This is a genomic window from Planctomycetota bacterium (assembly GCA_016207825.1).
In the GTDB taxonomy this organism is placed as follows: Bacteria; Planctomycetota; MHYJ01; order JACQXL01; family JACQZI01; genus JACQZI01.
The window spans coordinates 57672-115342 of record JACQZI010000010.1 but is presented as its reverse complement, the minus strand read 5'-3'; the positions used below and the strand labels follow the sequence as shown (position 1 = coordinate 115342).

Here is a 57671-nt window from a genome sequence, read left to right as displayed (position 1 = left end):
TTCCTTCCAGTGCCATCTTCTTCATATAGGCGCTCAAACTGCCCATGGCGCTCTGGTCAATTTCAGCGAACTTGTGTTTTCTTACCATACATTAACTGTTTCTTTACCACAAAGGGCACAAAGAACACAAAGAAAATCATATGTTTTTCCTCTTTGTGAGCTCTGCGTCTTTGTGGTGAAAATGGTTTTTGTCAACTCAATTTAGATAATTTGTCAACTCGGTTCATATAATTAGCTTGTTTCCCATCATTAAAGGGATATATTGATACATGCCCGAATCATCGGTATATTGAGAATTACTCTCAAAAAAGCCTATTATTCTTTTCAGAATCGTTATCAGGGGTGGTACTACCCCAGTCCCATACGTCCCCTCCCTTAGTGCCATACATCTATAGCCATGGCGAGACTCCATGATAGCCGCGGAGGGACTCCATGATAGCCGCGCCCAGACTCCATCATAGCTACGCCCAGACTCTATTATAGCCATGGAGAGACTCCATGGTAGCTGCGGAGAGACTGCATCATAGCTACGCCTATGCTCCATGATAGCTGTGGTCAGGCTCAATGATAGCCGTGGTGAGACCTCATCATAGCCGCACCCAGACTCCATGGTAGCTGCGGAGGGGCTCTATGATAGCTGCGGAGAGGCTCCATGATAGTTACAGTAGACTATCCGTATAGCCCTATCCGGTATAAATTTTCAAAGACCGCTGGAGATTAAACACGAATTTCACGAATAGAGCGAATTCCACGAATACAAAATTATGTTTTTAGGTTACAAGTCTCGTCCAAGTCCCTGTTGAATATCTTGAATTCCGTGTCTTATTTCTTCTTATTATTAAACAGATTCTCGGCTTTTTTCCAGTTTTCTTCCATTAATTTATTAAACTGCTCCCTTTGCTCCTTGGTCCAAGTCAACCATTTTTCCATCATTTCTCTGGCTTCATCGTGTTTAACGCAGCCTTGTTCCACCAATGTTTTCCACATCTTTTCGTTTTGTTCCTGGAATGATATGAGCATCTCAGTGGTCATTATCCAGTAGTTTTTGGTCAGTTCAAAGAACTCCTGGGCAACACGGAAGTCTTTCATCATACGCGCTCCTTTCTATTTTCAGTGGACATTACAAGTATAACTGATATTAGGGCTTTTGTCAACTGGGAAATGAGATTTTAGGGAAAATTATTAACAGGGACTTGGACGAGATTTTTAAGAGACTGAAATCTTTGTCTCGTTAGAGTCTCTTAAGAGTCCCTGTTAAATATTAAAGCAGTTGTTTGAGGATTTCTCTGGGGATGGGGTTTAGAGAGCTTTTCACGGACTTGGGGTCCAGAAGTTTCTTCAGCCACTTGCCCAGCATATCTGTTTCCAGGTTGACCGTTTCCCCGATTCGTTTCCCGAGCAGGGTTGTGTGCTTTAATGTATGCGGAATAATCGCGATGGTAAACCGGTCTTTCCCGATTCCGGTAATGGTGAGACTAATGCCGTCTATCGCCACCGAGCCTTTTTCTATCATCTGTCCTGTTATTTGAGGAGTGGTCTTTATCTCAATAACAAATCCATTGCCTTCTTTATATTTGCGGGAAATCGTGCCTATTCCGTCCACATGTCCCTGGACAAAATGTCCTCCGAACGGCTCTCCTGCCCTGATGGCAAGCTCTATATTTACCGGGTTGCCTCTTTTTAGCTTTCCGAGATTGGTGTGTGAAATGGTTTCCTTGACCGCGTCAAACAATACGGTCTCTCCGGTTTTCCTGGTGGCGGTCAGGCAAACGCCATTAATAGCGACGCTATCGCCCAAAGCCACTTTGCGTGATAGGGCTTTCAGGTTAATGGCAATCTGGGAGTCGCTTTTTGTCTTCCTGATATTGGCGACTTTGCCGATAGTTTGTATTATTCCTGTAAACATATTTTAATAGTCTATAACAAAATCACACACCCCCTACCCCCTCTCAAGAGGGGAGTTTTAATTCCCCTCTAATAAGAGGGGATGTCTCCCGACGTAACGTCGGGGGACAGGGGTGTGTTAAAGTTTAAAAACCCTTCGTTTAAGAAATTCTCCCATGCCTTTGGTCCCGAGGAAACTGCCTTTGCGCACGATAGTTTGTCCCCTTAAAAGTACGTAATAAATCATTCCCTTTAGTGTCATTCCTTCATAGGGACAATAATCAACATTCTGGTGGAGTTTATTGACGGTAAGCTCTATCCGCTTTTTAGGATTAATGATTACGATATCCGCATCGCTTCCCTCGGCGATTTCGCCTTTAGCCGGATATAAGCCGAAGAGTTTTGCCGGCATTGTTGAGGTGATATCCACCAGCTGGTTTAAGTTAATCTTGTTTTTAGTGACTCCTTCGCTGTAAAGGAGAGGAATTCTTGTTTCCACTCCGGGGATGCCGTTGGGGATTTTCGAGAAATCGTCCTTGCCTAATTCCTTTTGCTCTTTCATGTTAAAGGCACAGTGGTCTGAACCGATGGTGCTTAATGTCTTTTCCGCCAGCCCTTTCCAGAGGGCAGCCTGGTGGTGTTTACCGCGCAATGGCGGAGACATCACGTATTTAGCGCCTTCAAAGGCGGGCTTGCTATATTGGTCCATGGAAAGCACCAGGTAATGGGGGCAGGTCTCCGCGTATACCGGCTGTTTATTGAGATGCGCCTGTCGGACGCTTTCCAGCGCTCCCTGTGACGATAAATGCACGATATAAAGCGGCGCATTGGCGACCGCGGCCAGCTTGATTGCGCGGTTGGTTGCCTCGTCTTCCAGTTCAGCCGGGCGTGACAGCGCGTGGTAAATCGGCAGTGTTTTGCCTTGTTCCAGAAGCTGTTTGGACAGGACATCTATGACATCTCCGTTTTCGCAGTGCGCCATGACAAGCAATCCCAGCCTGTTTGATTCCTGCAGGAGTTTAAAGACAGTTTCGTCATTAATCATCAGGGAGTTTTTATACGCCAGGAATACTTTGATGGAGGAGATGCCCTGTGTGGTAAGCGTATGAAGTTCATCCCAGGTATCTTCGTTTAAATCTGTGATGGCGATATGGAATCCGTAATCCACCACGCTTTTATTATCCGCTTTCTGGTGCCAAGTATCCAGTGCGTCTTTGAGCGATTTGCCTTTTTCCTGTATGGCGAAATCTATGATGGAGGTCGTGCCGCCGCAGGCCGCGGCGACCGTTCCGGTGAAGAAATCGTCCGAGGTAACCGTCCCGCCGAAAGGCATATCAAAGTGCGTATGGGCGTCTATTCCGCCGGGCAGGATAAACTGGTCCGTGGCATCGATTACTTCCAGCGCTTCTTCGGTGATGGCCGGGGCGATTTTCTTTATCTTGCCTTTGTCTATGGCAATATCCGCCCGGAAGGCTTTTTCAGAGGTAACGACTGTCCCGCCGATTATTTTCGCTTGCATGGCGTTATCCTGATTGCGTTAAAGTGACATACACTTATACACAATCCGCAGCCTTTACACAAGGAAATATTGACAAATGGTTTTTGGGCGTTGTCCAGGGTAATGGCGTTGAATCCGGCGGCGCGGCAGACGATATAGCACTGGTGGCAATTGGCAATACATTTGGATTTATTGATAACAGAAACCTGCTTGGGGTGCAGGGTAAGCTCGGAAAACCTGACTATTTTATCCTTTGATTTGCCGATGATGTCGCGGATGGATTTGAATTTGTGCTTCTTGAGATAGCTGCTTAATCCGTCCTTCAAATCTTCTATGATGTTAATCCCGTAAGCGATGGCGGCGGTGCAAACCTGTATGCAGGAAGCGCCGATGAGCATGAACTCAACCGCGTCTTCCCATGTTGAAATCCCGCCGATGGCACTGACCGGGAGCTTGGTGGAGAGGGCCATTTCCGCTGTGCAGCGCAGGGCGATGGGTTTAATGGCTTTGCCTCCGTAACCGCCAAAGGCTGATTTCCCGTAAACAGAAAGCTTAGGCGAGAAAGTGTTGATATCAATTCCGGTAAATGCCTTGACCGTGTTTATTCCGGAAAGGGCATCCGCGCCGGATATCTCGCAGGAACGGGCGATTTCTGCGAGGTCGGTTACATTAGGAGTAAGTTTGACGATGACCGGAATCTTTACGCATTCCTTGACCGACATGACTATTTCGGCAACGAGCGTTTTATCCTGACCGATAAGGCTACCCATAGCCTTTTCCGGCATCCCGTGCGGGCAGGAGACATTCAGTTCCAAGGCGTCGGCACCGGATTTCTCCATCTCTTTCGCCAGGGTTTGCCATTCTGTCATTTCAACGGAACCCATGATACTGGCAATAAGCGCTTGCTTGGGAAATTCCTTCTTTATGAGTTTTATCCAGTTAGCCCACTGGCGATGGGTAAATTCCGAGATTAGTTCTATATTGATAAGGCTGTCAATAGATTCAAAGAGGTATAAACGCGGGGTCGGGCTTACAGGCGGTTTTAGGGAAATGGTCTTGGTTACCGCACCTGCCCAGCCAGCTTTGAATGCCGAGCGGATAGAATCTTTATCACGGGTTGCCGGACCCGAAGCCAGGAGAAACGGGTTTATCAGGTTAAGACCTGCGAAGTTAACGGATAAAGGGTTCATAATCTTAATACGCTAGAAGTGGAATCATTCAGGGTTTATACAATAAATAAGGAAAATGGCGAGGGCGAGGGGATTCGAACCCCCAACATCCAGATCGACAGTCTGGTACTCTAACCATTTGAGCTACGCCCCCGTGTCGGCATTACTTATAATTAATCCTATGTTTTATTGTTCCTTGCGCTAAAACATAGGGAATTCAAACTACCCAATATTCCCGACCGGCTGTCGGGATACTCTAACCATTTGAGCTACGCCCCCGTGTCGGTTATCCCGCCCCGACATAATTTCGAGGCGAGGCTCGCCCACGACATAAAGCCGAGGGCGGCAGAAAGAGACGAACTTACCTTAAAAAGCCTGTTTCGTCAAGGAATTTTGGCTATATAGAGGAGGGTGTGAATTGTTTTACCCGGTCTTTGATTGATTCCATATCTTTAAACGATATATTTTGCGGCTTCAAAGGATAGATGCTTTTATTGTGAAGCAGAGGTTCATTAGGATTAACCCCGTATTCGGTAACAGCCAGTTCAAAGTCTTTTGTCCCTGGGATGGGCGTATACTGGGCTATTTTTACGTGTCCGCCGCAGCCGTGGACGAAATCTATGCTCTCGTTTATCTCTTTGAGCGTTTGGCCGGGCATGCCGACCATGACATATACCCCGATATCATCAGAAGAATATCCGGCTTTTTTCAGGTTGCTTAAGGCTTGCCGGAATTCATCGTTAGTCGTTTTATAGCTTGATTTTTCCTGCCAGCGTGACTGGCTGCTTTCGAAACCGAGGCGTATGGTTTTAAACCCCGCCTGATATAGTTTTTTGGCGAGCGGTTCGGTGATATATTTTATATGTAATCCGTTCGGTGTGTGGAAACGGACTTTCTTATTAATGCCCCGTGCGATAATCAGGTTAAGTATCGGTTCGATATGCCTTTCCGGATTAATCAGAAGCGCATCATCGTAAAAGGCGATGTCTTTAACACCGAGGCCTATCGTATAATATTCTATTTCATGTATTACTTTTTCTGGTTTATGCTGATGGAATCCCTGATAGAGCAATCCTGATGCGCAATAGGTGCACTTAAAAGGGCATCCCCGTGATGTAATCATGGAAATAGACTTAAGCCTTGTTGAATATAAATGATACGCTGGATAGGGGAGTTTATCATCTGTTGGCGGAGTGGTTGTATTTGGCTTGCCTGTTAATTCAGCCGCTATTTCCAAAACAGTTTGTTCTCCCGGGCCTTTAATGACGTAATCAGCGCCGGAATATTTAACGGCATGTTCATAACAGAGCGTCGCGTAAATCCCTCCCAGGGCGATGGGCGTTTTGGGAAATACGTTCCTGATATTTTGGATAGTTTCGAACAATCCCGGATACCAATAGGTCATGATGGAAGTTATGCAGATAAGAGCAGGCTGTTCCAGAGACATGAGCCTTGCGGAGAATTCTTCAGGAGTAATGCCGTAGCGCTTATATTTCCTGGAAATATTTTTATAGACAACCGGTTTAGGTATTTCAGCGCGCGGAAATTCTCCGCAGCCGTATGGTTTTTCTTCAAGATGTGTATCCAGGCAATCTATGAGGCTTATTTTGTACCCATGACGCTTCAGAGCAGAGCCGATATAAAGCAGTCCCAATGGCTTTAGCCATAAATCATAGGCGGAGAAATCGTGTATCCACGGATTGATTAACAGGATATGATTTGGCATACGATATATCTGCCAGACAGCCCCGGACAGATGGACCTGCAAGATGGATATGCGGAATATCTATCTTAAGCCGGTTTTACTATCTTGCCCTTTTTAATGCAACCAGTGCAGACTTTTGCCCGGACGGCTTTACCGTCAAGGATTATCCTGATTCTCTGCAAATTCGGGCGGAATTTCCTTTTGGTTATACCGGTGGTCTTTTTACCGACGCCGCCTTTTTTCTTGGCGAGACCGCGCCGGGTGATAACATTACCGACCGAAGATTTCTTGCCGCATATTGCGCAAATCCATGCCATTATTTTTTCTCCTCAGGTTTGGGTTCTTCTTTTTTCTCTTCCGGTTTTGTTTCCGGAGCGGGAAGTTCATTGGTTTCCTCTTCTTCATCCCACACTTCTTTTACATCGATTTCATCCACTTTCTTGCGCATCAAGAGATAAATAATGGTTTGAGATGAGAAAAAATATGAAACTGAATAAGCCAGGATAAATCCGACGACTAGCACCAGCCAGACCATCAGGATAAATGCAGCGATGTGGTAAGTGGTCGGGATAGTGCTCATTTGAGCATCCGGCAGCCAAGCAACCGGCAATGAAATCCCGAAATGGCTGAGGGGACAGTTAAGGGCTCCTAATTTCCCGCCGATTCCGATGCTGTTCATGATGACGGTGAATTTTGCGCCCATTCCGACGGCTCCTGCCCATAATGATATGATAATCATGAAATACCCGAAGAGCCAGACGAAAGCGGTGGTGACAGCTCCGTAGACAAGCGCTACAAGCTGGTACCAGATATAATGCCATGGCCTGGAGTACAGGTAGGAAAAACTTCTGGAGATGGCATCAAAACTATCGCTTCCCTCAACGCCGATGGTCGGGTAGAACATATGGGCGCTGAAAAGGAATCCGATAATGATGAATACCATGATGAATCCTGAAAGTATGGCCAGCGGTAAAAAGACCATGACGAGTATTTCGCCGACAAAAGGAATCCGGCCGACCAAGCCGCCCAGGAAATTCCAGAAGAAGAAGAAAAGAAATCCCAGGAAGCTGATGATGATAGGCATCAGGAACGATACGTATTTTTTAGTAGTGAAAGAAAGTGATTTCCCCAGTTCCAATCCTTCATCTTTAGCCAGGTTGATTGCGGCGATCCGTGTGATGGCTCCACCGAAAAACGCCCATACGATTAAGAGCATCAGGTATACTGCGGCAACGGCGACAAGCAGTTTCCAGAGCGCGATTGTCGAAAGGGTCTGCCAGGCCGTAAAGAATAACTTGCAGGCATAACCGTAAGAGCCCATTTTGAAATCATTCAAAAGCGACGGGTTTTTTATGGTGGCCATGTAGAAGGGGCCTGCCACGGCGATTATCCAGGTGAGCGCGATCCCGATAAAACCCAGCAATAATTTTTTCAGGTCAAGCGCAACGGAGAAGCCGTTAAAGATATCTCTCCAGTCTCCGCGTAGTTCTCGCATAGTTTTCTCCTTTCCTCGCCAGAAGGCGTAATATTATTTTTTATTATGGCTACTATTGTAATCTTTATTATTTGTTTGTCTATCTTTTTTAGTAGAATTCTCAGAAGATTTTAAGCGTGTTTTCGCTTTAGCGCCCTGGCTTTTGGGACGGCAATAATCGTTGATATAAAATCCGGAGCCTTTGAATATAAGGGCGCCGCCCGAACCAATCAGCCTTTTCAGTCCTTTGAAGCCGCATTTCGGGCATTTTTCCAGAGTTGCGGCTTTGATTAACTGGAACTGTTCAAAGCTATGTCCGCATTTTTTACATTCGTATTGGTAAGTAGGCATAATTATTATATAGTATTATCGGAATTATTTTGTTTAATGCGTAACTATATTAGTTTGAATGGAAGGTGTCAAGAATTTTGTTGATTGCCGGAATTTTATATACTATTTTCTTGAATAGATAAAGCTATGTTTATAGATTAGTCACGGCAATTAGAAAATCAAATATTGTTTTAGACGGGGGAAAGTAGCGTGCTTTTTGATTTTGCTAACATCCTGGTCTTTATCCTTATGGGGATTGGTTTCGTTTTTTTTACCCTTGTTTTCGTGTGGATAGTCAGTCCACGCAAACCGAACCAGAATAAATCATCCACCTACGAATGCGGTGAACACATACTTGGCCCGGTCATGGTCCAGTTCAATATAAGATTTTACGTCATCGCGCTCATATACATCATATGTGCGGTGGAAATCGCCGTTCTTTTCCCTTGGGCGGTCGTTTATAAATTACTCGGTTGGGTTGGCTTTATCGAAATGTTTGTCTTTGTTTTGATGTTGCTTATCGGATTGGCATATCTCTGGTATCATGGCGATCTTGATTGGGTAAAGCCGGATAATAAAGATAGCAGTGATTAGTTATGGGGTTAATAGAAAACAGGTTTGAAAAGAATTTTATCGTTACCAGCGCGGATTATTTCATCAACTGGGGCAGGCGTAATTCACTCTGGCCGGTGACATTTGGTCTAGCATGCTGTGCTATAGAAATGATGGCAACCGGGATGAGCCGGTTTGATATCGCCCGTTTCGGGGCTGAGGCTTTCAGGCCGTCTCCGCGCCAAGCGGATTTGATGATAGTTTCAGGGACGCTTACATATAAGATGGCGGAACGGTTAAAACTTGTCTATGACCAGATGGCCGAGCCGAAATATGTGATCGCCATGGGGACCTGTGCTTGTAGCGGTGGACCCTTTATTAGCAAGAATACATATTCAGTGGTGCAAGGAGTGGATTTAATTGTTCCGGTGGATGTGTATATACCGGGTTGCCCTCCCAGGCCGGATAGCCTTTTGGAAGGATTAATAAAATTACAGCAGGTAATCAAGAGGAAAACTATAGCGAAAGCAAGAAAATCGTTACATGAATAACTTTAATGTGATTTTCAGTGGTTAGGACTATAGTCCTACACCATAACACAATGAATACAAAAGAAATATACGATTTGCTCAAAGCAAAGTTTAACGGGAAGGTTTTGGCTTATAATGAGCCTCCTAAAGACGCTTTTATCGTTGTTGATGCGAAAAGCCTGCCTGAAATTACCACTTTCCTGAAGGATGATGGGCAATTGCTGATGGATAGCCTCGTGTGCCTGAGCGGGGTTGATTATCCGGATCGATTCAGTGTGGCTTATCACCTGTTTTCCACCAAGAAATTGCATAAAACAGTTATAAAAGTAAACACGGATAGGGAAAATCCTTCGGTGCCAACCGTATCAAATGTCTGGCCGGGGGCTGTTTCGTATGAAAGAGAAACATTCGATCTTTTTGGTATAATTTTTTACGGACATCCTAATTTGGAAAGGCTTCTTATGCCGGATGATTGGGAAGGATATCCCCTAAGGAAAGATTATAAATTCCCGGCGTTTTATCACGGGATTAACGCAGCAGGGAGGAGTCCCGGTACTCATCGGATTGTAAATAGGGATAATTATGCCTGAATCAGAAACAGCGAAGCAAAGTGAAGGTTTCAGCGAGCTCAGCAGAGCCGTTTCGACTTTCGTCGGGGAAGAACTGGTAATTAATTTCGGCCCACAGCATCCGAGCATGCACGGGGTTTTGAGGCTTATCGTAAAATCCGAAGGTGAAATCGTCAGCGAAATAACCCCGGTTATCGGTTATCTCCACCGCGGTATGGAAAAGATTGCCGAGAGGTTGAATTACCACCAGTTCATGCCGTATACAGATAGGATAGATTACCTGGCGTCGATGAACTGCAATTTTGCCTATGCAGCCACCGTGGAAAAACTTGCCGGAATAGAAATCCCCAAGCGCGCCGAGTATATCCGGGTGATAATGGCTGAGCTTAATAGGATTGCCAGTCACTTGGTGTTTTTCGGGACGGCCGGATTGGAATCAGGCGCCTGGACGCCGATCGTTTATGCGTTCCGCGAAAGGGAATATATCGTTGACCTTTTCGATATGACCTGCGGCCAGCGCCTTACATACAACTATTTCCGCATCGGCGGGGTGGCGGATGATTTGCCAAAAGGGTTCATGGAAAAGGCGCGGGCGTTTTGTGATTACTTCGAACCCAAGATAAAAGAATATAACGAGCTTTTATCATATAATGAAATATTTATAAAACGTACGGCTAATGTAGCGGTGTTGCCGCCAGAGACGGCAGTTAAATACAGCGTTACCGGTCCTAACTTAAGAGCATCCGGCGTCAAATGGGACTTGCGGAAGAACGAGCCTTATAGCATTTATCCGGAAATTGATTTTGATATACCGGTCAGTTCAGGAGAAAAGGGTATGGTAGGCGATACCTGGAACCGTTATATTATCCGCATGCGTGAAATGGAAGAGAGTGTGAAAATAATACGCCAATGCTTGGATAAAATTCCGGAAGGTGATTACCTTACTAAGGTGCCGCGTCTATTCAAGGCTCCTCCCGGCGAAGTATATTGCCGTTTTGAGAATCCACGTGGCGAACTGGGATTTTACCTTATAAGCGACGGCGGGAAAAGCCCTTATCGCCTGAAAATACGAACACCTTCGTTTGCCCACCTTTGGGTCTTGCCGGAAATAAGCACCGGAGGAATGATTTCCGATTTGATTGTGGCGTTTGGAAGCCTTGATCTCGTTGTCCCCGAAATAGACAGATAAAAATATGCAACAACTGATTGATATAGTTCAAAAATGGGTGGCCGGATACCTCCAATTCCTGGAACCCGTTCCGATTGAGATATGGTACATTCTTTTTATGTTTATCTTTGCCGGAGTCGTTTTAGGCATGGTGATGTTGTTTGCCGGAGTGGCTTCTTACGCGGAAAGGAAAGTTGCCGGTCATATGCAGTCGCGCCATGGGCCGAACCGGGTTGGCCCGCATGGTGTTTTGCAGTTTGTTGCGGATGGGATTAAACTGGTGCTTAAAGAAGACCTGATTCCTGATGCGGCGGATAAAATACTTTTCCGTTTTGCTCCTTATATCGTGTTTCTTGGTTGTTTTGCCGTATTTGCCGCTTTTCCGTTCAGCATGGTATTCGGTCAGTCGCTTGGTATTACCAATCTCAATATAGGCTTATTATATGTATTGGCGATTTCCAGTATCGTTGTGGTGGGAATTATCATGGCCGGCTGGGCTTCGGGAAACAAATGGTCGCTTTTGGGCGGATTACGTTCGGCCGCCCAGATAGTGAGCTACGAAGTTCCCATCGGCGTTTCATTCCTGACTATTGTCATGATTGCCGGGACGCTTGACCTCTTTGAGATTACCCGCCAGCAGGATGGCGGATTTTGGAGGTGGTTTGTTTTTCGTTATCCGCCCTTTACCATGAGTGCCTTTTTTATATATTTCGTGGCATCGCTGGCCGAAACCAACCGAGTTCCTTTTGATATCCCGGAAGCGGAATCTGAAATCGTTGCCGGATACCACACCGAATACAGCGGCATGAGGTTTTCTTTCTTCTATATGTCCGAATACGGCAATATGCTGGCGGTTTCATCACTCGCCACAATCGTTTTCCTGGGCGGATTCCAGAGCGTTTTGCCTTTTCATATTTTACCGGGTAATTGGTTTGTCATAGAAGGGTTATGCTGGTTCTTCGGCAAGGCATTATTTCTGGTCTTTGTCCAGATGTGGCTGCGCTGGACATTGCCGCGCTATCGGGTTGACCAGTTGATGCACCTGGCTTGGAAGGTCCTTTTGCCGTTTGCCTTTGTTAATATAATGGGAATCGGAATCTGGATGCTAATATGATAAAATATTTTAAGCAGATTATAACGGAGTTATGGAGCATCCTCAAAGGGATGAAGATAACGATAAAATACTTTTTCGCCAAACCCACAACCGTGCAGTATCCGGAAGAAAGGATACAGATGACCGAACGGTTTAGAGGGATGGTCAAGGCGGATACGGATAAATGCATCAGCTGCCTTTATTGCGTGAATATCTGCCCGGTAAGTTGTATAGATTTGGAAGGAGAAAAAAGTGATGCTCCTGCCAAGGTTATGAACAAAGAAGGTAAGGCAATGAAGCGGATAAAAACTGTAACCAAGTTTGACGTAAATATCGCCCAGTGCATCCAGTGCGGGTTTTGCGCCGAAGGCTGCCCGACCGCGGCGATTTACTTGAGCAAGGAACATGAAAACTCGGCTTTATCGCGCGAGGAATTAATCAAGCATTATGCTAAGTGAGATAATTCACCACGTTATATTTTATGGGTTAGTGTTGCTGGTTCTAAACTCCGCCTTTATCGTGGCGTTTTCCAGGAATATTACCCATTCGGCGTTTGCGCTGCTCTTGACTTTCTTCGGAGTGGCAGGGCTATATGTGTTTTTAGCGGCTGATTTCCTGGCGGCGCTGCAGCTACTGATATACGTCGGCGGCATTCTGGTTTTAATCCTCTTTGCGGTCATGCTTACGAATAAAATCAGTGATGTAAACCTGTCAAATCCCGCGGCGAAACCGTGGCTGGGCGGATTGATATCGCTGTCTGTACTGGCGGTGTTAATCTGGGTAATCGTAAAGACTCCGTGGGAAACTGTTCCCTTGCAGGATACTCCGACCACGGCTCAGATTGGGATGTCGATAATGGGGCAGTATCTCTTGCCTTTTGAAGCGGTTTCTGTGGTGTTATTAGTCGCGCTTATCGGCGCGGCGTATTTAGCCCGGAGTGAGAAAAAGTAATGACATTATTACAGGCTTATCCCTTGCAGCATTATTTAATTATCGGCGCGATACTGTTTGCGCTTGGTTTGTATATTGTCTTAACGCGCAAGAATGCGGTGGCAATATTAATGGGCATCGAACTCATTCTCAATTCCACCAATATCAATTTCGTCGCCTTTGCGCGTTACACGGCGAATAATATTTCCGGGCAGGTCTTTGCCATATTCGTGATTATCCTGGCTGCGGCCGAAGCGGCCGTGGCTTTTGCCATTATACTTAATATTTATCGGAACTTGAAATCCGTTGACGTGGATAAAGCGGACGATTTGAAACACTGATATAATTATGCAAGATTATTTGTGGCTGATTCCGTTGCTGCCGGCATTTGGTGCGGTGATTAATATGCTGGTCGGCAGGTTTCTCCCCAAAAAGCTGGTCAGCTGGCTTGCCTGCGGAACTATCTTCGGCTCGTTTGTCTTATCAGCCATAACGTTCTTTGGCTTAATGAACCTCCCGACCGCCCAAAGGGTGATTGATAAGTCATTTTATGATTGGATTAGCTTTAGCGGCATTAAGATAAGCTTTGCCTTTCTGATTGACCCGCTTTCAATTATCATGATGCTGGTGGTGAGCGGTGTCGGATTCCTGATTCACGTCTATTCCATCGGTTACATGGCGGATGACAAGCGTTACGCCAGATATTTCGGATTCCTCAACCTCTTTGCCTTTGCCATGCTTATCCTGGTGATGGGCAATAATCTGCTTCTCATGTTTGTCGGTTGGGAAGGCGTGGGGTTATGTTCGTATCTCTTAATCGGATTCTGGTTTGAGAAGAAGGAAAACGCCATTGCCGGCATGAAAGCCTTCATCGTTAACCGCATCGGTGATTTTGGATTCGCTCTTGGGGTGTTGATGTTGTTCTGGTACGGCGGAACGCTTGACTTTGCCGGATTAGCGAAAAACAGCCATGTCTTTGCCCCAATGGCAACCGCTATCGGATTGCTTCTATTCGTCGGTGCCACCGGCAAATCAGCCCAGATACCATTATATGTATGGCTGCCCGATGCCATGGCAGGCCCAACCCCGGTGAGCGCGCTTATCCATGCTGCCACCATGGTTACGGCTGGCGTTTATATGATTGCCCGGATGAATTTCCTGTTCGTATTGACTCCGACTGCTATGATGGTCGTGGCGATTGTCGGTGTCACCACGGCTGTATTTGCCGGGACCATTGGTCTCGTGCAGAATGATATCAAGAAAGTGCTGGCGTATTCTACTATCAGCCAGCTGGGTTATATGTTCCTCGGCGTTGGCGTTGGTGCATTTGCCTCCGGTATTTTCCACCTTATGACCCATGCATTCTTTAAGGCGCTTCTCTTCCTGGGTTCGGGCAGTGTGATTCACGGAACAGGCGGTGAGCAGGATATCAGGAAGATGGGAGGACTTAAGAAATATATGCCTATAACCTTCTGGACATTCCTGATAGCTACTCTGGCTATTGCCGGTATTCCCGGATTATCAGGATTCTTCAGCAAGGATGAAATACTTTGGAAGGCATTTTCCAGCCATAATGGGCATTGGATACTCTGGGTGGCAGGGGTTTTTGGCGCCGGCTTGACCGCGCTTTATATGTTCAGGCTGGTGTTCGTGACGTTCTACGGAGAAAACCGCGACGAGAAACATAACGGACATAACAGCCATGACGGGCATAACGGGATCCACGAATCGCCCAAGGTAATGACCATTCCTTTGATTGTGTTGGCGATTCTTTCAGTCATCGGCGGTTGGATTGGTATTCCTTATGTTTTGGGCGGCGGCAATCATATAGAACATTTCATGGAACCAGCATTCGCTTCGCACCAAGAGATGACAATGCCCGCTGAAAGCCACCAGTCAGAAGCCGGCTTGGAAATTATGCTTATGGTTGTTTCCGTTATCGTGGTATTATTCAGTATCTTTATTGCCTACTATCTTTATATGAAACGCAAGGACCTGCCGGTTAAGATAGCGCAGAGGTTCCCGCTGGCGTATAATTTGCTCCTCAATAAATATTATGTGGATGAGATTTATCAGGCGCTTATCGTGAATAATCTCTTGCGGTTGAACAGGCTGCTTGCTTACAAGATAGATTTGGGAATCATAGATTGGATTGTTAATGCCTTTGGCAAAGGGACGGTCGGCGTTGCCTTTGGTTCAGGCTGGACCGATAAGACCTTTGTCGATGGGGCAGTGAACGCCACCGGCCAGGCGGTTCTGGTCAGCGGTGAAGCAGTTAATCAGACCCAGACCGGAAACCTTAAAACCTATCTCGCTTGGGCAGCCGGCGGCGTGTTCGTTTTGGTTATCCTGTTTTTACTTATTATAATTAGTTGATATAAATAAGGGAGACAATTTATGTTAAGCCTGTTAATATTCCTGCCGCTCATGGCGGTGCCTCTTCTTCTCTTTATGCCCGGCAAATGGCATAAGGCTATCCGCTGGACATCGATAGTCTTTACGGCCGTCCAGTTGGTTTTGACAGTTTATCTTTTAACCATATATAAAAACGATGCAACCGGTTTCCAGCTTACGGAACAATACAAATGGATTCCGGCTTTTAATGTCCAGTATTATCTGGGAGTTGACGGCATCAGCATTCTCATGGTTCTCTTAACCCCGCTTGTCTGTTTCCTGGGGCTGTTTGCCTCTTGGAATATCCAGAAAGGAGTTAAGGGGTATCACATCCTTTACATGATTCTCAATACCGGCATGATGGGGGTTTTCTGCGCGCTGGACTTTTTTCTCTTTTACGTATTCTGGGAATTGACATTACTGCCGATGTATTTCTTAATCGGCGTCTGGGGCGGTCCGCGCCGTGAATATGCTGCCATCAAGTTTTTCCTCTACACTTTATTAGGAAGCGTCCTGATGCTCTTGGTCATGCTGGCGTTATATTTTGCCTCAACGCCGAATACTTTTTCCATCCCGCAATTGATTCAAAATGCCGGAATGTTCAAAGGCGGAATGTGGCTGGTTGGATTTATCGGATTATACATTGCCTTTGCCATAAAAATACCGGCTTTCCCGTTCCATACGTGGCTGCCGGATGCGCATACCGAAGCGCCTACCGCCATCAGCGTTATCCTGGCGGCAATACTCTTGAAGATGGGCGTTTACGGAATCTTGAGGATTTCAATTCCGATGTTGCCGGAAGCGGCTATGTCTTTTGCCATCGTCATGGCAATCATCGGGATGATAAATATTATCTACGGCGCATTGTGCACCATGGCGCAGACTGATTTGAAGCGCATGATTGCCTATTCCAGCATCAGCCATATGGGTTTTTGCCTCTTGGGCATTGCCGCGGCCTGCGGAATGAAAGCCGCTAATGCGCCGACGGAAAGCGCGCAGATGGCATTAAACGGCGCAATACTTCAGATGTTTAACCACGGTTGTATCAGCGCGATGCTCTTCTTGATAGCCGGTGTTATTTATGACCGGGCGCATCACCGCGATATCAACGGCTTCGGCGGCTTGGCCAGCCGGATGCCTTTGTATACCGCGATGACCTCGTTTGCCTTCTTCGCCTCGATGGGATTACCGGGATTGAGCGGATTCATCAGCGAAATACTGGTTTTCCTGGGCGCATTCAAGGTCTATACCGCATTCACCATCGCCTCGGTTACCGGCGTGGTCTTGACCGCCGGATATTTTCTCTGGGCAATGCAGAGGATGTTCTTGGGCCTCTTGAACGAGAAATACGCGGACTTGCCGGAAATAAACTTCCGCGAGATGTTTACCCTGGTGCCTTTGGGCTTGATAGTTATCTACGTCGGCGTCTATGCCACGCCGATAATTAACCTGATAAACGGCTCGGTTGTCGAGCTGGTAAAATTAATTAAATAGGAACACTAAAACACGAAATGGTTACGAAATCACGGAATATTTATTTTTCGTGTCTTCGTGATGAGATCTTTCGTGCTTTCGTGGTAATACTATGAATTTATTAGAAAGCGTCCGTTACTTTACGCCGGAGCTTGTCCTGTCCATTGAAGCGCTGGTCATCCTTATAGTCGTCATCTGCAAGGGCAAGCGGATGGCGGCGCCGCTTGCCCTGATGGGTTTGGTCGTGGCGTTTGTCGTTTTGATGTCCATCCGGCATAATGACGTCGTAAATACATTGTTTTCCGGTGCTATAGCGTTGGGAAAATTCACCATATTCTTTAAGGCGTTTTGCATCGCGGTAACGTTCTTTACGATTTTATTCTCCTTGAAATCTTCCTATAAAATCGCGCCTGAATATTACGTCATTCTTCTGTTTGCCACGGTCGGGATGTGCCTATTAGTCAGCGCTAATGATTTATTAATGGCTTATGTCGCCATTGAGACAGTCAGTATTTCTTCTTACATCCTGACTTCATTTGTCAAAGGCAACAGCAAGTCGAGCGAGGCCGGTTTGAAATACGTCATTTACGGGGCGATTGCCTCCGGCATAATGATTTACGGTATGTCACTGCTTTATGGGGTTGCCGGAAGCACGAACTTTATGGCAATCAGGCAATATCTCAGCGGCGCTTCAACGAGCCCGCTGTTGATAACGATTACGCTTTTGATATTGGTCGGATTCGGTTACAAAATTGCCGCTGTGCCTTTCCATATGTGGTGTCCGGATGTATACGAAGGCGCTCCCACCCCGATTACCGCTTTCTTGTCGGTCGGGCCCAAGGCGGCAGGTTTTGCCATACTTATCAGGTTTTTATCGATTTTATTCGAACCGTCCGGGCCTACTATGTTTAATGTCGCGTTTGTCTGGCAGCCGATGCTGATTGTAATAAGCATTCTCACCATGGTTGTGGGTAATTTAGGGGCGCTTAAACAGACAAACCTTAAACGCCTGCTCGCATATTCCAGCATTGCCCATTGCGGCTATATGCTGATGGGTGTTGTTTTATCCACGCGGGAAGGATGGGAAGCGGTTATCCTCTATTTCGTGGTGTATTTCTTTATGAATTTAGGGGCGTTTTTGGTGGTTATTGCCGTAGAGGAAAAAACAGGCAGTGCGGATATAAAGGAATATCGCGGGCTTGGCTGGAGGATGCCTTTGGTCGGTATCATTATGGCAATATTCTTATTTTCTTTAACCGGATTGCCTCCGCTGGCCGGATTTATCGGCAAACTGTATATTTTCAAGGCCGTTATAGAAAAAGCCTTGCTTGAGACAGGCTGGTATTATCTGGGAATAAACGTCTGGTATTGGCTTGCCGTAATCGGAGCGATGAACAGCGTTATCGCGTTATATTATTATGCCCGTGTGATTAGAGCCATGTTCCTGGAAACACCGTCCGAGGCGGCTGGATTGCCGTCACGCGTTTCTTTATACTATTCAATCCTCCTGGTCATCTTTGTAATTCCGGTTCTGGCCCTGGGCGTATATTGGGTCCCGCTCTGGAATATCGTCAAGGCGTCAATCGGAGATTTGATACAAATATAACCGCTGAGGCGTGGAGAATTAAACAATTTGTCTCTCACTCGGTGACCTCTGTGCCTCTGTGGCGGAAACTATTTACCTTGTAGTGAACTGGTTCTTCAGCCGTTCTCCCCGCGTCGTTGCCTCAAGCGAAAGCGATGCCAAGGCTGTCGTATAAACCCTGCCGCCCACCTCGCCCCATTTATCCGATGGGTCCCAACTGCCTGTTAAAATATCGGCCTGGCATTGCGTTTTGGACAAAGTGGCAAAGAGGTTATTGCGCCACGCATCCATGGACGGATGCCGGACGTATGACATGAAATACGAGCGGTAATAATTCACTTCGTTTGACGCGGTCGTTTCAACTGACAGGTAATTGAATAGCTTCCGGTATTTCTCTTTATCCGGCAAATACTTCTCCCCTCCGTAAGTGTAGCAGAAAGCCGTCATCGCCGAAAGCGTCTCAGCGCCGTATGGGAATTCTGATGTCTTGCTGTAGCCCGGCCGGCCTGTCTCATCCGAGATGCCGGAGAGCCACTCGAATCCCTTTTTGATTGAGGGCGTTAAATCGCCGAAGTCCATGGAATTAGCCAGGAGCAACGCATGGATAGACCAGAAAGAAACAGCCGTATTGGGCAGTTCGTCCTGGCTTGCCAGATATCCCCAGCCGCCGTCTGCTTTTTGAGTCCATGAGATATAGTTTAGCGCTCCATTAACAGGAGCTTTTAATTTATTATCTTTACTCAGGGCGTAGTTTTCCAAGAGACAGACCGTGGCGATGCCGTGGTTATAAGGCGTCCCGGTAAACTTTGGTCCGAAGCTTCCATCCGCTGACTGCCGGTCAATCAGGTATTTTATTCCTTTATCGATATTAGGAACGTATCTCTTTCTTAAGTTGGGCTCGGCTCCGTCCAATGCCATGATTGAAAGCCCAGTCAGGGCGATTTCGTATTGCTTATCGCCTCCCCATTTCTCCGCGGGCCACTTGCCCGTTTCGTCCTGATTGTTAGCCAGCCAGTCCAATGCCTTGGTGATGGTTTCGCTATTGGCAGGCCTGTCTGCCGTAGCACAGGCAGGGGTGTTTTGGATAACGGGTTTTATTTCCCGTGATTGGCTTAAGATAAAAATCCCTGCGCCCAGCAGAAGTAAAATACCGGCCGCGATTACCAAACGTAAAAATGTTGACGATTTGCTTGAGATAGAGGAAAACATAAACACACCCCTGAATCCCCTCTTTTTAGAGGGGACTTGTGGGAAAATCCCCTCTTGAGAGGGGTGTCCCGAAGGGACGGGGTGTGTTAAGTTGTCCCGACGAAGTTGGGGTTTTGTTGAAGGTTGTGACTTAATAGCCGCCAACACCTTTTCCTGAATATTCCCTTTTACAGTATCTTGAGGCACGCACTTTAGCTTTTGGTTGATTTGTCGGTAATCATCTAGCCTTTTAGAGCAATCCGGGCAGCCTTTAAGGTGTTGCTCAAAGCTAATCCCGGGTGCCTCATCCAGCTCATTCTGAAGATAAGCGATTATTTCATCTTGCCATTTGCATTTCATATTTATTCCTCCGAGAGATTAAAAGATTAACACGAATAGGACGAATAAGAGCGAATTACACTAATAAGAATTTATATTCGTGGTATTCGTCCCATTAGTGTCATTCGTGTTCATCCTCTCCTAAAATTTTTCTTAACTCCTCAAACGCCGCAGACATCCTCGACTTCACCGTACCCAGTGGGATTTCCAAGACCTCGGCAATCTCCTGGTAATCAAGCCCCTGGTAAACGTTTAATATTATTGTTTCTCTCAACTTATCCGATAGTTTTCCCAGAGCCATCTCTATATCCAGTTTCTTATCCGAACAATCCTGTTTAGAATCCGATATTGCCTCAGTGTCCTCTGCCCCGCTCCGCTTCGCTTCGGGGACACCCGAATAATAGGGAGTCCCATACCGAAGGTAGGGGGTGTCTCTGTGGCGGAATTTATTCTTCCTGCATTCATCCGCCCAGCTATGCCTTGCCAGCGTATACAAAAACGTGGTAAACTTAGCAGTCGCCTTATATTTCCTCCTGTAATTATAGAGCTTTATAAAGGTCTCCTGGACGCAATCTTCGGCCCTATATATATCAGCGCCCGAACGCCGGAAAAAGTTCAGTAAGGAATTCTGGTGGCGCTCCATAATCTGGCGGAAGGCGTCAAGATTGCCGTCTTTTACCAGCGCCATTAATTGGATGTCGTCAGGCGTATTGCTCATTGACGGACATTAAAACAATCCCGCCGGGGCTAATCAAATAAAAATCACCTCCAAAACCCTCAGCCTTTTCCTTAACCTTAATCTTTTTCCCTTGACATTCCTAGTAATTGTGATATTCTACCTGCAATTAAACCAATCGGTATGGTGTCTTTGGAACTGTGAGTGTATATATTACAAAGGAGATGATACGATAATAGCCAAATAGGTTGGTGGAAACTTTGGATCATTGGTATAATAAAACCGTGGTCTGGAGTAGATAGGTTATAGGTTGCATTTTTGTATGGGGCTTAATTGACCCCGAGAAGGAGATTAACTGGACCTGTAACCGAATAGTCACCATAGGCCCCCGATGAATATCGGGGAGCCTGAATAGGAGGATGGTGTTCACCGACAATAATTCTACTCCGAAGACTACAATAAGAAAGGGAAAAAGTATTGAAGTTTAAAGAACAATTAAATATGCGAAGACTTTAATAAATTTAAGTTATCCGCCCCGCTTTTGGCGGGGAGGATAAGCACTTAAAAAACATGTCTTCGGAGTACGAAGTAAAATATTTGACTATTAACATAGGAGGAGAATAAAATGAATACTAATAATACAAACGAACTAATTAAAACGACTATTAAAGAACGAGAAGTGATTTATTATTTGGTAACAGAGAATGATTTGAATGATATTAAAAGCAAGAGCGTATTAGGTGATATTTTTATGCTATTTTGTTCACTAGGACTGGGGGGATTCGTTTCTGTTTTTATTGCTAAAGAAACAGGTGCTTTAAGTTTATTGATCTGGCTTTTTTTGATTGTTGGAGTGCTATTTTTATTACTTACCATTTATTTCTTCCTCCAAAGAGATACAACTATAAAAAAGATTGCAACTTCTGGCGAAGTAAAATCTTTTGCTAAAACAAGTTCTATAGAGCCATTTGAGATTATAAGGGCAACTTATGGTACGTCGGATAAAACTCTTGACATAACCGATATTGCTCGTGGGCATATAAAAAACGGGAAATTGGTTATGAAGGTTGATAATAATCTTAAAGGCGACCCTCATATTAATGTGCCTAAAAAAGGAATTATTACCTATAAGGTTAATGGTATAGAAATGACCAAAGCGTATAAAGAGGGTGATACGGTAAATTTACCATAACTTATAATAAAAGTAAAAGTTCGCTGGGGACAGCATGCCGAATTATGGATTAAGTAAAGCGTTCCTGAAACTGTCCCTGGAACTGGGTAAATCCGATTACCTGATTTTTAAGGTGCCGGTCGGGATACTTTTTGGAGCCGTACCCCATACCTCTTCGTGCAGTCCCGGATAGATTTAGGTGCGGGTTCCCAGCCCTTTTAAAGCCGTTCCCTATACCTTTAGGTGCCGTTCCATAGGGATTTTGGAGCCGCTCCCCGGGATTCTTGGAGTCGCTTTCCATACCCTTTGGTGCAGTTTCCCGTAACTCTTGGAGCCGTTCGGGGTAGCTCTTCGAGCCGCTTGGGATAACTCTTGGAGCCGTTTGGGATAGCTTTTAGAGCCGCCTCCCCACCCTACCCCATATATAGAGGAGCACCCTAAACTCAATATAAGCTGGTTTCAGACGAAGGGGCTGTCCTTGCTATTCAATCTTATAATCAATCGGCATCCCGACGAATGTCGGGGCTTTCCTACTTATATATTAGAATCAGGCGTCCCCGTAATGAATTAAAATGGGGGCTATAGCCCCCGCAACGTAGCGGAGGGGGCGGGTATACACCCCCCTAAAGGCTACCAGACTCCATTATAAAAGCTACCCGACCCCATCTTAAAGGCTATAATACATACGGGTAAAGGCTATATTACTCCCCTCTAAAAGCCATAATACATACGGGTAAAAGCTATATTACTCACCCCTAAAAGTTATAATACATATAGGTAAAAGCTACCTGACTCCATTCTAAAAGCTATAATACGTATAGGTAAGAGCTACCAGACCCCATTCTAAAAGCTACCCGACCCCATTATAATAACTACTATGCTCCATGGTGCGAGCCAGTCTACCCCATAAACAAAAACTAAAATTCTATTTATCGGACCGAACCTTTTCCCCGTTCCCTGCGCTTATATAGGTAATGTTAAATAAAGGAAAATTTATTATGAAGCATGTATTTCTTGGTGCCCTTTGCGCCTTTGTGGTGATAACTCCTTGTATTCCGGTTGCCTTAGCTGATGATTCAGAAACTATAGGGGTCAAACGCGAGGAAGCCGATGAGATAATCGTGACCGCCTCGCGCCATGAGGAGAAGGTTTTGGAGTCGCCTTATATCGCTGAGGTTATTAGCGCAGAGGAAATCCAGAACCAACAGATGAGCCGGACGACCCCCGAAATATTTTCATCCGACCCCTCAATCACCGTCCAGAAGACCTCGCAGGGGCAGGGCGCCCCGTTCCTGCGCGGGTTTACCGGCTTCCGCACCCTTTTTATGATAGACGGTGTCCGTTTGAATAACTCCGCCTTCCGCGATGGGCCGAATGAATATTGGAATACGGTTGATTCTTTTACCATCGGACAACTGGAAATAGTCAAAGGCCCTTCTTCCGTCCTTTACGGGAGCGATTCAATCGGCGGCGCGGTCAATGCCCTGACTCCCGTCCCAGAGAAAGATGGATGGCATGGCCGGATGGTTCAGCGTTATTCAAGTGCGGATAAATCAGCCGTAACAAGATTGGAATCGTCATACACAGTCAATAAATCGTTGTCGTTTATTGCCGGAGCTTCAGGCAAGGATTTTGGCGACCTCGCCGGAGGCAGGTATGTCGGTTTACAACCCGAAACAGGCTATCGGGAAAATGATTATGATATCAGGCTGGATTATAAATTATCTTCAGTCGATAAGCTGGTCCTGGTTTACCAAAAGGTTACCCAGCCGGATGCCTGGCGCACGCATTCGACCGTTTACGGCATATCATGGCGTGGGACAGCCATCGGAACGGATAAGGAGCGTTCATTGGACCATGCCAGAGAGCTTTTTTACGTCCAATATCATAAGGATGAAGCCGGCTGGATGGGAGACAAGGCGAAATTCAGCTTTTCTTACCAGGCGCAGGATGAGGAGCAGTTCCGCCTGCGTTCCAATGATAAAATAGAGACGCAGGGCTTTACCATCGGCACAGCCGGGTTCTTTGCGCAGGCTGAATGTAAGTCTTCTTTGGGTTACCTCAGTTACGGCGTGGAGTTTTACCGCGACAACGCCAATTCCTTTGCCCGAAATTACAAATCCGACGGTACATTGGAATCGATTGGAATCCAGGGCTCAATCGCGGATAACGCCACGTATGATATGGGCGGCGTTTATATCCAGGATGAATACGCGCTGACGCAAAAGATGACAGTGACCGCCGGCACGCGTTATACCAAGGTTGATGTCTCTGCGGATAAGGGTTACGACCCGAATACAAAGAAGCAGATTTCCCTGGAAGATAACTGGAGCAGTTTGGTGGGTAATTTGCGCCTGGCATACTTAGCGAATGAGAATTGGAATATATTCGGCGGTGTTTCCCAGGGGTTCAGGGCGCCGAACCTTTCCGACCTGTCACGGCTGGATATCGCGCTTTCCAATGAGATAGAAATGCCTTCTCCCGGATTGAAGCCGGAATATTTTACCACCATAGAAACCGGAGCCAAGGCAAGATACGAAACATTCAGCGTACAAGGCGCGGTTTTCCATACCAATATCAAGGATATGATTGTCCGTTATCCGACCGGTAATGTCGTCAGCGGCAAGAACGAGGTGCAAAAAGCGAATATCGGGGACGGCTTTATTTACGGCGGCGAATTAAGCGGGAAATACGAGATAGATAACCAGTGGAGTATTTTTGCCGGCGCCGGTTGCCAGAGAGGCGCGGTGGATACTTATCCGACCTCGGCCTTGGTTAAAGAAGAAAAACCCATGTCCAAAATACCGCCTCCGGCATTTACCTTTGGCGGCCGATGGGAAAATGTTGATAGTAAAACATGGCTTGAAGGCATGGTTAAGATAGCCGACCGGCAGGATAGATTATCTCCTTTGGATAAACTGGATACGCAAAGAATACCACCGGACGGCACGCCCGGCTACACGATTTATAATCTTAAAGGAGGAACCAGGCTAAATAAATACTTTAATATCTCGGCGGGGGTGGAAAATATTACCGGCCGTGATTACCGCATTCATGGTTCCGGCAACAACGAATCAGGAACGAATTTTATTGTCACAATCGAAGGTTTATTCTAATAATGGATAGAAAATGGGAAATAAATCTCTTGGTGTTTGGATAATCGGCGCGTCCGGCTCGGTCGCTTCCGCCGCGGTTGCCGGAGCCGAGATATTTGCCCGGCAGCTTGCCGAGCCAATCGGATTGATTACTGAACTCCCCGATTTTAAGAATGTTGGTTTCACCCCATTTGACCGGATAATCTTTGGCGGGCATGAGGTGCGCAAAGGCAATGCACGGGAAAGCTTTGAACGTCTCGCTGAAGAGGCGCATATTGGCCGCCGGGTCGTGGAAAGTATCGGCGCGTATTTTGAGACCCTCCAAAAGAACACGCGCCTGGGAATAACCGTCGGGTGCGGGAAAGGCGTTTCCGAGGCAGTCGGCGAAACCAGCAAGCTGGATGCGTTGTCTCTTGCGGAAATAGTCGGGCAATTAAGCCGGGATATTACCGAGTTCAAGGAATCAAATAATCTGGAGCGGGTAATTGTCCTAAACCTGGCATCCACCGAACCGCCTGCCATGACGGGTATCCATACCGAAAGCATCGATGGATTTGAGGAAATGCTTAAGACTAACCATAAGGAAATAGCGCGGGCAAGCTCGCTTTACGCGTATGTCGCTTTCAAATGCAATTGCCCTTATATTAATTTTACTCCTTCTGTCGGGTCGGATATCCCGGCGCTTTTCCAGCTTGCCAAACAACAGGCGATACCGCATGCCGGAAGAGACGGCAAGACCGGAGAAACGCTTATCAAGGCCGTCTTGGCAGGCATGTTCAAATACCGGGCGCTGAAAATACTTTCCTGGCAGGGTTATAATATCCTGGGAAATATGGATGGCAAGGTGCTGGCTGACCCGGAAAGCCTGAAGTCCAAGCTCAGCGCCAAGGACACGGTGCTTCCGCAGGCGCTTGGATATAAGCCGCATACACATACCGGCATTGATTATGTCCCGTCCCTGGGCGAATGGAAAGTTGCCTGGGATTTCATACATTTCGAAGGATTCCTGGGGACCAAGATGTCAATGCAGTTTATCTGGCAGGGTTGCGACTCGATGCTGGCGGCTCCGCTGGTCATTGACTTAATCCGGTTGGTTGACCTGGCGCATCGCCGGAAGGAATCCGGCATTTTAAGCCATCTGGGGCTCTTTTTCAAACAGCCGCTGGGGACGGACGTTTCCGATTTACACCAGCAGTGGCATTTGTTGGAGGAATATTTAAGTAAAACTAAGAAAGAGAGATAAAGATGAAAATTATCGAGCCGCATATTCACATGTATGCCCGGACTACCGATGATTACGAAGCGATGAAGAAATCCGGTTATGTCGCGGTGATTGAACCGGCTTTCTGGTCGGGGACAGACCGGACATCGGCTGGCAGTTATTACGATTATTTCCAGCATTTGCTTAACTTTGAGAACGGCCGGGCGCGCAAATACGGCTTATACCATTACAGCCTGCTCGGAGTCAATGCCAAAGAAGCCCGCCATACCGAGATTGCATTTGAGGTGGTCAATAACCTGGGGAAATATCTGGAACACCCTAATTGCATCGGTGTCGGGGAAATCGGGCTGGATTTGATTACCCCGGATGAGGAAGAAGTATTTAAACGCCAGGTGGAGCTGGCGGAGAAACATAAGTCGCTCGTGATAATCCATTCCCCCCATACCAATAAGCGGGTCGGGGTGGAGAGGATGCTTGCTATCATGAAAAAGGTCGGGGTGGATATGAAGCGCTACGTGATGGACCATAATACCGAGGAAACAATCGGCGTTACTTTGAAAGAACCGGATATCATTGCCGGGATGACCCTTTATCCGACCAAGGTAAGCAACGAGCGCGCCGCTAAGATGATAAAAGAATACGGGGCAGGCCGCATCCTGATAAACAGCTCGGCTGATTGGGGGAAATCTTACCCCTTGAATGTGGCGGAAGCGGCAAGGCAATTCCCGGGTTTCGGGCTAAGCGAAGAGGAGATAGAAAAGGTGGTTTTCCGGAATGCCTTTGGCTTTTTCTCCCAATCGCCTAAATTCCGGCTGGAGGATTAAACCATAGTTTTGTTATAATGTCATTACGAGGAACATAGTGACGAAGTAATCCCATTTTAAAAGGGATTGCTTCATCCCGATAAATCGGGATTCGCAATGACAATGTGGCGTAATCTGATTAAGAAAGATTTGGGTATGTAAATGAAATTCGCTTACAGCACGAATGCTTTTAAGAAATACAGCCTGGAAGAAACCATACGCCTTATCAGGGAAATAGGCTTTGCCGGGGTGGAAATCATGGCAGACCGTCCCCACCTTTACCCCCCAGATTATCAAGATGCTCGAAAGCTCAGTGCTTTAAAATCGCTCTTAAAGAAAGAAAATCTGGCGGTTTCCAATCTGAATACCTTCACCCTGTTTGCCATAGGGGATATGCATCATCCTTCATGGATTGAGAAGGAAGCGAAAGACAGGGACATGCGCATCCAACATACAAAGCAATGCTTGCACCTTGCCAAAGAGCTTGATTGCCCGAATATTTCCATCCAGCCCGGGGGCCGTTTGGAGCATTTTACCCGCAAGGACGCAATGGAGATATTTATCAGAGGATTGGAAGAAGTTATCCCTCTTGCCAAAGAATTGGGTGTGAAAATACTGGTTGAGCCGGAACCGGATTTACTGATGGAGAACTCAGTCCAATTCGGGGAGTTTATCAGGAAGGTTGATACATCAATTATCGGATTAAACTGCGATATCGGCCATTTCTGGTGCGCCGGTGAAAACCCCGCGGAGGTCATAAATAAACTCGCGCCTTATATCCATCACGTCCATATAGAAGATATTTCAGGCAGGGTCCATAACCACAAGATATGCGGGCAGGGTGAAATAGATTTTCCCCCGGTATTCACGGCGTTAAAAGATATAGGCTATGATGGATTTATCAGCGTTGAATTGTATCCTTATCAGGATAATCCGGTGGAAGTCGGGAGCCAAAGCTTACAACACCTTAAACAGTTTGTTTCAGAGAAAGAGTAACACGAATAGCACCCCGAATGTTTTCGGGGTAAGATTCGTGTTCTGTATTTCGTAAAATATGTTTCGTTTTATCATTGGTTTGTTAAGATTAATCCGCCTGCCCAATATTTTCACTGCCATATCAAATGTCTGGGCAGGGATGGTTGTTGCAGGGAGCGTTTTCCCGGCAACCGCCCACATCATATTCGGCTCGGTTGCCTCAGCCGCGCTTTACAGCGGCGGGATGGCGCTTAATGATTACTTCGATTTGAAACGTGATAAAAAAGAGCGTCCCAATCGGGTTTTGCCTTCGGGCGTTATCAAGCCGTCAATAGCTTTGTCCTTTGGAATCCTTTTGCTCATGGCGGGAATTGTTTGCGGGTTTATGATTTCGGCAAGCGCAGGCGTTATTTGTTCCGTTATCGCATTAAGCGCGTTTCTTTATGATTCATTGTTTAAGAGATGGTTTATTACCGCCATCATATTCATGCCGCTATGCCGCGCTTTTAATTGGGAATTGGGATTAAATATCGGGGGGGCATTCCCCAAAGAGTTTATAATATTCCCTGTAATAATATTTATCTACATTGCAATAACCACAGCACTGGCTAGATTAGAGAATGATAAGCCCGCGCTTCGCAAGATAGTGAAAACAGGAATCCTGATTATCCCGCTTATAGACGGATTGCTGGTTTTTATGAACGGATATTACTGGCAGGCAGGTATAATAGCATCGTTGATGATACCGGCTTTGGTATTAGGAATAATTTTCGAGATGACGTAAAGAATAACACGAATAACACGAATTAGACGAATAACACGAATATGGACGATTTTATTTACAAGGATATATCCTATAAAATAATGGAAGCGGTATTTGAGGTTCATAATATTCTTGGTCCCGGTTTTCCGGAGGATAAGTATGAGAAAGCGCTATGCCGGGAATTTCGTGACCGGAAGATTAGTTATGAAACACAGAAACCGGTAAAAGTTATTTATAAGGATGAAGATTTGGGCGATTTTAGGTTAGATTTAATAGTAGAAGATAAGGTTATACTGGAACTTAAAGCCGTTTCAGAATTAAATGAAGTGTTTGAAGCGCAATTATACTCATACTTAAAGGCAACCGGGTTGAAACTCGGAATCCTTATAAATTTCGGGAAGAAGAAGGTCGAATATAAACGTATCGCTAATTGAATTATTATTCGTGGGATTCGTTCTATTCGTCTGATTCGTGTTTAAGAAAGGATGGTCTGGATGAAAAAGCAAATAGTAATCGTCCTGGATATCGTCGGGCTTTCTCCGGCTTTATTAAAGAAGAAATCATTGATACCGAATATAACCAGGCTTAAAGCAAGCGGAACCTATCGTGCCATGATACCGTCTTTCCCGGCGGTAACCTGCTCGGTCCAGGCGACTTTGTTAAGCGGCAAGCCGCCGGCAGACCACGGTATTGTCGGCAACGGGTATTTTGACAGCGGCACCATGAAACCGGAATTCTGGCGACAGGAAAACGCGCTTGTCAATGGCCCCCGCATCTGGGATATCATGCGCGAAAGGAACAAGGCTTCCAAAGTGGCGGTTCTCTTCTGGCAGAACAGTAAATACATCAATGCCGATATCGTGGTCACCCCGTCTCCGATTCATACGGATAAAGGCATGACCGAATGGTGCTATTCCAAACCGGACGGATATTATGAAAAACTTACCGCGAAAATTGGGCCTTTTAGCTTAAGGGATTATTGGGGTCCTATGGCAAACGCAAAGTCCAGCCAATGGATTGCCGAAGCCTCGTTGCGCACATTGAAAGAGGAAGCGCCTGATATGTTATTGGCGTATATCCCTCACCTGGATTACGTTTCCCAGCGCCACGCGCCCGATTCAGCGGCAGTGGAAAAAGAACTCAAAGTGGCGGACGATATCGCCGGCAGGTTTATGGAATTCAGGGAAGCATACGGCAAGGAGAATGCCGTTCTATTTATTATTTCCGAATACGGGCTGGTTCCGGTAAGCGGCGCGGTTTTTCCGAACAGGATATTGCGGAAAGCCGGATTATTAAAGACGCGCGAAATAAGCGGCGCTGAATACATAGATTTTGAAGGGAGCGATGCCTTTGCCGTGGTTGACCACCAGATTGCCCATATTTATTGCAAGCCTGATGCGATAGAAAAGGCGAAGAAAGCCCTTGAATCGGCAGAGGGGGTTGATAAAGTGCTTGACCGGAACGGGCAAAAAGGATTGCAGATTCACAATCCTCGCAGTGGACAGCTTATTGCCTTAAGCAAGAAAGATAAATGGTTTGCCTATTATTACTGGGAGGATGACGCCAGGACTCCGCTTTATGCCAGAACAGTTGATATCCACAATAAACCCGGTTATGACCCGTGCGAATTGTTTGTCGATATGAAGACCATGTCAATTCCGTTAAGCCCGGAATTGATTAAAGGGTCTCATGGGTTACCGACTGAGAATGATAACCAGTTCGCCGTGATGATAGCCTCTGAAAAAGGGTTGGACGACTACGCCCCGAAACCATTTAACGCCACCCAGTTTCTGGGGATGCTATATCGGGTTATTTGAGGTGCGGTAGAATTAGAACACGAATAACACCCCGCTCCCCCCGCTTAGGCGGGGTTCGGGGGCACCCGATTAATGGGGAGTCCCCGCCGGTAGGCAGGGGGCGAATAAAGACGAATTCCGACACAAAGTGTCGGTGTCATTCCGTGCTTGACACGGAATCCAGTATTTAAGTCTGGATTCCCGCGTTTGCTGGAATGATGGTAAAAAGGACATTTTATCTTCATCTTAAATATAAGGCGAAACAGCAGTGGAGTCCCGACCCATCGGGGCACTTCCAGCCGGTTTTAGGGGAGACTGAATTTGAATATTACCTATTATAAATCATAAGGTTATAGCCAAACAGGGGGGGGACTACCCCTATCCCGGTGGGGGTAAACCATATAATCTGTGTATCTATGCGGTATAATCTATATAGTTATGCGGTAATCCCTGTATGGTTATATGGCAATCTTAGTATATCCAAACGGCATGGATGGCGGCGTAAAACGGTATAGATGGTAGGGGTAAATGATATAGATAGTATAGGAAAACGGCAAGGAGAGTATACCTAAACGATAATCTTTGTATAGTTAAACGGCATGGATAGTGTGCCTAAACGGCAACCTCTGTATACCTAAATGATATAGAGAGTGGTGTAAAGCGGTTTTATTTATTTTTAGGCATATTTGGGCCATTCACACGGTTGCGTAGACCGTCCACGCGGTTGCCTAAATCATCTGGGGATATCCCTTAAATCATCCGGGAATGCCGCTAAGTTATCTGGGAAGTGAATAATTATTCTTTAAATCAGAGAGAATTAAACATAACTAAAAAAATACCCATATTACACCAATACATATTGCAAGCAATATTAAGATAGAATGTTTAAGATACTTTCTTGGTGACCCATTTTCTTTATAGGAAAGATTTTTCATTGGATCATCATGACCTAAACGCCACATATAATCTGGAAGAGCTTTTTCTTTTTTCATATCGATAAAACAAACAGCTATTCCAATAAAAAAGATAAATCCTGTTACCATTAATTTAATTTCTAACGGTGTCATATTCAATGAGTTAGCGTATAATCAAAAGACCTCATGTCGTTTTAATCCGTGTAATCTGCACCATTCCAGGCGTTATCCCGATTTTATCGGGATATAAATCGGGAGTCCCCGTAGTCTCACGACGTAGCGTCGGGGGACGAAGCGGGATGGTTTCATGATTCCTACGGATAAATCTTATAAAGCATCCTCGGATAAGGGATGCATTCCCTGATATGTTCCCTTCCGCAAATCCACGCTACGGTGCGCTCGACACCCAGCCCGAATCCGCCGTGCGGGACAGAGCCGTATCTCCGTAAATCCAGATACCATTCAAACGACGCCATCGGGAGCTTGCATTCCTTAATCTTGGCGGTGAGTTTGTTGACATCGTCTTCACGCTGTCCGCCGCCGATGATTTCGCCGTAGCCTTCCGGCGCAATCATATCTACGCACAGTGCATAGGTCGGGTCAGCCGGGTCGGGCTTCATATAAAACGCCTTGACCGCCATGGGGAAGCGGTGAATCAGTACCGGCTTATCAAACTTTTGCCCGATAACGCTTTCTTCCGGCGCGCCCAGGTCATCGCCTTTCTTAAAGGGATGTTTCCATTCATCAAATGATTTCATGAGCTCGCTGTAAGCAACGCGCGGGAACGGTTTCCTGACCTTTTCCAATGGTTTGGTATCGCGTTCCAGAACCTTCAGGTTTTCCTGATGTTTTTCAAGGACGCGCTGGACGATATATTCCACGAAATTCTCCGCCAAATCCATGATGTCGTTAAGCTCGGCATAAGCGACTTCCGGTTCGACCATCCAGAATTCCATCAGGTGCTTCCTGGTCTTGGATTTCTCCGCGCGGAAAGTGGGACCGAAGCAATAGACCTTGCCCAGCGCCATGGCGTTGGCTTCGTTATAAAGCTGTCCGCTCTGGGTAAGATATGCCTTGTCATCAAAGTAAGTCACTTCAAAAAGGGTGGTCGTGCCTTCGCAGGCGGCCGGGGTAAGTATCGGCGTATCAACAAGGGTAAATCCGTTATTATCAAAGAAGTCGCGGATGGCGCGTATGATTTCCGCCCGGATTTTCAGGACGGCGACCTGTTTCTTGGAGCGCAGCCACAAGTGGCGCTGTTCCATGAGGAATCCGACGCCGTGTTCCTGCAGGGCAATCGGGTATGGCTCTGCCTGCTGGAAAATCTGGACTGCCTTTACGGTCAGTTCGTAGCCGCCGGGGGCGCGTTTGTCTTCCCGCACCGAGCCGGTAACGGCCAGTGAGCTTTCCTGCGGAAGCTTGTCGCAGGCCTTAAAGGTCTCTTCTCCCACGTCCTTGGGTGAGAAGACGCACTGGACGATTCCGGTGCCGTCGCGCACCTGCATGAACTGAATCTTCCCGCTGGAGCGGTTGTTATAGAGCCAGCCTTTGATAGTAACTTCTTTGCCGACGTGTTTGGATAGTTCGGATACATAAGCGTTAGTCATATTTATTCCTTTCTTTTACCACAGAGAACACAGAGCTAAACTATAATTCTTTTAATTCCGTCTTTAAGGCGATTAACATTAAAGTTTATTAATAAGCCGACTCTTTTACCGGTCGTTTTAAGATAGGTTATAAGTTGCGCATCATTAATAGGGTGTAATTCTTCCACGGATTTTAATTCTACGATAATTTCGTTTTCAACTAATAAATCAATCCTATGGTTTCCTATATTAGAGTTTTTATACGTTAATGCTATTTCTTTTTGCTGTTCGTATTTAATATTTCGCAGGGCGAATTCCCTGATTAGCGCTGCTTCATAAATTCCTTCTAGCAATCCTGGACCTAATATTTTATGGGCTTCTATTGCTGCCCCGATAATCTTATCGGTTATATCTTTAAATAAATAGGTTTTCTCTGTGTTCTCTGTGGTCATATCTTTTTCTTCATTTCTGCTTCGGTCAATCTTAAATACAACGGCACCAGTTTTATCGGGTCCGTTTTCTTTCCCCTATTAAACTCTTCCAGCCCGAGTTGGGCAATATATTTCGGCCGCGGATACCAGGTCTTTTCATCGCCGAAAGTAATTCCCTTGCCTTTGAATATATCCTTGTACCCGCCTGAACGGTCGTCAGGTCGGGCAGGTCTGGTTAATCCGTCCCCGAAAATATGTACCTCCGGCGGTAATCGTTTTACTAATTCTTCCGGTCTGATAGCAAGGTAATCGGATATCCTTTTATAAATCCCGTTGGTGTTTTTATATATGGCGCTGTAAACCTGGTTCCAGCGCGCGTCTATCATCGGGCAGATAAACTTATAGTCTTGGCGGATATTTTTCACCATGGCATCCAGAGAAACAACCGTAGTCAAAACAGTTTTTTTATGTCTCAGCTTGTTTAATGTATAAACTAATGTCTTGGCGGTTGCCACGCCGACCCGTAAGCCGGTGTAGGAGCCGGGACCGATATCGACCGCTATCATATCGATATCAGATGTTTTCCATTTGAGTTCTTTGAGTCCTTTCTGTATTGCCGGGACGAGGTATCTCCCGTGCACCATGCCTTTGGTAAATCGGTATTCCGTGGTGCGTCCTGTGGCGGTACCCCGCTCACCCCGCTTATGCGTGGTTCGGGGACGCCCGATTAATCCCGATTTCATCGGGACAGTTGGAATGGGACAGTCCATCAAAGCCACTCCGCCTTTTATCCCGGATGTTTCAATGGCGATAATTTTCATATAAAAATGTTATGGGGCTTAATATAGCTTTTGTTTAAGGCGGAATCAATAAAATAATTATGTTAAACCTGCCTGTCCATCAAGGGGCGACCTGCTGGCTGCCGGCAGGCAGGACTGATTGGTATATTTGTTCAATCTGTTTTACTTGTTTATCGAGCGAGAAGTTTTCAATTGCCCTGGCGCGGGCGGCCTTGCCGTATTGGGTGATAAGAGCACGGTTGTTTATCAGTTGTTTTACGGCATTAATAAGGTTTTCAATCGTATCGTCAATAACTAAACCGTTAAGATTATTTTGGATAAGTTCCGGAAGGATTCCGCGTCGCGATACGATAAGGGGTTTGCCCATCGCCATCATCTCGCGCGCCGCGCGGCAGGAACCATCCGAGCCGGGCACCAGGAATATCCCGGCATCCATCATGGCGATTACATTAACGTAATCATCTTTTCGGTAGCCTGCATGGATGATATTCTTTTTCAATCCCAGCTCTTTTACCGGTTCTGTAAGAAGCTCATGCTGATGGGTTCCTCGTCCGATGACGAGCAGTTTGAGATTCGGGAATTCCTTAACCAGCTTGTAAAAAGCGGCAAGGAGTATTTCGAAACGGCGGTGGCGCTGGATGCGGGCAACCACGCCGAATACGATGTCGTTATCCTGAATCCCAAATTCAGCGCGAAGGTTTTTGGTTACATTCACCGGATTAAACCTTTCCAGGTTAATCGCGCCTTCGACATGCCAGCTTTTCTCCGGAGGAATGTTAAACATTTCCCTGTCCACCAGCAACAGTCCTTTTGAAAGGGTGGTGTAGACGTCGGTTTTATTCCGGATGAGCCAGTTGGTAATCAAAGACGGCATGAGAGGGATGCCTTTATGGTTAGTCCTTATAATTTTCGGTGGTTTTTCTATGTGGCGTATCGCTTTTGCCGCGATAAAGTGGGTTAGGTTGTTATGGGTGTGGATGATATCTATTTTCCGTTCTTGGATAAGCTTTTCTATCTTATTAATATTGGAAATCAGTGAGAAAAGCGCGGTGAGTTTGCCCTGGTGCTTTAAGAATATGGTTTCGATTCCTTTTTCCAGCAGGCGTTCCGGTAAATATTGGCTTCCTTTGTTTTGCTTGGGCGTTTCCAGGCAGGCCTGCCTGTCCGCGGGACGCAGGCAGGCGAATATTATATCATGGCCAAAGGTTTTTAATGACGAGGCGAGATTGAAGACGGGCTCTGAAAGCCCAGTCCATTTCCATTCGGTAAGTATATGTAAAATGCGCATTGATATGTCAAACGAGATTCTCAGTTAGATTATATGAACGGTGTCCCGATACTTTCGGTCGGGACGGCCATTTATTTTAATGGTGAGCGGTGCAGGACTCGAACCTGCGACCTCTTCGGTGTAAGCGAAGCGTTCTACCACTGAACTAACCGCCCTTATAATCACAAAGAACGAGGGATATTATACCAAATGTATCGGCAAAGTGAAGCAAAAACTGGCGTTTCCTTCAGGCGTGCTTTCTGTCCAGAATTTTCCCCTATGGAGTTCGATGATAAGTTTATTCATTACCAATTCCAGGCGTCTCACGCCTTTCTTGCCGGCAAAGAGTTCAAACCTTACGCCTTTTTGCTTGTCTAAAATCTGTTCTATCGGTTCTTTCATCAGTTTCACGGTTTCTTCATCAGGGAAGGCCTGTCCGGTATCGGTTATCCTGATTTCCAGCGATTTCTGTTCTATTTGTTTCACTTTAATCGATACCCATCCGCTTTCCCGGTTAAACCTGATGGCGTTATCGATGAGATTAACGACTATCTGGAATATCCGGTCAATATCTGCCATGGCGTTGGGAAGATTTTCCGGAATATCGGTATTAATTGCAACCTTCTTAACTGTGGCGTAAGGATTAAGCAATGCGATGGCGTTTTTGAATAGTGTATTAATATCCAGAGAGCGTTGTTTAAGTTCTATATTACCCGATTCAAGCAGGGAAAATGATAAAAGATTATTTGCGAGGTGCGTCAGCCTTTCCAATTCCATCCTTACGGATAACAGGTGCTGGGCAATATCTTGTCCCATTGTGCCCGACGGGTTTGCCAGTGTATGCGAGATTTCCTCCTTTAATATGTTTAATGGCGTACGCAATCCGTGGGAAATCATGGAAATGAAATCGGTTTTCAACTGCTGATTTTTACGAGTCTCTTTCTGGAGTTCTTTATCGTATTCCAATGCGTTGATATTATCAATGGCGTTGCCTATGATTGTGCCGATGACCTTGATTATCTCTTTTTCCGCCGGTGTTATCGGGCGTGTTATTTTAATCGAAACAATCATCGCGCCGTATATTTTAAGGCGTCCTTTGATAGGAATTGCCATGGCTGTTTTGAAACCTTCCTTTTTAAGCCCGGCTGCAAATGGGGTAGAAGAAATCGTTCCCAGGTCATCACAGACGACCAGTTTGCCCGTGGTAAAAGCTTCCCCTGTTATGCCTTTGGTCGGTTCTAATATCGTTCCACTTTGTATCAGCCCGGCCGAAGCCGCTTTTACACGGCCGCAGTAACTTTTCAAGGCCAGGCGCTTTATGTTTTCCTCATATAGATATATTGCGACTACATCCATTCCGAGAAGTTCCATGATTTCGTTACACGAATTGTTTAAAACTTCGCTTAATTTCAATGATTCCGTTGCCACACGCGATATTTTGTAAAGGATATTCAACTCATCGGCGTGTTTGGACGTTTGCTCATAAAGGTTCCTGTTTCTCTGCGAGATGTTAATCAGCGTGATTGCGGCAATGCTTGCCAGTATGAAGAATAAAAAAAGCAGTATTATCATTTGCACTATTTGCAGGCGGAAAGGGCGGTAAGCCGTGCGCGTTGTCTGGTAAGCGAATATACCGAGGTCTAATTCCTTGAGCGGTGAATACGCCGCGATAATCCTTTCGTTTTTATAGGGGGCGAAAACGAATTCTTCCGTGCCGCTGTTGCCGGCCAGCGCTTTCTTAACTGCCGGGTAATCGGCAATATTTTCCTGGGAAGGCTCCGAGTTAAAGATTACATCACCGGTGTCGTCAAAGATACAGAATGAAATCTGTGCGTCAGTGCCGTATTCCAGCAATAATTCAGAAAGGAAAGAGTGTTTGTATCCGGTAACTATAATATTGAGCAGCTGGTTATTTTCATAATAAGGGGTTATGAGCGCGAAGGAATTTTGCCGCCCGACAGTTGTTTTTGCTATATACGGGTTAGAGGTTTTTAAAGCCTTTGAAAACCATGCTTCACGGTCAATATTGTAATTAGCTGGTATAATATTACCGGGTTCGCTATGCCAGGTTTTCCCGTTTTTATCGCAATAAATAATATAAGTGAATTTGTTATGACGGGTAAGAATTTGTTTGGCTAAATCGGCCGCCCTTTTTTTATCCTGCCTTTTCGCGATTCCCGCATAATCAAATATTTTTAAATGTGAATTGACGCAGCTTAAGTCTTCCGTGAAATAGTTGCTGATGAGATGGCTGAATATTCCAGCTGACGATGTCACGGTTTGTTTTACTCCGTTTTTGGTTGTGTTCGCAGATGAAACGAAAGAAAGATAACCGAGAAATAGAATAAATGTAAAAATGCCCAGGATATGGAAAATAATGTTTTTGCTGAAATATTGTTTCAGCCAGCCAAGTTTCTTTACCTCCTCCGGATAATTTATCATGATAGTATTACTATAAAAATTACGTAATCTGTCAAGTTATACCGCATGAAATGAATTTTGCTTGACTTTGTTCAGGGGCATGGTTATAATAACAAATAAATAGTATGAAAAAAATAATACCTCTTGTCTTGTTACTATACTGTTTAGTTCTCCTGGAAGGTGTTTTTCATCTTTTAGAAACGTCCGCTCAATCTTATTGCACTGTTTGCGAAAATGCAACCCAAGACCCCGAAACATCTTTAACCCAGGCTTGCTCTCCTGATAAGCCATGCGGCAATCCGGAGCATCATCATACGCATTCTTCACATGACGCGCATAATTGCCAGATATGCAACTCGATATCAGGCTATCAGATAACTTATGAACCGGTTCAGATGAGCGGTTCTTGTTGTCAAAACGGCGAATCAATCACGGTTACCCCTGAAATAATCAATTCTCGTGAACTCCTGGTCATCAAACCGATTAGAGGTCCTCCGGTTATTTAATCCGCAAAGAATAATTCCTGGATTGTTTCTATCTATTTTACAAGTCAAGGAGTATATTTATGCGATTCATTGTCTTAGGATTAATTATAATTTTATTAAGCGGTTTGCCTGCCATGGGTGAGGATAACGATAAAGACCTGGAATCGGAAATCAGCAGGCTGTTATCCGACGATGAGCCGGCTATCCAAACAACCAGGCAAGGCGGAGGCTACTTCCAGAGTTTAAACCCGGATATCTCGCTGATAATCGACGGTTTTTACCATGGCGATACTTCTCGTGAAGGGATTGCCCATATCTTTGAAGAAGTATCAGGGTTTGGGCATGAATGTGCCGAAGGCCATGAGCACGGGCCTGACAAAGGTTTCAATATTAGTCACATGGAGCTGTATTTTTCCGCAAATGCCGACCCGTATTTTAAGGGATGGGGCATTGCCGCGATTGAAGAGGAAGGCGCGGAAATGGAGGAAGCGGTAATCCAGACTACGGCTTTGCCTCACGGCTTACAGGTAAAGGCGGGAAAATTCTTCAGCGATATCGGGCGGCTTAATCCGCAGCATGCCCACTCCTGGGATTTCAGCGACCAACCGTTAATGTATCGCTTAACCTTGGGGCAGCATGGCTTAAATGACAAAGGCGTTCAGGTGTCCTGGCTGGCGCCGACCGGTTTCTATCTGCTTGCCGGGGCAGAGGCTTTTCAGGGTAATAATGAGACTATGTTTAATTATCTTGGCACAAATGACGGCTTACCTAATAAGCCCGGTCCGCGTGTCTTTACCGGCTGGCTGAAATTCGCGCCGAATATAGATAATCCCAATCACGCCATGCAGTTTGGTATCTTTGCCGGCAAAGGCGCTCATCAGGAAGAACACGACGGAAATACGGACGGGACTATGGACCATTGGCTTAACGGCTATAGCAAGTTTTACGGAGCCGATTTCGTCTATAAATATGATGACCTGCGCGCTTACGGCAAAGGGGATATCACTTTCCAGGGTGAATACTTACAGCGCCAAAAAGACCTGACCGTGAAAAGCCATGACCTGAATGCCGCGCTTATCGGAAAGCATAAAATGGAAAAACAGGACGGTTATTACCTGCAGGCAACTTACGGCCTTTTCGAAAGGTGGCGCATAGGCCTGCGCTGGGAGCAAATCGGATTAAGCAATGAAATAAACTCGCCTGACGGGACATCCGAATCCCCGGATGCAAGCAGCCGTATGTCCCTGATGACGGATTGGTCTTTGACAGAATTCTCAAGAATAAGAATGCAGTATAACCGCGGGAATTATGAGCTCTCCGGGGCGGATGAATGGGTTAATGAATTTTATATCCAATTGCAGATTTCTCTGGGTGCGCACGGGGCGCATAAGTTTTAAACACGAAAATATGAAAGAGACGCAAAAGCACGAAATTAGTTCTGTGTTTTCAGGTGTTCATTTTCGTGTTTTAGTGTTATAGGGGAGGATTGGATTATGAAAAACAAATATCTATGCTTATTGGTCATTGGGCTATTGGTCATTGGCTTATTGAATATTTGGGCTGAGGAGAAAAAGCTGAATGTGGTAACAACCACCACGGACCTAAAATCCATTACCGAGTCAATCGGCGGGGATTTCGTCAATGTAAAGAGCGTTTGCCAGGGAGGGCAAGACCCGCATTTTATCCAGGCGAAACCGGTTTTTATGACTTGGGCGCGCGATGCCGACCTTTGGATTAGAATCGGGCGCGAATTGGAAGTCGGCTATGAAGCCCCTATTCTTGAAGGCTCGCGCAATCCGAAAATCAAGGTAGGTGAAACCGGCCATCTGGATGCCTCGGAACACATTCTGCTTTTGGAAGTTCCGACTAAACAGGTTGACCGTTCCATGGGAGACGTTCATCCTTTGGGGAATCCCCATTACTGGCTTGACCCTTATAACGGGCGTATCATTGCCAAAAGCATTGCCGAACGCCTAAAGAAACTACTTGCGGAGAATGCCGAGCAGTGTCGAGGCATTGATAAGAATTGCAATGCCTTTATTAAAAAGATAGACGAAGCAATGTTCGGTGCCGAACTGGTTAAGGAAATATCAGGAGATAAGCCTGCCTCGTCGGCAGACAGGCTCTGGGAATTGGAACTGGCCGGCAAGCTGGATGAGTTTATAACCGAAACGAACACGGAACGCAAAAAGCAAGACAAGCCGTCGGTTACACTTGGCGGATGGGCCGGCAAAATGAGGGCGTATCGCGGCTCAAAGATAATCACCTATCATCGCAGTTTATCTTATTTCGCCAATCGGTTCGGATTGGTTGTTGCGGAAGAGCTTGAACCCAAGCCGGGAATTCCGCCCAGCCCCAACCACCTTGTGGCGGTTATCAAGAAAGTGAACGAGGAAAAGATAAAAGCCCTCATCATGGAAAACTATTACAGTTGTAAAGCCCCTGATTTGATTGCCGAAAAAACCGGTATTAAGATAGTTGTTATTACCAATTCGGTCGGCGGAGACGAATCAGCCAAGGATTATGTCTCAATGATTGATAATATAATCACTAAATTCGTTAAAAGTATGGAGAAATAATTTTACCTTGTCATTCCCGCAAAAGCGGGAATCTATTCTTCTGGATTCCGTGTCCCGCCAGAGGCGAGGCAACACCGTGCCCCTGTGGGGCTTGCCAAAGGAGGCAAGCACGGAATGACAGGGGATGTGAGCAGTTAATAAAAGCATGGAGAAATAAATATGTTAGACGTTTTGATGTATCCGTTTTTAGCCTGCCTGGTCATCACCGCTCTGCACTGTTATATGGGATTGCATGTCGTCAAGCGCGGCGTGATATTCGTGGATTTGGCGCTGGCGCAAACCGCCGCATTGGGCGGAGTCCTGGCGTTGCTTCTCATGCCGATTTTAGGAATGGAAGCGCCTGACCACGACGCGGTTGCGGTCCGGTCGTTTGCCGGTTTTCTGCAGGCTCATTTCCCTTATATACTTACCTTGGCGTTTGCCTTCCTGGCCGCCGCGCTTTTTGCCTTAAGCCGTTTCCGCGACGAGCGCGTTCCGCACGAGGCGATTATCGGGATTGTCTATGTGGTTTCGGCTGCCCTTGCCGTGCTTATCCTGAGCAAGGCGCCGCACGGGCACGAAAAGATGGAGGAAATGCTCGTCGGGAATATCCTGTTCGCTAACGGAAGCGATGTTTTAAAGATATTCCTGCTTTATTTCGTGCTTGGCGTGGTTCACTTTTTCTTCCGCAAGAAGTTTTTTGCTATATCTGACGATGTTAAGCGGGCGGAGCAAGCCGGCATGTCAGTGCGCTGGTGGGATTTCCTGTTCTATGCCTCGTTCGGTTTGATGGTAACGCAATCGGTCGGGATAGCCGGGGTATTGGTGGTCTTTAGCTTCCTGATTATTCCCAATGTCTGCGCCTTGATGTTTTTCCGGAGGTTTATTTACCAGCTTCTCTTTGGTTGGGGCGTTTCGTTTATTGCCATCGTCGCCGGATTGTGGTTTTCCACCACCGGGCAGGAAGGCTATCCGGTCGGGCCGTCGCTTGTGGGTGTATTCGGATTAATCCTGGTCTTATGCGTATTTGCCAGGTTAGGTTTTGCGAAACTGGGATGGCTAAAATAACCATTATGAATTTAATAACATATAAGAAAGGAAATATATGAAAATATGTATACCGACAGAAACAAAAGAGGGCAAGCAAGCACAGGTTTATGGGCATTTCGGGAGCGCGCCTTATTTTACCATTTATGATACCGAAAAGGACGCAGTTGAAGTAATCAAGAACGCTAATGAGCATCATTCGCATGGCATGTGCCAGCCGATGAGCGCGCTAAACGGCAAGGAAATCGATGCGGTGGTTTGCGGCGGAATGGGCGCACGTGCAGTTATGAAACTGAACGAGGGAGGGATTAAAGCGTATCGGGCGGTTAAGGGCACCGTGGCTGATGTCGCCGGTCAGTTTTCCAAAGGCGGCCTTGAGGAAATTACCGTGGAAAATTCCTGTGTTCAGCATGACTGCCATTAATTATTTGCGGCATATTCAAAATAAAGTCGGACAAATAATAAAGATAATCAGATGTCTTTTGTTCCAAGAGCGATTTTCCTGACCAAAGGGATAGGCAGGCATAAAGAAGAGCTTGCTAGTTTTGAGGAGGCTTTGCGTGACGCTAAAATCGCTCCTCTTAATCTAGTAAATGTGTCCAGTATATTCCCTCCTTATTGCGTATTGGTGTCGCGCGAGAGAGGGTTGAGCAAATTTAAGGACGGTCAGGCCACTTTTTGTGTCCTTGCGCGCAATAAAAGCAATGAGCACCACCGGCTTATTTCAGCTTCTATCGGATTGGCTATCCCTACAGACAGAAATCAGCATGGCTACCTTTCAGAGCATCATGATTTCGGCAAAACAGAAGAAGAAACGGGTGATTATGCTGAGGATTTGGCCGCTTCCATGTTGGCCTCGACTTTGGGGCTTAAATTCGATACTGAAGCAAATTGGGATAAGAAAAAAGAGATATGGAAAATCAGCGGACAGATTGTTAAAACCACTAATTGCACACAGTCGGCTATCGGCAAGAAAGGGTTTTGGACCACGGTTATTTCTGCCGCAGTGTTGATTCCTTAGAAAATATTGTGATGCTAAAGGCGTCCGGATATTCCCGTTGTGCATTGTGCGGCGGTCATTTCCGGTTCGCTTTATTCCCGGATAATGAAAGTAATAGAAAAATATTGCCCTTTCTGCCGGGCTTATGATAAGATTCATAAAGCGTAAAAACATAGTATTTTAAAAGTGATTTATCATCAGTATTTGTTATGGCATTATACGAGTTTGAAGGCAAGTCTCCTAAAATAGGAAATGACACCTATATCGCCGAAAGCGCGGATGTCATAGGTGATGTCATTATCGGGGATAAATGCTACATCGGCCCGGGCGCACGGATAAAAGGCGATTACGGCTCCATCCGCATCGGAAACGAATCCGCAATACAAGAAAACTGCGTCCTGCACGCCCGTCCTGATGAAACCTGCTTGGTCGGCAATCAGGTAAATGTCGGGCATGGGGCAATACTACATAACTGCACGATAAAAGACAGCGCGGTAATCGGGATGGGCGCGATTGTCAGCGATTGGGCCGTTGTCGAAGAAAATGCCATCATTGCCGAAGGCTGTGTCGTCAAGCAGCGCCAGGTCATTCCGGCCAAGAAAGTGGCGGTCGGCGTCCCGGCTAAAATCGTCGGAGATAGGACCGAAGAATGGAACAAGCTCAAAGGCATCTACGTCAAATTAGCCAAAAGATACCAGCGAGGACTGAAAAAGATAAAATAATTTAAGTGTATAATTTTATAAAAGAAAGTACTCTATGAAGAAACTGAATGATTGTTCCAAAGAAGAGTTGATTGAGATGTTGCAGGATGCAGCCAAGAACTGGCTGGCGCATGACGGTTTATGGTTTTTGGAAGTGGAAAAAGAGTGTAGTATGGATATTGCGCTCAAGCTCGACGCCAATGCCTGGGAAAAGTTTACCGTCATCGAGGCGAAACGGATAATGGAACGGCATAATATAAAACCCAACGGCGGAATTCCCGCGCTTATCCAGGCTCTGCAATTCAGGCTATACGCCTACATTAATAAACAGGAAGTGGTGGAGGTGACGGAAACGAGATGTGTCTTCAGGATGAACGAATGCCGGGTGCAGGAGGCAAGGAAGCGGAAGAACCTGCCGGATTTTCCTTGTAAGCCGGTCGGATTGGTCGAATACACCAACTTTGCCAAGACCATTGACCCAAGAATCAAGACCAAGTGCATATGCTGCCCGCCTGACAAGCATCCTGATTCGCACTGGTGCGCCTGGGAATTCAGTATTGCCTGAGAAGCCTTTTGAATTATTAAACTTTTAAGTTATTAAACATTAAGCTCTGATAAATCATTGACTCTTTTGGCGGGAAAGGTAGAATAGTCGACATCTTAATTTGGTAAATAAGGAGCGGATATATGGGAAAAGAATTGATGCCGGCAAATCCGCAGGCAGTCTCGCCAAGCAGGGTAACGAAAATAGCTGTTTTCCGCGGTATAAAAATACGCAAGATTATTTGCAATAATGAATGGTTTTTCTCGGTTATTGATGTTGTTGCGGCGCTTACGGGAAGCGAAAACCCGCGTGATTATTGGTATAAAATGAAAATCCGTGTAAAAACAGAGGAAGGTGCTGAGTTGTCGACATTTTGTCGACAACTGAAATTGGAATCATCAGACGGGAAAAGATATGAAACGGACTGCGCTAATACAGAAGCAATGTTTCGCATTATACAATCAATCCCATCGCCTAAGGCAGAACCATTTAAACTCTGGCTGGCTAAGGTGAAGCATCCGAAAGGCTTTGTGGAAAATAAAGGCGTTGCCAAACGCGGCGGTAATGTTGCCGGCGTCGCCCGCGAGAAACTGGAGCAGGAAACCGGCGGCAAGGTGGTCAGCCACCAGAACTATTTGGCAAAGCCGCAGGACAAAAGACTAAAAGCCAAATAATCAGGCGAAAGAAAGCACTGACTTATTAATTCTGGCAAGGCGTCCCTATAAGTAGCTGTGACGAATACTGGTGCGCCTGGGAATTCAGTGCATAGGTTGTTTTAATATCTATATTAGAAGTACATACATAAAAATTTTGTAGATTTCTATTCCTTCCTACTTGACAATTCCCCATTTTTCCTGTATAAATATATCCATGCCGAAACGAAAACCATTGTCTGATTACCTGGAGCAAATCAAATCAGCTTCGGATAAGCAGGAAAAGATGAAAGCAAAACGGCTTGGCGAAATCGCCTTAAAGAAGCTTCCTGTGCTTTCTTATACCCCGCATGAAGAATATCAATTATATAGGTTATTAGCTCTCGTTTATTATTCGTTGGAAAAGTATTCGCACTCTTTAGAATTATGCCATAAAGCATATTTAATTGCCTTAAAGAAGGCGTTTTCAGTGTTAGATGTTGCCTGTGTTTTTTCCTTGATGGGAAGTAATCTCGTGTTTATTGGAAATATTCCTCAAGCCTTAAAGCGGCTTCAAACGGCAAGGCAATATTATGATTCAACAATTAATGCCTTACGTGCTAATGATAAAACAACGTATTGTTATATGCTGATAGACTTGGCATATTGTTATTTGCATCAAAATGAAATCAAAAAAGGTGAGGAAATTATTGAAAATAAATTACCTGCTTATTTGCCGTGTTTACCTAATAATTTAGGCGTTATAGACTATACGCATTTCAAAGGAGAATACTTTATAATAATAAAAAAATATGAACAAGCAAAGCAGTGCTTTACCGAGTGTGTCAAGATGAGCAACCAGATTGATTTTCCCCGCGGAAGATTATGCGCAGAAATCCATCTCGCCACAATTAGCCTTTTAGAAAGCCAAATTGAGCCAGCCATTAGACGATTAAAAAATATTATTAAAGATGCCGGTTGTTTGAGGCTTAATGCGATTGTTTGTGAAGCATCGCTTCTTTTGAGCAAATGTTATAACATTTGCGGATTTCCTGATAAGGGGCGGATAATAGAAAACCGCATTAAACCGATACTGTCCAAACTTGATACGGTTTGGCTCTATGAAAAAACCCGGGAATTTGATAGGCTCTACCAACAATTACAGGATAAAACCAAACATAAATCCAAACTTATTCCCCAGGTCTTGGTTCAAACTCTTAGTGACCGCTACGAAAAGTCGGCTGATAAATATACTCTTATTGGTAACTCTCCGATAATGCAAGAGGTTTATCAAATTATAGAAAAGATTGCCCCAACCGATTTACCGGTTTTAATTCAGGGTGAAACCGGGACTGGTAAGGAACTGATTGCTAATGCCATCCATACAAATAGCCAACGCGTGAATAAAGCCTACTTGCCTTTTAATTGCGTGGTGCTTCCGGAAACTCTTATTGAAAGCCATCTTTTTGGCCATACTAAAGGTGCTTTTACCGGTGCGCATGAGGATAAAAAAGGCTATATTGAACTCGCCTCCGGCGGAACGCTTTTTATAGATGAAATTGCTAATATGTCTTTGTCTATGCAGCAAAAACTCTTAAGGGTCTTGGAAGAAAAGCTCATCTATCGAGTCGGCGCTTCAAAATCTACTCCGGTTGATACCCGCTTTGTGTTTGCATCTAACCAGGATGTTGAGCAAATGGTTAAGAATAAATTCTTCCGTGAAGACCTTTTCTATCGTATAAATACTATCGTAGTAAATCTTCCGCCCCTCCGTGACCGCAAAGATGATATTCCATTATTAGTCCAGCACTTTCTGCAAAAATATGGTCGTCCTTCGCCTCTCATCTCTCATCTTTCTCCTTCTGTTCTTGCTCTTCTCTCCGCCTATCCCTGGCCCGGCAATGTCCGCGAACTGGAAAGCGAGATAAGAAGAATCTGTGTTTTATATCCGGATACTAAAACCATTACTGAAAAAATGCTTTCAGAAAATATCCGTTGTTATATACCGGTCTCGGTCTTTAGCGCCTCAAAAAACTCTTACCTTAAGAATGCCGTGGAGAGTTTGGAAAGGAATATAATCAATGCATCTATTCAGCAATATAACGGCAATATAACTTACATTGCACAGCATCTTGGTTGCACCAGAGCAGTGCTACATAAGAAGATAAAACGATTGAAGATAGATTTATAAGCTGTATCTGATTAATACAACTGTTCCCAAAGGATACACCAATTTATCCAAACCCATTTCCTTTTTTTTAGAGTAGATTCTTTCCAACCTTTTTATTTACATAGGGTTATACAATAGTAACTATTCCATCAAATTCCCGAAAACTTGGCACGATATTTGCTATATAATGTAGGCGTTATGAGTTGTGCGTGATGCGTTAGGCGTTATTTAAGAACAAGACGCTTATAACAGGAGGTCTTTATGAGTAAAACTACTTTAGCTTGTCCCCCTTTAACCACGGATGACATTCTTGCCCTTCGTGGCAAGCCTTTGTCTAAATGGGTTGAACCGACTAAAGACTCAAAATTACCTATTGAGCGGCGGGAACAGAAATGGGTTTATGTGTCTCTTCATACAAATAATGAAGATCATTATTTCTTTAAAAATGGTTATCTCATAGGCTGGGAACGGACTTCGCTTATTGGTATATAAGTATTTAAGAAAGGAAAAAATTTATGAAAAATTGCGAAGTGAAACATAACCTCAGTTTGCATTGGGGAAATTTAGTTATCGGATTTCTCTGCGTTCTTTGTCCCGCCGTGGCGGGAGTGAATCTTTACGCCGATAACTGGTCCGAAACCGCCTTCACCTCCGGCACTTTTTCCAATACCACAACTACCATCGGTTCGGCGGATATTAAATTAGAGCATTCTCCTATTGACTGTGGAAACGGTGCGGATGGAGCAATCACAGTTGTCGCCGCGAAGAATATCAATACTGATATTTTCAATCGTGCCTCGGCTGATGCGGTTAATACAACTTCTACGGTGAATACCTTAGGCGGTGATACAGCCATTGTTGTTACCTCAGTTCCCGCTGGAATGGCGGTCGGCGATGAAATCATTATTATCAGCCTTAAGGGGACAAGCGGTAATGTCGGGCGTTATGAATTTGCCCGTATAACTTCCGTCAACGTGAATACCCTAAATCTCAATAGAGCATTAACCAATGGATATAACGGCACTCTTGATAAAATAATGGTTCAGCGTGTTCCAAATTATACGAATGTAACGGTTAATGCCGGTGGCTCACTTACTTGTTCTGTTTGGGATGGGACTAAAGGCGGTGTTTTGGTTTTTCGCGCTACCAGTACGGTAACAGTTAATGTGGCGAATGGTATTCATACGAATGGTTGCGGTTTTACCGGCGGCGGTGGTGGCGGTTCTTGGAATAATGGTAGCGTAGGAGAATCCCCTGCCGGAATTGGAGGGGGAGCAGGAGGCGGCGGTGCTCATCTGTATGGTGATCCTGGGACTGCCACCGCAGGAGGGGGTGGCAACGGAACAAATCCGGCAAGCGAGATTATACTTAACCAGTTATCCTATCTGGGTGCCGGCGGTGGTGGCGGAGGCGGTGCCGTAGCTGAGGATGGGGATTATTATTGTGCAGCCGCAGGCGGTGGGTCAGGTGGCAGAGGAGGGGGTATGGTTATAATTGCCGCAGATACATTAGATATTGTAGCAGGTGCATCTGTCTGCGCAAACGGTGGCGGGGGTGCTGGCGGAGGATCGAGTTGGAATGGTGATTATCATGCTGTTGGTGGTAGTGGAGGAAGCGGAGCAGGCGGTTCAATTGTATTTCTTTCAAACCAAATCACTAATTCAGGTGGCGTTTCGGCCAACGGCGGCGGGCGGACACATGCGCAATATATTTCGTTTTCAGGGAATAACCCCGTTCCGAATTATTACGGAACAGTAGTTCCTTATAAGAATCCGGGTTTGTATACCTCAATCGCCATCACACCTGCCGGTGTTGCTTACTGGGGTATTCTGGGTTATACCCGAACTATCCCGGCTAATACGATTTTGACGGTTGATGTTCTGAGTTCTTCTAATAACTCCCTGTTACAAGCGAATGTCCCGTACGGGACCTGTTTGTCCGCCGCTTATCCGGCGACCTTTACTAATATCATCGGGATAAAGCTCAGGGCTAATTTTTCTACATCCGATACCACTCAAACCCCAAGTTTATCAGACTGGAGTGTGGATTATTATAATAATACAGAGATATTGGTTACTACCACGAACTGGACTTCTTTAACTAATGGGAATGCACCGGTTCAAATGGGGCAGTCAATCGCCTTTGTTAAGTTTAACGCAGCAACTATTTCCGGCACCGCTAAGTGGAAACGGTTCAGGATTGATAAGGGCGTTACCGGTGTTAACACACCCTGTCCTGATAACAAAATCGAAATCCAGGTCTGGTGTGATAATGATAACAACGGATTTTGGAGTGTCAACGATACCTTTATCGCCAAAGGCAACTTCACCAACGGCACGTGTTATCTCAATATGAGGCAATGGCAGGTGACGACCACTTCTAAGACGTATTACATCGTGTATAAACTGGCAAATGATATTGGAGGTGGTCAACGTGCCGGGGTAGAAATAGCGGATAGCTCTTATTTAGAATTTGAGAATGCTGCATGTGTAGGGATTCCGCCTTAACCTTAAGATGAAAAACCGGAATCCCGCTGAATAGCGGGAATATCGGGAGCCCATGACGTCGAATATTAAAAGAAAGGGATGGATATGAAGACAAAAGCCAAATTGGTATTAAGTATCCTTGGGGTTTTGGGGTTAACGTCAGTGGCGCTTGTTGGTTTTACCAATTACACTGTTAAAGATGTAATAAAAATACCGGTCGAAAATAAATTAAACTACTTAGCCGTTTATCAAAGCAGCCTCCCTCTTAGCCAGGCTGGTGATATAAGTAATGGGATTATCACCATGTCGGTTGGCGATGAACGGGTTCTTTCCGTTAACGGGTATGATACTGTTGGGAATCCGGTTGAGGTTAGCCCCGTTTGGGATATTAACCGGACTGATAGCATAGAATATTTGATGCAAGGCAGTACACAATTTAGCATAAAGGGATTAAAACCCGGCACGACGGATATCATGGTAAAATATGGTGGATTAACCATTCCGTTTAAAGTGATAGTGCATTAATAATAGTTGCTTTGAAGTAACCGCCGATAAGGCGAGAAGAAAGGAGTTGCGTTATGGCATTGGATAATCTTATCTCGGTCTCGTTCACTCCGGAACAACTGGCCGCGCTCGATGCGGCGCTCTCTTCCATAGAAGGAACCTTAATGGGCAAGGTCATCAACTTGACTCCCAATGAAAGGATTCGCTATGCCTCCGTCTCCAGCGAGATGGCGCAATGGGTGCAGAAATGCCGCAACTATATGAGCCAGCTTCCTTCCATCGTCCCCGGATATATTAATCTCCCCGAACTCGACGCCGATATGCATACGCGACGTGATATCGGCCCCAGGCTCAGGCGCGCCAAGGCAATACTTGAAAGCTTGGACGATACCAACCTCCTTTTAGGCTCGGATGTCTTGACAAACTGCCTGGCTTTTTACCAGAGTGTCAAAGCCGCGGCGCGGGCGAATGTGCCGGGCTCGACTGGCGTTTATCAGGATTTGGCACAGCAGTTTCCGGGCAGGCCGAAATCGGTTCCGCTTCCGCCTAACCCATAACGGAAAGTATCGGAAAACCAGCCCAAAGGTAGTAAAAACCAGCTTTGAGGTGCTTAAAACCAGCTTTTAGGTAGTTAAAACCACCTCAGAGGTACTTAAAAGCACCTTTTAGCTGGTAAAAACCACCTTTTAGGTACTTAAAACCAGCTCAGAGGTTGTTAAAACCAGCTTTTAGGTGGTTAAAACCACCTCAGAGGTACTTAAAAGCACCTTTTAGCTGGTAAAAACCACCTTTTAGGTACTTAAAACCAGCTCAGAGGTTGTTAAAACCAGCTTTTAGGTGGTTATTAGGGGTGTAGGATGCAATCTTTATCCGGTAATTGTCTCCATTGATTTATAGGTAACTGATAATAGTTTTCCCAGTTCCGGTATGGTGATGCTTAAAGGAGGCATAAGGACGATGACATCGCCCAGAGGCCTTAAAATCACGCCGTGCTTTCTGGCTTCCAAGACGACATGCCTGCCTACCCGTTCTTTTACCGGATATGGTTCTTTTGTGGCGCGGTTCCTGACCAGCTCTATCCCGACCATCATCCCGCATTGTCTGATATCGCCTACATTATTAATCTCATAGAACCGTTTAAGGTGTTCTTTTAGGTATACGATTTTGGGTTGCAGTCGTTCTATGATATTTTCTTCCTTAAATAGCTTCAGGTTTGCCAGTGCCGCGGCGCAGCCTAATGGATTCCCGGTATATGTATGCCCGTGGAAGAAGGTCTTGTTTTCTTCATACGGGGCGGTAAAGGCTTTAAATATCTTTTCCGTGGTGAGCGTGGCGGCAAGCGGCAGATACCCGCCGGTAATTCCTTTTGCTATACATATGATGTCAGGTGATACTCCCTTGTGTTCGCATGCAAACATCCTTCCGGTCCTTCCAAATCCGGTTGCCACTTCATCCGCAATCAGGATGATATTATATTTGGTGCAGAGCGTTCTCAGGCGCTTCAAGAATCCTTTGGGCTGGGTTATCATTCCCGCCGCGCCCTGAATCAATGGTTCGATGACCACTCCTGCCAAAGAGCGGTGATGTTTCTTTATAAGGGCCTCTGCTTTTTTGAGGCAAGGCGGATTAACATTGTTAGTAGTTGATTTGAATGGACTATGAACCGCGTTGGGTTCATAGCACTGAACCCTGCGTGGTTCAGTGCATCGATAGCAATAAGGCGACGGGGCTTGGATGGTTTTAAAGAGGAGCGGACGATAGGTGCTGTGGAATAAATCCATCCCGCCCAGGCTGACCGAGCCGATAGTATCGCCGTGATAGGCGTTGGAGAAGGTGAGGAATTTAGTTTTTAGTTGCTGGTTGTTAGTTTTTAGACATTGCTGCCAATACTGGAAGGCGATTTTCAGGGCGATTTCTACCGCGGTCGCGCCGCTATCGGAATAAAATACTCGTGCTAAACCTTTAGGCGCGATGTTAATGAGCTTTTCGGCTAACTCTATGGCGCCGGGATGGGCAAGCCCAAGCATGGTGGTATGCGCTATTTGCTTTAGTTGTTTCGCTATGGCTTTATCTATTTCAGCTTTTTGGTGACCGTGGACGTTGCACCACAAAGATGAGATGCCGTCCAGATAACGCCTGCCATTGGTGTCGTAGAGGTAATTGCCTTTGCCTTTATTGATGACGAGGATATTCTCCTTTTCCCATTCGGAGGTTTGGGTAAAAGGATGCCAGAGGTGTTTTTTGTCTTTTAGTGTCAGGTTCATTTTTCTGCCCCGTCCCGACCCCACAAGGCGGGGTCTGGGAGGGATGTCCATTAACTTTTCCATATTATAAAAATAATAATCAGACGATACAAATAAAAGAATACACTTAAAACGTTTGCTTTTCGTTGTGAAGTAAATTATTATATCAATATGGATAAAAAAGCGCTGAAGGATTTATTTGTTAAGAAAAAGGCAGTAATCACTGTTCTGATGGGTGGGTTTTCTTCAGAGCGGGAGATATCGCTTAAATCCGGCTCCGCGGTGAGCTTGGCATTGAAGTCGTTGGGTTATAAAGTTCTTGATATAGATGTAACCGCGCCGGATATCCCGCAACTCAAGAATCCTGATTTCGATATCGCTTTCATTGCCCTGCACGGGAAGTTCGGAGAGGATGGCGGAATCCAGTTGCTCCTTGAAGAGAAGGGCATTGTTTACACCGGCTCAGGCGTTCAGGCGAGCCGCGATGCGATGGATAAATTCGCCACCAAGGAATTGTTTGAAAGGCACGATGTCCCGACCGCGCCGTATCGCAGGATTAATAAAGAGAATTGGAGAACTGAATTCAGGAAGTGGCCGCTTGGCTTTCCGGTGGTTATTAAGCCCCGCGCGGAGGGGTCCAGCGTGGGAGTTTCAATTATCAAGGAGCCGGTTGAGATTAAACCGGCCTTGGATGAGGCGTTTAAATACGGCAAAGATGTCGTGGCCGAGCAATATATTTCAGGCAGGGAAGTCACGGTCGGCGTTTTGGGGGATAAGGTGTTGCCGGTTATCGAACTAAAGCCCAAGCAGGCGTTTTATGATTACAAGGCGAAGTATCAGGATGCTTCAACCGAATATATCGTAAACCCTAATTTTCCCGAGAAAGCCATTGAGGAAATACAATCTGCCGGATTAGCCGCATACAAGGCGCTCGATTGCAGAGGTGCGGCGCGGGTTGATATAATTTATTCGGATAAAGAGGGTGCTATTGTTCTGGAGGTCAATACCATACCGGGATTGACCGAGCGGAGTTTGTTGCCAAAGGCGGCAAAAGCTATCGGTATAGATTTTCCGCAATTATGCGAGCGGATTATACTTGCCTCGCTAGAATAAAGCGGGGTGTGATGGCTATCCGTTCAGATTGTCATTCCGTGCCTGCCTGTCGGCAGACAGGCTTGACACGGAATCTAGATTGGTTACTGGATTCCCGCTGGAGTTTACTACCTGGAATTCTCGTTTTTACCCCATGTCCCGCTTTGCGGGACAGGGACTCCCTTTTGGTCCCCGTAGCGAAGCGGAGCGGGGCGGGAATGAGGGGATAATAATATGTTTCATCTATTAGCAGAGCTTGTGCTTCGGATTCTTATTGCCGTCGTCCGGCGTGTGCCGGCTACCGTGGCATTGCAGATAGGGGAGGCAATCGGAATATTTGGATACATGGTTGTTCCCAAGCGCAGGCGTATATCCTTGGAAAACCTTCGTTTTGCATTTCCCGAGAAGAAAGACAGCGAGCTCAGACGAATCGTTTTCGGAATGGCGAAAAACCTCGGCCGGAATATGATGGAGTTTTTACGCCTGCCCGCAATGAAACTGGCGGATATCAATCGGTATATTGAATTCGAGGGGTTGGAAAATCTTGATAAAGCATTAGCCGAAGGCAAAGGGGTGTTCATACTGACGGCGCATTTTGGCAACTGGGACCTTTTAGCGGCATCAATGGCATTTAAGGGGTACCGAACCAACCTTGTAACCAAGTATCTTAAAAGTGAATTACTCAATAAGCTCTGGCTGGATTACCGAAAGCAGGTCAAGGTGAATATTATGTATCGGGAAGGCTCGCTCAAGGATATTATACGGCATCTCAAGGCGAATGAGATAATGGGCTTTGTCCTGGACCAGAATACCAAACGGGAGGAAGGGGTATTCGTTAATTTCTTCGGACGGCCGGCTTGCACCATTCCCAGTCTATCTACATTAAGTGAGCGGTTGGATGTGCCGGTGGTTCCGGGATTCATCATCAGGAAACACGGTGCTTACCACAAGGTTGTATATGAGCCCGCTCTTACATTCCAGAAAAGAGATAATCTGGAAGAAAGCATCGTTTACAACACGCAGATTTATTCGGATGTGATGGAACGTTATATCAGGCAATATCCCGACCACTGGATATGGCTTCACCGCCGATGGAAAACACAGCACAAGAGTCGATGACATTTCTGGAATAAAATAAAAATTCCCATATTTTTGTTGACATATCCTGATTTGTGAGTATACTACGTAATTTTCTAATTTTAAGGGAAATGAATTAACCCTCTCATCCCGATGTGACGTCGGGTGGAAGATGAAAGAATTGGATAATATGAAAAACCTGAAAATACGGATTAAGCTTGAGGCGTACGACCATAAGATTTTAGACCAGTGCGTTCTGGATATCGTCGAGACGGCGAAACGCACCGGCGCTAAGATTTGCGGGCCGATTCCTTTGCCCACCCATATTGAACGGTATACGGTGTTGCGTTCGCCTCATGTAGACAAAAAATCACGCGAGCAATTTGAAATCAGGACCCATAAGCGTTTGATAGATCTGGCCGAGCCGTCTGCCAAGACCGTTGACGCTTTGAAGAACTTGAATATTCCGTCTGGCGTGGAAGTAAGAATAAAAACATAAAAAGGGATTGAAAGATGTTACCGAGTTTATTAGGCAGGAAAGTCGGGATGACCCAAATATTTGCCGAGAACGGGAACGTTACTCCGGTGACCGTTTTGGAATGTGGTCCCTGCCCTGTTTTACAGATAAAGAAAAGCTCCTCCGAAGGCTATAACGCAGTTCAGTTGGGTTTTGTGGACGGCAAAAAGAAGAGGGCGACCAGGGCAATGCTGGGGCATTTTAAGAAAGCGAATATTGAAACGCCGAAGCGCTTTATCAGGGAAGTCCGTTTGCCCGACGGCGCCGAAGGCGAGAAAATCACGGCTCAATTTAAACTGGGTGACCAGGTAAAGGTGGATGTTTTTGAGAATACATGGAAGGTTGATGTCGTAGGCATCACCAAAGGACGCGGTTTTACCGGTCTGGTTAAGAGATGGAACAAGAAAAGAGGCCCGGCTGGACACGGTTCGATGAATGTGCGCGGTTCGGGCGCCATCGGCTCTGATACTAGATTGACTCATATCCGTCCCGGCAAAACCATGCCAGGTCATTACGGTGTGGAAAGGGTGATGGTGAAAAATCTGGAAGTAATGAAAATAGATAAAAACCGTAATCTTTTGTTCGTAAAAGGCGCGGTCGCGGGCGCGAACGGCGGATTTGTCATTGTCCGCAAGACCGATTTGGTAAAGCCTGTTCCTAAAGTCGTAGCATCCAAGAAGAAAATTGAATCCAAGAAGAAGAAATAATTTATGATAGAAGTCACTCTTTATAATAAGGAAGGTAGCAAGGTTGATAAAATCAACGTTGACGAAGCCAAGCTGGGCGGCAAAGTCCACCTTAAGGTTTTGCGTGATGCCGTGATTATGTACGAAGCCTGCCAGCGCCAGGGAACGGTTTCTACCAAGGGACGTTCCGAAGTCGAAGGCAGTTCGCGTAAGCCCTGGAGGCAGAAACATACCGGCCGGGCAAGAGTTGGCACGATTCGTTCCCCGATTTGGCGCCATGGCGGCATTATCTTCGGTCCGAAGCCGCGCGATTTTTCTTACCGCATGCCCAAGAAAATGCTCCAAAGGGCCGTGGATTCAGCCATACTTTCCAAATTAAATGATAATGAAGCGATGGTTATAGATTCGCTTAATATAGAAAAGCCCAAGACAAAAGAAATGGTAAAACTCTTAAAGACACTGGGAATAAAATCAAGTTGCTTAATCGGGATAAAAAATTCCAGCCGGGCATTGCATCTTTCCACCAGGAATATCCCTAAGGTAATGTTGTCGTCCGTTAAGGATTTCAACGCTTATATGGTTATGAGGCATAAGAATCTTGTCTTGACAAAAGATGCCCTGGAAGAAATTATGAACAGGCAGAGATATAGCGCGGAGTAATAGAATGAAAAAAACGCCTTATGATGTTATTATAAAGCCCTTGATGACGGAAAAAAGCACCAAGAGCAAAGAGAAGCAGAATGCTTATATATTCGCGGTGAATCTGGACAGCAATAAGCCCGAAATCAAGGAAGCGATAGAAAAGGCTTTTACGGTTAAAGTGGATAAAGTGCGGACAATGGTCATGAAAGGCAAGCCCAAGCGCTACAAATTTAAAAAGGCTTACCTGCAGACATGGAAAAAAGCCGTGGTTACCTTAAAAGAAGGCAGCCGGATAGATATATTATAAAATTCAGGAAAGATTGATATATGGCGTTAAGAGAATATAAACCAACAAGCGCCGGAAGGCGTAATGCGACGGTCTTAAAGTATAAGGAGCTTCTTACCAGAAATTATCCTGAAGCCTCTTTGCTGGTTACTAAAAAGAGGACCGGCGGGCGGAATAACCAGGGTCAGGTGACCTGTCGCCATATTGGCGGCGGTAACAAGATAAAATACCGTTTGATAGATTTTAAACGCGTAAAAGATAATATTCCGGCTAAGGTTGAGTCTATCGAATACGATCCTAACCGGACTTGTTTTATCGCATTAGTGTGTTATAAAGACGGGGAAAGGAATTATATCCTTGCTCCGAAAGACCTGCAGGTCGGTGAGATTTTATTATCCGGGGAAAAGGTCGAGCCGAAAACCGGTAATTGCATGCCTTTAAAGAATATTCCTTTGGGAATGCTTATTCATAATGTCGAGATTTTACGGGGCAGGGGCGGGCAGTTGGTGCGCAGCGCCGGCTCTTTTGCCCAGCTAATGTCTAAAGAAGGCGAATACGCGCAGTTACAGTTGCCCAGCGGTGAAATACGCAATGTCCATCTGGAATGCCGTGCTACTATAGGCCAGATTGGGAATATAGAATGGAATAATATCTGGTGGGGAAAAGCCGGACGTCGCCGTTGGATGGGGATAAAACCTACGGTTCGCGGAACCGCACAAAACCCCGTATCTCATCCGATGGGCGGCGGAGAAGGAAGAAGCGGTGGAGGCAGGCACCCTTGTTCGCCTTGGGGCAAGCTGGCGAAGGGCGGAAAAACCCGCAGACGCCGCAATCCCACAAATGTGTTTATCGTTCGCCATAGAACTAAGTAAAGGATAAAAAAATATGAGCCGTTCGGTTAAAAAAGGCCCTGCGATTGATGAGAAATTGATGAAAAAAGTCATGAAGCAGAAGGATAATAAATCTTATGAGCCTATCAAGACATGGGCGCGGTATTGCATGGTGACCCCGGATTTTGTGTCACATACTTTTATGGTTCATACCGGGAATAAATTCGTCAAGGTGTTCGTGACCGAAGATATGGTCGGGCATAAACTGGGCGAATTCGCCCCGACCAGGTTCTTCCGCGGGCACCCCGGACATCGTAAAACAGAAGAAGAAGGCGCTGAATAAACAGTAAATTTATGAAAGCATCAATAA

At 45.8% G+C, this 57671-nt stretch carries 60 protein-coding genes and 2 tRNA genes (2 of these 62 cut by a window edge); 42 read left to right on the top strand and 20 right to left on the bottom strand.

The window, feature by feature from the left end:
- The 10 genes from HY811_05320 to HY811_05275 form a co-directional block, all read right to left on the bottom strand.
- Window positions 1-88 carry the beginning of a helix-turn-helix domain-containing protein gene (locus HY811_05320; protein ID MBI4834219.1) on the bottom strand. Its footprint begins 350 nt before the window's first position, so 88 of the gene's 438 nt are visible here — the first part of the coding sequence; its start codon is at window positions 86-88; its stop codon lies beyond the left edge, outside the window.
- Window positions 89-822: 734 nt separating this feature from the next.
- The gene (locus tag HY811_05315; GenBank protein MBI4834218.1) at window positions 823-1092 is read right to left on the bottom strand and encodes a hypothetical protein; all 270 of its coding nucleotides are present in this window, start codon (window positions 1090-1092) and stop codon (window positions 823-825) included.
- A 169-nt stretch (window positions 1093-1261) separates the two neighbouring features.
- Complete coding sequence (locus tag HY811_05310; protein MBI4834217.1) at window positions 1262-1906, bottom strand: riboflavin synthase; 645 nt, start codon at window positions 1904-1906, stop codon at window positions 1262-1264.
- Between the two features lie 117 nt (window positions 1907-2023).
- Window positions 2024-3403: a dihydropyrimidinase gene (gene hydA, locus HY811_05305; protein MBI4834216.1), complete on the bottom strand. Its 1380-nt coding sequence runs from the start codon at window positions 3401-3403 to the stop codon at window positions 2024-2026.
- On the bottom strand, window positions 3388-4572 hold the full coding sequence (preA, locus tag HY811_05300; protein MBI4834215.1) for an NAD-dependent dihydropyrimidine dehydrogenase subunit PreA: 1185 nt from the start codon (window positions 4570-4572) through the stop codon (window positions 3388-3390). The genes hydA and preA overlap by 16 nt, the downstream gene beginning before the upstream one ends.
- 56 nt (window positions 4573-4628) lie before the next feature.
- A tRNA-Asp gene (locus HY811_05295) sits at window positions 4629-4705 on the bottom strand.
- A gap of 243 nt (window positions 4706-4948) precedes the next feature.
- Window positions 4949-6277: a B12-binding domain-containing radical SAM protein gene (locus tag HY811_05290; protein MBI4834214.1), complete on the bottom strand. Its 1329-nt coding sequence runs from the start codon at window positions 6275-6277 to the stop codon at window positions 4949-4951.
- 65 nt (window positions 6278-6342) lie between these two features.
- On the bottom strand, window positions 6343-6573 hold the full coding sequence (gene rpmB, locus HY811_05285; protein MBI4834213.1) for a 50S ribosomal protein L28: 231 nt from the start codon (window positions 6571-6573) through the stop codon (window positions 6343-6345).
- The gene (locus tag HY811_05280; GenBank protein ID MBI4834212.1) at window positions 6573-7751 is read right to left on the bottom strand and encodes a hypothetical protein; all 1179 of its coding nucleotides are present in this window, start codon (window positions 7749-7751) and stop codon (window positions 6573-6575) included. Before HY811_05280 ends, rpmB begins: the two co-directional genes overlap by 1 nt.
- Window positions 7752-7784: 33 nt before the next feature.
- Window positions 7785-8081, bottom strand: coding sequence for a zinc ribbon domain-containing protein (locus tag HY811_05275; GenBank protein ID MBI4834211.1), 297 nt, complete (start codon window positions 8079-8081; stop codon window positions 7785-7787).
- Window positions 8082-8309: 228 nt separating this feature from the next.
- Between HY811_05275 and HY811_05270 the strand changes: the two genes are divergently transcribed.
- The 11 genes from HY811_05270 (at window position 8310) to HY811_05220 (ending at window position 18375) form a co-directional block, all read left to right on the top strand.
- The gene (locus HY811_05270; GenBank protein ID MBI4834210.1) at window positions 8310-8654 is read left to right on the top strand and encodes an NADH-quinone oxidoreductase subunit A; all 345 of its coding nucleotides are present in this window, start codon (window positions 8310-8312) and stop codon (window positions 8652-8654) included.
- Window positions 8655-8656: 2 nt separating this feature from the next.
- Window positions 8657-9163, top strand: a complete 507-nt coding sequence (nuoB, locus tag HY811_05265) for an NADH-quinone oxidoreductase subunit NuoB (protein MBI4834209.1) — start codon at window positions 8657-8659, stop codon at window positions 9161-9163.
- Window positions 9164-9213: 50 nt separating this feature from the next.
- Window positions 9214-9732 carry an NADH-quinone oxidoreductase subunit C gene (locus HY811_05260; GenBank protein ID MBI4834208.1) on the top strand — a complete coding sequence of 173 codons (519 nt, stop codon included), beginning with the start codon at window positions 9214-9216 and terminating at the stop codon, window positions 9730-9732.
- A complete protein-coding gene (locus HY811_05255; protein MBI4834207.1) occupies window positions 9725-10900 on the top strand; it encodes an NADH-quinone oxidoreductase subunit D in 1176 nt (391 codons plus the stop codon). The genes HY811_05260 and HY811_05255 overlap by 8 nt, the downstream gene beginning before the upstream one ends.
- Window positions 10901-10904: 4 nt before the next feature.
- Window positions 10905-11993, top strand: coding sequence for an NADH-quinone oxidoreductase subunit NuoH (gene nuoH / locus HY811_05250; protein MBI4834206.1), 1089 nt, complete (start codon window positions 10905-10907; stop codon window positions 11991-11993).
- The gene (locus HY811_05245) at window positions 11990-12430 is read left to right on the top strand and encodes an NADH-quinone oxidoreductase subunit I (protein ID MBI4834205.1); all 441 of its coding nucleotides are present in this window, start codon (window positions 11990-11992) and stop codon (window positions 12428-12430) included. The genes nuoH and HY811_05245 overlap by 4 nt, the downstream gene beginning before the upstream one ends.
- Window positions 12420-12923 (top strand): NADH-quinone oxidoreductase subunit J, encoded by a 504-nt coding sequence (locus HY811_05240; protein MBI4834204.1) that lies wholly within the window; start codon window positions 12420-12422, stop codon window positions 12921-12923. Before HY811_05245 ends, HY811_05240 begins: the two co-directional genes overlap by 11 nt.
- On the top strand, window positions 12923-13243 hold the full coding sequence (gene nuoK, locus HY811_05235; GenBank protein ID MBI4834203.1) for an NADH-quinone oxidoreductase subunit NuoK: 321 nt from the start codon (window positions 12923-12925) through the stop codon (window positions 13241-13243). Before HY811_05240 ends, nuoK begins: the two co-directional genes overlap by 1 nt.
- Window positions 13244-13250: 7 nt before the next feature.
- Window positions 13251-15278, top strand: a complete 2028-nt coding sequence (gene nuoL / locus HY811_05230) for an NADH-quinone oxidoreductase subunit L (protein ID MBI4834202.1) — start codon at window positions 13251-13253, stop codon at window positions 15276-15278.
- A 21-nt stretch (window positions 15279-15299) separates the two neighbouring features.
- Window positions 15300-16790 (top strand): NADH-quinone oxidoreductase subunit M, encoded by a 1491-nt coding sequence (locus HY811_05225; GenBank protein MBI4834201.1) that lies wholly within the window; start codon window positions 15300-15302, stop codon window positions 16788-16790.
- 91 nt (window positions 16791-16881) lie between these two features.
- Window positions 16882-18375: an NADH-quinone oxidoreductase subunit N gene (locus tag HY811_05220; protein ID MBI4834200.1), complete on the top strand. Its 1494-nt coding sequence runs from the start codon at window positions 16882-16884 to the stop codon at window positions 18373-18375.
- 72 nt (window positions 18376-18447) lie between these two features.
- Here HY811_05220 and HY811_05215 read toward each other — a convergent pair whose 3' ends face one another.
- Both HY811_05215 and HY811_05210 read right to left on the bottom strand, forming a co-directional pair.
- Window positions 18448-19902: a zf-HC2 domain-containing protein gene (locus tag HY811_05215; protein MBI4834199.1), complete on the bottom strand. Its 1455-nt coding sequence runs from the start codon at window positions 19900-19902 to the stop codon at window positions 18448-18450.
- Window positions 19903-20002: 100 nt separating this feature from the next.
- Window positions 20003-20599, bottom strand: coding sequence for an RNA polymerase sigma factor (locus HY811_05210; protein MBI4834198.1), 597 nt, complete (start codon window positions 20597-20599; stop codon window positions 20003-20005).
- Between the two features lie 583 nt (window positions 20600-21182).
- Here HY811_05210 and HY811_05205 point away from each other — a divergent pair.
- From HY811_05205 to HY811_05170, 8 genes are all read left to right on the top strand, one after another.
- The gene (locus tag HY811_05205) at window positions 21183-21749 is read left to right on the top strand and encodes a hypothetical protein (protein MBI4834197.1); all 567 of its coding nucleotides are present in this window, start codon (window positions 21183-21185) and stop codon (window positions 21747-21749) included.
- 977 nt (window positions 21750-22726) lie between these two features.
- Window positions 22727-24844, top strand: a complete 2118-nt coding sequence (locus tag HY811_05200) for a TonB-dependent receptor (protein ID MBI4834196.1) — start codon at window positions 22727-22729, stop codon at window positions 24842-24844.
- Between the two features lie 13 nt (window positions 24845-24857).
- Entirely contained in the window at window positions 24858-26066 is a 1209-nt protein-coding gene (locus HY811_05195) for an inositol-3-phosphate synthase (GenBank protein ID MBI4834195.1), read from the top strand.
- Window positions 26067-26095: 29 nt separating this feature from the next.
- On the top strand, window positions 26096-26869 hold the full coding sequence (locus HY811_05190) for a TatD family hydrolase (protein MBI4834194.1): 774 nt from the start codon (window positions 26096-26098) through the stop codon (window positions 26867-26869).
- Window positions 26870-27010: 141 nt separating this feature from the next.
- Window positions 27011-27844 (top strand): sugar phosphate isomerase/epimerase, encoded by an 834-nt coding sequence (locus HY811_05185; GenBank protein ID MBI4834193.1) that lies wholly within the window; start codon window positions 27011-27013, stop codon window positions 27842-27844.
- Window positions 27845-27902: 58 nt separating this feature from the next.
- Window positions 27903-28607, top strand: a complete 705-nt coding sequence (locus HY811_05180) for a UbiA family prenyltransferase (GenBank protein MBI4834192.1) — start codon at window positions 27903-27905, stop codon at window positions 28605-28607.
- Between the two features lie 41 nt (window positions 28608-28648).
- Window positions 28649-29020, top strand: a complete 372-nt coding sequence (locus tag HY811_05175; protein ID MBI4834191.1) for a GxxExxY protein — start codon at window positions 28649-28651, stop codon at window positions 29018-29020.
- Window positions 29021-29080: 60 nt separating this feature from the next.
- A complete protein-coding gene (locus HY811_05170; protein MBI4834190.1) occupies window positions 29081-30403 on the top strand; it encodes an alkaline phosphatase family protein in 1323 nt (440 codons plus the stop codon).
- An 806-nt stretch (window positions 30404-31209) separates the two neighbouring features.
- Here the strand turns inward: HY811_05170 and HY811_05165 are convergent.
- The 7 genes from HY811_05165 to HY811_05135 form a co-directional block, all read right to left on the bottom strand.
- Window positions 31210-31449, bottom strand: coding sequence for a hypothetical protein (locus tag HY811_05165; protein ID MBI4834189.1), 240 nt, complete (start codon window positions 31447-31449; stop codon window positions 31210-31212).
- A 161-nt stretch (window positions 31450-31610) separates the two neighbouring features.
- On the bottom strand, window positions 31611-32903 hold the full coding sequence (gene asnS / locus HY811_05160) for an asparagine--tRNA ligase (GenBank protein ID MBI4834188.1): 1293 nt from the start codon (window positions 32901-32903) through the stop codon (window positions 31611-31613).
- A gap of 35 nt (window positions 32904-32938) precedes the next feature.
- Complete coding sequence (locus HY811_05155; GenBank protein ID MBI4834187.1) at window positions 32939-33334, bottom strand: GxxExxY protein; 396 nt, start codon at window positions 33332-33334, stop codon at window positions 32939-32941.
- Window positions 33331-34134, bottom strand: a complete 804-nt coding sequence (gene tsaB, locus HY811_05150; GenBank protein MBI4834186.1) for a tRNA (adenosine(37)-N6)-threonylcarbamoyltransferase complex dimerization subunit type 1 TsaB — start codon at window positions 34132-34134, stop codon at window positions 33331-33333. The genes HY811_05155 and tsaB overlap by 4 nt, the downstream gene beginning before the upstream one ends.
- A gap of 79 nt (window positions 34135-34213) precedes the next feature.
- Entirely contained in the window at window positions 34214-35401 is a 1188-nt protein-coding gene (locus HY811_05145; protein MBI4834185.1) for a glycosyltransferase family 4 protein, read from the bottom strand.
- Between the two features lie 80 nt (window positions 35402-35481).
- Window positions 35482-35556 (bottom strand) — tRNA-Val (locus HY811_05140).
- A 25-nt stretch (window positions 35557-35581) separates the two neighbouring features.
- Complete coding sequence (locus tag HY811_05135) at window positions 35582-37822, bottom strand: GAF domain-containing protein (GenBank protein ID MBI4834184.1); 2241 nt, start codon at window positions 37820-37822, stop codon at window positions 35582-35584.
- Between the two features lie 104 nt (window positions 37823-37926).
- Here HY811_05135 and HY811_05130 point away from each other — a divergent pair, with 104 nt between their 5' ends.
- From HY811_05130 to HY811_05065, 14 genes are all read left to right on the top strand, one after another.
- Entirely contained in the window at window positions 37927-38307 is a 381-nt protein-coding gene (locus HY811_05130; GenBank protein MBI4834183.1) for a hypothetical protein, read from the top strand.
- Between the two features lie 59 nt (window positions 38308-38366).
- Window positions 38367-39683, top strand: a complete 1317-nt coding sequence (locus tag HY811_05125) for a zinc-regulated TonB-dependent outer membrane receptor (protein MBI4834182.1) — start codon at window positions 38367-38369, stop codon at window positions 39681-39683.
- 96 nt (window positions 39684-39779) lie between these two features.
- Window positions 39780-40865, top strand: a complete 1086-nt coding sequence (locus HY811_05120; GenBank protein ID MBI4834181.1) for a zinc ABC transporter substrate-binding protein — start codon at window positions 39780-39782, stop codon at window positions 40863-40865.
- Window positions 40866-41024: 159 nt separating this feature from the next.
- A complete protein-coding gene (locus HY811_05115; GenBank protein ID MBI4834180.1) occupies window positions 41025-41912 on the top strand; it encodes a metal ABC transporter permease in 888 nt (295 codons plus the stop codon).
- A 37-nt stretch (window positions 41913-41949) separates the two neighbouring features.
- The gene (locus HY811_05110) at window positions 41950-42315 is read left to right on the top strand and encodes a NifB/NifX family molybdenum-iron cluster-binding protein (GenBank protein ID MBI4834179.1); all 366 of its coding nucleotides are present in this window, start codon (window positions 41950-41952) and stop codon (window positions 42313-42315) included.
- Between the two features lie 51 nt (window positions 42316-42366).
- Complete coding sequence (locus tag HY811_05105; GenBank protein ID MBI4834178.1) at window positions 42367-42912, top strand: arginine decarboxylase, pyruvoyl-dependent; 546 nt, start codon at window positions 42367-42369, stop codon at window positions 42910-42912.
- 188 nt (window positions 42913-43100) lie between these two features.
- Window positions 43101-43613 (top strand): gamma carbonic anhydrase family protein, encoded by a 513-nt coding sequence (locus HY811_05100; GenBank protein ID MBI4834177.1) that lies wholly within the window; start codon window positions 43101-43103, stop codon window positions 43611-43613.
- Window positions 43614-43647: 34 nt separating this feature from the next.
- Entirely contained in the window at window positions 43648-44157 is a 510-nt protein-coding gene (locus tag HY811_05095; GenBank protein MBI4834176.1) for a hypothetical protein, read from the top strand.
- Between the two features lie 137 nt (window positions 44158-44294).
- Window positions 44295-44810, top strand: coding sequence for a Bro-N domain-containing protein (locus HY811_05090; protein MBI4834175.1), 516 nt, complete (start codon window positions 44295-44297; stop codon window positions 44808-44810).
- 196 nt (window positions 44811-45006) lie between these two features.
- On the top strand, window positions 45007-46959 hold the full coding sequence (locus HY811_05085) for a sigma-54-dependent Fis family transcriptional regulator (protein MBI4834174.1): 1953 nt from the start codon (window positions 45007-45009) through the stop codon (window positions 46957-46959).
- 240 nt (window positions 46960-47199) lie between these two features.
- Window positions 47200-47430 carry a hypothetical protein gene (locus HY811_05080; GenBank protein MBI4834173.1) on the top strand — a complete coding sequence of 77 codons (231 nt, stop codon included), beginning with the start codon at window positions 47200-47202 and terminating at the stop codon, window positions 47428-47430.
- A 23-nt stretch (window positions 47431-47453) separates the two neighbouring features.
- Window positions 47454-49445: a hypothetical protein gene (locus HY811_05075; protein MBI4834172.1), complete on the top strand. Its 1992-nt coding sequence runs from the start codon at window positions 47454-47456 to the stop codon at window positions 49443-49445.
- 84 nt (window positions 49446-49529) lie between these two features.
- Window positions 49530-49949 (top strand): hypothetical protein, encoded by a 420-nt coding sequence (locus HY811_05070; protein MBI4834171.1) that lies wholly within the window; start codon window positions 49530-49532, stop codon window positions 49947-49949.
- A 53-nt stretch (window positions 49950-50002) separates the two neighbouring features.
- Entirely contained in the window at window positions 50003-50485 is a 483-nt protein-coding gene (locus HY811_05065; GenBank protein ID MBI4834170.1) for a hypothetical protein, read from the top strand.
- A gap of 309 nt (window positions 50486-50794) precedes the next feature.
- On the opposite strand, the gene bioA is transcribed toward HY811_05065, so the two are convergent.
- Complete coding sequence (bioA, locus tag HY811_05060; protein ID MBI4834169.1) at window positions 50795-52192, bottom strand: adenosylmethionine--8-amino-7-oxononanoate transaminase; 1398 nt, start codon at window positions 52190-52192, stop codon at window positions 50795-50797.
- Between the two features lie 150 nt (window positions 52193-52342).
- On the opposite strand from bioA, the gene HY811_05055 reads away from it, so the two are divergent.
- From HY811_05055 to rplV, 9 genes are all read left to right on the top strand, one after another.
- The gene (locus tag HY811_05055; GenBank protein ID MBI4834168.1) at window positions 52343-53284 is read left to right on the top strand and encodes a D-alanine--D-alanine ligase; all 942 of its coding nucleotides are present in this window, start codon (window positions 52343-52345) and stop codon (window positions 53282-53284) included.
- A gap of 213 nt (window positions 53285-53497) precedes the next feature.
- On the top strand, window positions 53498-54382 hold the full coding sequence (locus HY811_05050) for a lysophospholipid acyltransferase family protein (GenBank protein ID MBI4834167.1): 885 nt from the start codon (window positions 53498-53500) through the stop codon (window positions 54380-54382).
- Window positions 54383-54530: 148 nt separating this feature from the next.
- On the top strand, window positions 54531-54839 hold the full coding sequence (gene rpsJ, locus HY811_05045) for a 30S ribosomal protein S10 (protein ID MBI4834166.1): 309 nt from the start codon (window positions 54531-54533) through the stop codon (window positions 54837-54839).
- Window positions 54840-54853: 14 nt separating this feature from the next.
- Window positions 54854-55564, top strand: a complete 711-nt coding sequence (gene rplC, locus HY811_05040; GenBank protein ID MBI4834165.1) for a 50S ribosomal protein L3 — start codon at window positions 54854-54856, stop codon at window positions 55562-55564.
- 6 nt (window positions 55565-55570) lie between these two features.
- On the top strand, window positions 55571-56203 hold the full coding sequence (rplD, locus tag HY811_05035; protein ID MBI4834164.1) for a 50S ribosomal protein L4: 633 nt from the start codon (window positions 55571-55573) through the stop codon (window positions 56201-56203).
- A gap of 4 nt (window positions 56204-56207) precedes the next feature.
- Window positions 56208-56492, top strand: coding sequence for a 50S ribosomal protein L23 (gene rplW / locus HY811_05030; GenBank protein MBI4834163.1), 285 nt, complete (start codon window positions 56208-56210; stop codon window positions 56490-56492).
- Between the two features lie 20 nt (window positions 56493-56512).
- Window positions 56513-57343 (top strand): 50S ribosomal protein L2, encoded by an 831-nt coding sequence (gene rplB, locus HY811_05025; GenBank protein ID MBI4834162.1) that lies wholly within the window; start codon window positions 56513-56515, stop codon window positions 57341-57343.
- A 13-nt stretch (window positions 57344-57356) separates the two neighbouring features.
- A complete protein-coding gene (gene rpsS, locus HY811_05020) occupies window positions 57357-57644 on the top strand; it encodes a 30S ribosomal protein S19 (protein ID MBI4834161.1) in 288 nt (95 codons plus the stop codon).
- An 11-nt stretch (window positions 57645-57655) separates the two neighbouring features.
- Window positions 57656-57671: the start of a 50S ribosomal protein L22 gene (rplV, locus tag HY811_05015; GenBank protein MBI4834160.1), read on the top strand. The gene runs 452 nt beyond the window's last position; 16 of the gene's 468 nt are visible here — the first part of the coding sequence; it begins with the start codon at window positions 57656-57658; its stop codon lies off the right edge, out of view.

Excerpts from the sequence above, each read along its gene's own strand:
- HY811_05315 (MBI4834218.1), bottom strand. The coding sequence starts at position 1,092 with ATGATGAAAGACTTCCGTGTTGCCCAGGAGTTCTTTGAACTGACCAAA.
- HY811_05310 (MBI4834217.1), bottom strand. The coding sequence starts at position 1,906 with ATGTTTACAGGAATAATACAAACTATCGGCAAAGTCGCCAATATCAGG.
- hydA (MBI4834216.1), bottom strand. The coding sequence starts at position 3,403 with ATGCAAGCGAAAATAATCGGCGGGACAGTCGTTACCTCTGAAAAAGCC.
- preA (MBI4834215.1), bottom strand. The coding sequence starts at position 4,572 with ATGAACCCTTTATCCGTTAACTTCGCAGGTCTTAACCTGATAAACCCG.
- HY811_05290 (MBI4834214.1), bottom strand. The coding sequence starts at position 6,277 with ATGCCAAATCATATCCTGTTAATCAATCCGTGGATACACGATTTCTCC.
- rpmB (MBI4834213.1), bottom strand. The coding sequence starts at position 6,573 with ATGGCATGGATTTGCGCAATATGCGGCAAGAAATCTTCGGTCGGTAAT.
- HY811_05280 (MBI4834212.1), bottom strand. The coding sequence starts at position 7,751 with ATGCGAGAACTACGCGGAGACTGGAGAGATATCTTTAACGGCTTCTCC.
- HY811_05275 (MBI4834211.1), bottom strand. The coding sequence starts at position 8,081 with ATGCCTACTTACCAATACGAATGTAAAAAATGCGGACATAGCTTTGAA.
- HY811_05270 (MBI4834210.1), top strand. The coding sequence starts at position 8,310 with ATGGGGATTGGTTTCGTTTTTTTTACCCTTGTTTTCGTGTGGATAGTC.
- nuoB (MBI4834209.1), top strand. The coding sequence starts at position 8,657 with ATGGGGTTAATAGAAAACAGGTTTGAAAAGAATTTTATCGTTACCAGC.
- HY811_05260 (MBI4834208.1), top strand. The coding sequence starts at position 9,214 with ATGAATACAAAAGAAATATACGATTTGCTCAAAGCAAAGTTTAACGGG.
- HY811_05255 (MBI4834207.1), top strand. The coding sequence starts at position 9,725 with ATGCCTGAATCAGAAACAGCGAAGCAAAGTGAAGGTTTCAGCGAGCTC.
- nuoH (MBI4834206.1), top strand. The coding sequence starts at position 10,905 with ATGCAACAACTGATTGATATAGTTCAAAAATGGGTGGCCGGATACCTC.
- HY811_05245 (MBI4834205.1), top strand. The coding sequence starts at position 11,990 with ATGATAAAATATTTTAAGCAGATTATAACGGAGTTATGGAGCATCCTC.
- HY811_05240 (MBI4834204.1), top strand. The coding sequence starts at position 12,420 with ATGCTAAGTGAGATAATTCACCACGTTATATTTTATGGGTTAGTGTTG.
- nuoK (MBI4834203.1), top strand. The coding sequence starts at position 12,923 with ATGACATTATTACAGGCTTATCCCTTGCAGCATTATTTAATTATCGGC.
- nuoL (MBI4834202.1), top strand. The coding sequence starts at position 13,251 with ATGCAAGATTATTTGTGGCTGATTCCGTTGCTGCCGGCATTTGGTGCG.
- HY811_05225 (MBI4834201.1), top strand. The coding sequence starts at position 15,300 with ATGTTAAGCCTGTTAATATTCCTGCCGCTCATGGCGGTGCCTCTTCTT.
- HY811_05220 (MBI4834200.1), top strand. The coding sequence starts at position 16,882 with ATGAATTTATTAGAAAGCGTCCGTTACTTTACGCCGGAGCTTGTCCTG.
- HY811_05215 (MBI4834199.1), bottom strand. The coding sequence starts at position 19,902 with ATGAAATGCAAATGGCAAGATGAAATAATCGCTTATCTTCAGAATGAG.
- HY811_05210 (MBI4834198.1), bottom strand. The coding sequence starts at position 20,599 with ATGAGCAATACGCCTGACGACATCCAATTAATGGCGCTGGTAAAAGAC.
- HY811_05205 (MBI4834197.1), top strand. The coding sequence starts at position 21,183 with ATGAATACTAATAATACAAACGAACTAATTAAAACGACTATTAAAGAA.
- HY811_05200 (MBI4834196.1), top strand. The coding sequence starts at position 22,727 with ATGAAGCATGTATTTCTTGGTGCCCTTTGCGCCTTTGTGGTGATAACT.
- HY811_05195 (MBI4834195.1), top strand. The coding sequence starts at position 24,858 with ATGGGAAATAAATCTCTTGGTGTTTGGATAATCGGCGCGTCCGGCTCG.
- HY811_05190 (MBI4834194.1), top strand. The coding sequence starts at position 26,096 with ATGTATGCCCGGACTACCGATGATTACGAAGCGATGAAGAAATCCGGT.
- HY811_05185 (MBI4834193.1), top strand. The coding sequence starts at position 27,011 with ATGAAATTCGCTTACAGCACGAATGCTTTTAAGAAATACAGCCTGGAA.
- HY811_05180 (MBI4834192.1), top strand. The coding sequence starts at position 27,903 with ATGTTTCGTTTTATCATTGGTTTGTTAAGATTAATCCGCCTGCCCAAT.
- HY811_05175 (MBI4834191.1), top strand. The coding sequence starts at position 28,649 with ATGGACGATTTTATTTACAAGGATATATCCTATAAAATAATGGAAGCG.
- HY811_05170 (MBI4834190.1), top strand. The coding sequence starts at position 29,081 with ATGAAAAAGCAAATAGTAATCGTCCTGGATATCGTCGGGCTTTCTCCG.
- HY811_05165 (MBI4834189.1), bottom strand. The coding sequence starts at position 31,449 with ATGACACCGTTAGAAATTAAATTAATGGTAACAGGATTTATCTTTTTT.
- asnS (MBI4834188.1), bottom strand. The coding sequence starts at position 32,903 with ATGACTAACGCTTATGTATCCGAACTATCCAAACACGTCGGCAAAGAA.
- HY811_05155 (MBI4834187.1), bottom strand. The coding sequence starts at position 33,334 with ATGACCACAGAGAACACAGAGAAAACCTATTTATTTAAAGATATAACC.
- tsaB (MBI4834186.1), bottom strand. The coding sequence starts at position 34,134 with ATGAAAATTATCGCCATTGAAACATCCGGGATAAAAGGCGGAGTGGCT.
- HY811_05145 (MBI4834185.1), bottom strand. The coding sequence starts at position 35,401 with ATGCGCATTTTACATATACTTACCGAATGGAAATGGACTGGGCTTTCA.
- HY811_05135 (MBI4834184.1), bottom strand. The coding sequence starts at position 37,822 with ATGATAAATTATCCGGAGGAGGTAAAGAAACTTGGCTGGCTGAAACAA.
- HY811_05130 (MBI4834183.1), top strand. The coding sequence starts at position 37,927 with ATGAAAAAAATAATACCTCTTGTCTTGTTACTATACTGTTTAGTTCTC.
- HY811_05125 (MBI4834182.1), top strand. The coding sequence starts at position 38,367 with ATGCGATTCATTGTCTTAGGATTAATTATAATTTTATTAAGCGGTTTG.
- HY811_05120 (MBI4834181.1), top strand. The coding sequence starts at position 39,780 with ATGAAAAACAAATATCTATGCTTATTGGTCATTGGGCTATTGGTCATT.
- HY811_05115 (MBI4834180.1), top strand. The coding sequence starts at position 41,025 with ATGTTAGACGTTTTGATGTATCCGTTTTTAGCCTGCCTGGTCATCACC.
- HY811_05110 (MBI4834179.1), top strand. The coding sequence starts at position 41,950 with ATGAAAATATGTATACCGACAGAAACAAAAGAGGGCAAGCAAGCACAG.
- HY811_05105 (MBI4834178.1), top strand. The coding sequence starts at position 42,367 with ATGTCTTTTGTTCCAAGAGCGATTTTCCTGACCAAAGGGATAGGCAGG.
- HY811_05100 (MBI4834177.1), top strand. The coding sequence starts at position 43,101 with ATGGCATTATACGAGTTTGAAGGCAAGTCTCCTAAAATAGGAAATGAC.
- HY811_05095 (MBI4834176.1), top strand. The coding sequence starts at position 43,648 with ATGAAGAAACTGAATGATTGTTCCAAAGAAGAGTTGATTGAGATGTTG.
- HY811_05090 (MBI4834175.1), top strand. The coding sequence starts at position 44,295 with ATGCCGGCAAATCCGCAGGCAGTCTCGCCAAGCAGGGTAACGAAAATA.
- HY811_05085 (MBI4834174.1), top strand. The coding sequence starts at position 45,007 with ATGCCGAAACGAAAACCATTGTCTGATTACCTGGAGCAAATCAAATCA.
- HY811_05080 (MBI4834173.1), top strand. The coding sequence starts at position 47,200 with ATGAGTAAAACTACTTTAGCTTGTCCCCCTTTAACCACGGATGACATT.
- HY811_05075 (MBI4834172.1), top strand. The coding sequence starts at position 47,454 with ATGAAAAATTGCGAAGTGAAACATAACCTCAGTTTGCATTGGGGAAAT.
- HY811_05070 (MBI4834171.1), top strand. The coding sequence starts at position 49,530 with ATGAAGACAAAAGCCAAATTGGTATTAAGTATCCTTGGGGTTTTGGGG.
- HY811_05065 (MBI4834170.1), top strand. The coding sequence starts at position 50,003 with ATGGCATTGGATAATCTTATCTCGGTCTCGTTCACTCCGGAACAACTG.
- bioA (MBI4834169.1), bottom strand. The coding sequence starts at position 52,192 with ATGAACCTGACACTAAAAGACAAAAAACACCTCTGGCATCCTTTTACC.
- HY811_05055 (MBI4834168.1), top strand. The coding sequence starts at position 52,343 with ATGGATAAAAAAGCGCTGAAGGATTTATTTGTTAAGAAAAAGGCAGTA.
- HY811_05050 (MBI4834167.1), top strand. The coding sequence starts at position 53,498 with ATGTTTCATCTATTAGCAGAGCTTGTGCTTCGGATTCTTATTGCCGTC.
- rpsJ (MBI4834166.1), top strand. The coding sequence starts at position 54,531 with ATGAAAAACCTGAAAATACGGATTAAGCTTGAGGCGTACGACCATAAG.
- rplC (MBI4834165.1), top strand. The coding sequence starts at position 54,854 with ATGTTACCGAGTTTATTAGGCAGGAAAGTCGGGATGACCCAAATATTT.
- rplW (MBI4834163.1), top strand. The coding sequence starts at position 56,208 with ATGAAAAAAACGCCTTATGATGTTATTATAAAGCCCTTGATGACGGAA.
- rplB (MBI4834162.1), top strand. The coding sequence starts at position 56,513 with ATGGCGTTAAGAGAATATAAACCAACAAGCGCCGGAAGGCGTAATGCG.
- rpsS (MBI4834161.1), top strand. The coding sequence starts at position 57,357 with ATGAGCCGTTCGGTTAAAAAAGGCCCTGCGATTGATGAGAAATTGATG.